This window comes from Isoptericola sp. b408 (genome assembly GCF_030588085.1).
In the GTDB taxonomy this organism is placed as follows: domain Bacteria; phylum Actinomycetota; class Actinomycetes; order Actinomycetales; family Cellulomonadaceae; genus Isoptericola; species Isoptericola sediminis.
In genome coordinates this window covers 1,069,067-1,126,222 of sequence record NZ_JAUQYQ010000001.1, presented here as the reverse complement: position 1 = coordinate 1,126,222, position 57,156 = coordinate 1,069,067, and the positions used below count along the sequence as shown (strand labels likewise).

The following is a 57,156-nucleotide window of genomic DNA, read 5'->3' as shown; positions in this document are numbered from 1 at the left end:
TCGGGGGCGGGTGGGCATGCCCGTCACTCCGCCCCTCGTGCCCGATCCCTGGCGAGCGGCGGCCGTCGAGCTGCCTGGTGGTCCTCGGGAGGGCCGACTGACCGGGGTCCGGGCATGTTGGCGCGCACTCCCTTGCGTGCCTGGCTAGCGTGGGGGGCGTGACGTCGCCGAAGCCCGCCCCGCCCCAGCCCATCGGTCGCATCCCCGTGCTCGAGGTCTCCCCCGTCGTCGAGGGTGGGCGCTGGCCCGCCAAGGCGACGCCCGGTGAGGTCGTCCCGGTCGAGGCCACCGTGTTCCGCGAGGGCCACGACGCCGTCAACGCCACGGCCGTGCTGTTCACGCCGGACCGACGGCTGCACTCCTGGGCACCGATGGAGGACATCGCCCCCGGTCTGGACCGGTTCCAAGGGTTCCTGCAGCCCGACGCCACCGGGGACTGGTCCTTCCGCGTCGAGGCCTGGTCCGACCCGTACGCCACCTGGGCGCACGACGCGACCATCAAGATCCACGCCGGCCAGGACGTCGAGCTCATGCTCACCGAGGGCGCCCTGCTGTTCGAGCAGATCATCACCCCACGCCTGCAGCGCCGGCGGACCCCCGAGGAGGCGGAGCTCCTCGAGCGGGCGGCCCGCGAGCTGGCGAACACCGCACGGCCGGCCGAGGCACGGCTGGCGATGGCGACCACCCACGCGGTCCGCGACGCGCTGCGCCGGATCCCGCTGCGGAAGCTGGTGACGCCCAGCGCCACCTACCCCCTGCGGGTGGACCGCCGCCTGGCGCAGACCGGCGCCTGGTACGAGATCTTCCCCCGCTCGGAGGGTGCCACCCGGTCCCATGACGGCACCTGGCGGTCAGGCACGTTCGGCACCGCGGCCCGACGCCTGCCGGCCATCGCGGACATGGGGTTCGACGTCGTGTACCTCACGCCGATCCACCCGATCGGCACGACGTTCCGCAAGGGCCGCAACAACACCCTCGAGGCCGAGGCCGGCGACCCCGGCAGCCCGTACGCCATCGGCTCCCCCGACGGCGGCCACGACGCCATCCACCCGGACCTCGGCGACGAGCAGGACTTCAAGGCGTTCGTCGACGCGGCGCGCGGCAACGGCCTGGAGGTCGCTCTCGACCTGGCGCTGCAGTGCTCGCCGGACCACCCCTGGGTCACCGAGCACCCCGAGTGGTTCACCGTCCGGGCGGACGGCTCCATCGCCTACGCGGAGAACCCGCCGAAGAAGTACCAGGACATCTACCCGCTGAACTTCGACAACGACCCGACGGGCCTGTCCCACGAGGTCCTGCGCATCGTGCGACTGTGGATCGACCGCGGGGTGACGCTGTTCCGGGTGGACAACCCGCACACCAAGCCGCTGGACTTCTGGGAGTGGCTGCTGGCGGAGGTCCGGGCGACCGACCCGGACGTGATCTTCCTGTCGGAGGCGTTCACCAAGCCCGCGATGATGCAGACCCTGGGCCGGATCGGCTTCCACCAGTCGTACACGTACTTCACCTGGCGGAACACGGGCGAGGAGGTCACCGAGTACCTCGCCGAGGTCGCCGGTGAGCAGGGCGCCGTGATGCGCCCGGCGTTCTGGCCCACGACGCACGACATCCTGCCGCCGTACCTGCAGCACGGCGGGGTCGCCGGGTTCGCCGTCCGCGCGCTGCTCGCCGCGACGGGCAGCCCGACCTGGGGCATCTACTCCGGCTACGAGCTGGTGGAGAACGTGCCCCGCCCGGGGGTCGAGGAGCAGATCGACAACGAGAAGTACGAGTACCGGCCCCGGGACTGGTCGCAGGGCGACGACATCGGCATCGCCACCCTGCTGCGGCGGCTCAACGAGATCCGTCGCGACCACCCCGCGCTGCAGCAGCTCCGCAACGTCACGATCCACCCGACCACGAACGACCAGGTGATCGCCTACTCCCGGCGCGTGCGCGCCGAACACCTGCCGGCCGCCGGCCGGCCCGGAGCCACCCAGGACGACATCGTCCTGATGGTGGTCAACCTCGACCCCCACCACACCCAGGAGTCGACCGTGCTGCTCGACCTCGAGGCCCTCGGTCTCCGCAAGCCCGACGACGTGGAGGACCAGCCGTTCTTCACGGCCCACGACGAGCTGTCCGGGACGAGCTATCCCTGGGGCGCGCATCCGTACGTCCGTCTCGATCCCCAGGTCCAGGTCGGTCACGTGCTGAAGGTGGTGCCGGCATGAGCTCCTCGACGAGCACCGGCGGCGTGGACGTCCCTCGCCCCATCACCCGGCAGATCCCTGTCCAGGCGCTCCCGCCGCGCCGCCAGCCCGAGCCGCCGCCGCTGCCGAAGCCCGGCCTCACCGAGGACCCGGAGTGGTACCGCAAGGCGGTCTTCTACGAGGTGATGGTCCGTAGCTTCACCGACTCCGAGGGCGCCGGCTCCGGTGACCTGCGCGGCGTGATGGACCGGCTCGACTACCTGCAGTGGCTGGGCGTCGACTGCCTGTGGCTGCCGCCCTTCTACCCCTCGCCGCAGCGGGACGGCGGCTACGACGTCGCGGACTTCACCGCGATCGCCCCGCAGTACGGCACGCTGCAGGACTTCAGCCGGCTCATCGAGGCGGCCCACGCCCGGGGCATCCGGATCATCATCGACCTGGTCATGAACCACACCAGCGACCAGCACCCGTGGTTCCAGTCCTCCCGCTCGGACCCGGAGGGGCCGTACGGCGACTTCTACGTGTGGTCGGACGACGACACCGCGTACGAGGACGCCCGGATCATCTTCGTCGACACCGAGACGTCGAACTGGACGTTCGACCCGGTACGCCGGCAGTACTTCTGGCACCGGTTCTTCAGCCACCAGCCGGACCTCAACTACGAGAACCCGAAGGTCGCCGAGGCGATGTTCGACGTCGTCCGGTTCTGGCTGCGCTCGGGGGTCGACGGCTTCCGGCTCGACGCCGTGCCCTACCTGTACGAGGAGGAGGGCACCAACTGCGAGAACCTGCCGCGCACGCACGAGTTCCTGCAGAAGGTGCGCCGGATGATCGACGAGGAGTTCCCCGGGCGCATCATGCTGGCCGAGGCGAACCAGTGGCCGCAGGACGTCGTGGACTACTTCGGGACGAGCGAGGACCCCGAGTGCCACATGTGCTTCCACTTCCCGGTGATGCCGCGCATCTTCTACGCGCTGCGCGACCAGCGGGCCACCCAGCTGCTCGACATCCTGGCCGACACCCCGGAGATCCCGGCCGCCGGGGGGCAGTGGAGCACGTTCCTGCGCAACCACGACGAGCTCACCCTGGAGATGGTCTCCACCGAGGAGCGCGCCGCGATGTACGGGTGGTACGCCCAGGACCCGCGCATGCGCGCCAACGTGGGGATCCGCCGTCGGCTCGCGACGCTGCTGGACAACTCCCGCAAGGAGATCGAGCTCGCGCACGCCCTGCTGCTGTCGCTGCCGGGCAGCCCGTGCCTGTACTACGGCGACGAGATCGGCATGGGCGACAACATCTGGCTGCCGGACCGTGACGCCGTGCGCACCCCCATGCAGTGGACGCCGGACCGCAACGCCGGCTTCTCGACGGCCGACCCCGGCAAGCTGTACCTGCCGCTGAACCAGTCGCTCGTGAACCACTACCACCACATCAACGTCGAGGCCCAGCTGCACCAGCCCACGTCGTTGCTGCACTGGGTGCACGGCATGCTCGGCGTGCGCCGCCTGCACCCCACCTTCGGCACGGGGACGTTCACCGCCTGCGAGGTCGACGACGAGGCGATCCTCGCCTTCGTCCGCTCCGACGACGAACAGCTCGTCGTGGCGGCCAACCTGTCCACGACCGCCCGCTCGGCCACGATCTCACTGCCGGGGATGGAGGGCTGGTCGCTGACCGACCTGTTCGGCGGCGGACGCTTCCCCGAGGTGTCGGACGACGGCACGGTGCGGCTCTCCTGGGGCTCGCGCGACTTCTACTGGCTCATCGCCACACCACCGGACCAGCACGACGACGAGGGGTAGACCAGATGATCGACGTCTCCGTCCAGCACGCAGCACCCGACCCGAGCGTCGGCGACCTGCTCGCGGCCTGGCTCCCGACGCAACGCTGGTTCCCCGGCGGGGCGTCGGTCCAGGCCGAGCCCTGGTTGGCGGTGACGTTCGACCAGGAGGAGGTCGACCTCGCACCCCCGGAGGGTGCGCACGGCGACGTCGTGCTGCTGCTCACGCGGCTCCGCGGCCCGGAGCTGCCCGGCGGGGAGGTCGTGGCGCAGGTCCCGCTCGTGCTCAGCGACCCGGAGGACGTCAGTCTCGGCCACATCGGGACCGTGGAGACCGCCACGGGCGAGGTGGCGGTGCACGACGGCGGGGCGAACCCGGCGTGCTGGGTCGCGCTGCTGCGCGCGATGGGCGTGGCGGGCGACCCCACCACCCTCACCGAGCGCGGCCGGGTGCTGGCCGGCGAGCAGTCGAACACCTCGGTGATCCTGCCCGGCGTGCCGTCGCCCTCGGGCGCCGGCGGGATGCTGAAGATCCTGCGCACCATCGCCGACGGCCCGCACCCGGACGTCGTCGTCCCCCAGGCCCTGACGGCCGACGGCTGGGAGGGCGTGCCGCGGTTCCTCGGCGCCCTCGAGATCGACACCGACGACGGCGCCGTGCACCTGGCGATCCTGTCCGAGCTGGTGCCCCACGCCGAGGACGGTTTCGAGATGGCGTGCGACGTCGCCAGCCGCGGTGAGCCGTTCGTCGAGCAGGCCGACGCGCTGGGCCGGCTGGTGGCGGAGCTGCACCAGCGCATGGCGACGCTGCTGCCGACCGGGCCGCCGCTGGACGCCGCACGGTTCGTGGCCGGGCTGCGCCGCCGCGCGGACCGCGCCGTCGCCGAGGCCGAGGTGCTCGCGCCGCGGGCGGCCGAGGTGACGGGTCTGCTGGACGATCTCGAGCGTCGGCTCGCCGCTCTGCCGGAACCCGTGACGACCCAGCGGATCCACGGTGACCTGCACCTCGGCCAGACCCTGTTCAGCGAGGGCTGGAAGGTGCTCGACTTCGAGGGCGAGCCCCAGCGCTCGGTCGACGAGCGCACGGCGCCCGACCTGCCGCTGCGCGACGTGGCGGGGATGCTGCGCTCCTTCGACTACGCCGCCGCGGTGGGCGAGGCCCCCGAACCCGCGAGCTGGCAGGCCGAGGCGGCGGACGCCTTCCTGGCCGGCTACCGCAAGACCGTGGTGGACCACGCCGGCATGGACGAGGACACCGCGGCGGTCGTGCTCGACGCCCTGGTGCTCGACAAGGCCCTGTACGAGGTGGTGTACGAGTCGCACCACCGCCCGACGTGGCTGCCCATCCCCCTCGGCGCCGTCGACCGGCTGCTGCGGGACTGACCGCCGGTGACGCGTGCGTGTTGCGGACGCGGCCCGGAGAAGGACGTGGAAAGGTGGACGACATGACGCCCGTGCCAGCAGCTGTCGACCCGGAACTCCTCACCGCCGTCGCGCGCGGCACGACCCACGACCCGCACTCCGTGCTGGGCGCGCACCTGCTGCCCGCCGAGGCGGGCGGTGCCCCCGCCGCCGTCGTGCGCGTGCTGCGACCCCTCGCCGACGAGGTCGTGGTGCTCACGGTGGGCCCCGACGGGGAGGAGGAGCACCCGGCGACGCACGAGGCGGGCGGCGTGTGGAGCGCCGTGGTGCCGGCACCGACCGACGACGACGGGACCCGGCACGCCCCCGACTACCGGGTGCGCACCCGCTACGCCGACGACGTGCACACGGCCGACGACCCGTACCGGTTCCTGCCCTCCCTCGGCGAGGTCGACCTGCACCTCGTCGGCGAGGGCCGGCACGAGGAGCTGTGGAAGGTCCTCGGGGCGAACCGTCACGTCTACCCGAGCGCGCGCGGTGACGTCGTCGGGACGTCCTTCGCCGTGTGGGCGCCGAACGCCCGGGGCGTCCGCCTCGTCGGGGACCACAACCGCTGGACGGGCATCCACCCGATGCGCTCCCTCGGCTCCAGCGGCGTGTGGGAGATCTTCGTGCCCGACGTCGGGCCGGGGACGCGGTACAAGTACGAGATCTGCGGCCCGGACGGGATCTGGCGGGCCAAGGCCGACCCGCTGGCCAAGGGCACCGAGGTGCCGCCCGCCACCGCCTCCGTCGTCGTGCACAGCGACCACACCTGGCAGGACGACGCCTGGATGGAGCAGCGCGCGTCCCGCGACCAGCACGGCGGACCGATCAGCGTCTACGAGGTCCATCTCGGCTCCTGGCGTCCCGGCCTGGGGTACCGCGAGCTGGCCGAGCAGCTCACCGACTACGTCGTCGAGCAGGGGTTCACGCACGTGGAGCTGATGCCGGTCGCCGAGCACCCCTTCGGCGGGTCGTGGGGCTACCAGGTCACCAGCTACTACGCACCGACGTCCCGGTTCGGCAGCCCCGACGACTTCCGGTACCTGGTCGACCGGCTGCACCAGGCCGGCGTGGGCGTCATCCTCGACTGGGTGCCCGCCCACTTCCCCCGGGACGAGTTCGCCCTGGCACGGTTCGACGGCACCCCGCTGTACGAGCACGCCGACCCCCGCCGCGGCGAGCAGCCGGACTGGGGCACCTACGTGTTCGACTTCGGCCGCCGGGAGGTGCGCAACTTCCTCGTCGCGAACGCCACCTACTGGTTCGAGGAGTTTCACGCCGACGGCCTGCGCGTCGACGCCGTCGCGTCGATGCTCTACCTCGACTACTCCCGCAACGAGGGCGAGTGGACCCCCAACGTCCACGGCGGACGGGAGAACCTCGAGGCCATCAGCTTCCTGCAGGAGGCCAACGCCACGGCCTACCGGCGCTCCCCCGGCGTGCTGATGATCGCCGAGGAGTCCACCGCCTTCCCGGGGGTCACCCGACCGACGGACGCGGGCGGTCTCGGGTTCGGCCTGAAGTGGAACATGGGCTGGATGAACGACACCCTGCAGTACGTCTCCAAGGACCCGATGTACCGCAGCCACCACCACGGCGAGCTGACCTTCTCGCTGGTCTACGCGTTCTCGGAGCAGTACGTCCTGCCGATCAGCCACGACGAGGTCGTGCACGGCAAGGGCTCGCTGCTGCGCAAGATGCCCGGCGACCGGTGGCAGCAGCTGGCCGGCGTGCGCTCGTTCCTCGCCTACCAGTGGACCCACCCGGGCAAGCAGCTGCTCTTCATGGGCTGCGAGTTCGCCCAGGAGGCCGAGTGGAGCGAGGGAGCCGGTCTGGACTGGTGGAGCCTGGAGGACGCCGGCAACGCGGGCGTGCAGCACCTCGTCCGCGACCTCAACGGGCTGTACCGGGCGACGCCGGCCCTGTGGGAACGTGACTTCGACGGTTCCGGGTTCGAGTGGATCGAGGGCGGGGACGCCGCCCGCAACCTGGTCGCCTACGTCCGCCGTGCGGCGGACGGCTCGCCGGTGGTCGTGGTGGTCAACTTCGCGGGCGTGCCGCACGAGGACTACCGGCTGGGGCTCCCCCACGGTGGTGCCTGGTCCGAGGCCCTCAACACCGACGCTCCCCGCTACGGCGGTTCCGGCGTCGTCAACGAGGGTGACGTCGTGGCCGAGGACGTCCCGTGGCAGGGGCGCGAGCACTCGGCGACGGTGCGGGTCCCCCCGCTCGGCGCCCTGGTGCTCACGCCCCGCTGACCACGGCGGGCGTCAGTACAGGTACATCATCATCTTCTTGCGGGCCTTGACCACGCGGGAGTCGGACGTGCCCACGACCTCGAACAGGTCGACGAGCCGCGCCCGCAACTTCTCCTTGCCCTCGGCGTCGGCCGTCGGCATGAGCTGCAGGAGGCGGTCGAACGCGTCGTCCACCTTGCCGCCGAGCATGTCCATGTCGGCCACGGCCAGCTGGGCCTCGACGTCCGCCGGGGCGTCCGCCGCCGCGGTGCGCACCTGCTGCAGGTCGGCACCGCGGGTGCGCTGCATCAGACGCACCTGGGCCAGGCCGGCCACGGCCTGGGCGTCGGTGGGGTCCTGCGTGATCGCGCGGGAGTAGGCGGTCTCCGCCGCCTCGAGGTCGTCACGCTCGATGGCGTCGTACGCCTCCTGGTGCAGCGGGGGCAACGGCTCCTCCGGCTCCTCGGCCGGCTCGTCGGACTCCTCGGCCCCGCCCGGGGCGGGAACCCGGCCCGTCACGCCGTTCTGCTCGGCGGCCGCCAGGACCTGGTCCAGCACGCCGCGGATCTGCTCCTCCGAGGCCGTCCCCGCGAACAGCGGGAGCGGCTGACCCTGCAGCACGGCGACGACGGTGGGAACGCCCTGCGGCTGGAACGCCGAGGCGATCTGCGGGTACGCGTTGGCGTCGACGCGACCCAGCAGGAACCGGCCGGCGTACTCGTCGGCGAGCCGGCCCAGGGTGGCGCCGAGGTCCGCGTTGGCCTGGTCCGTGGGCATCCACAGCAGGATCACGACCGGGTACGTCGTCGAGTCCTGCACGACCTGCTGGAAGTTCGCGTCCGTCACGTCGACGACGTACCCGCCGGCCGTCGGGGCGCCTCCCGGCTCCCCCGGAGGCGGGGACTGGGGCCGGTTGAGGGCCGACAGGTCGACGGCGCCGCGCGGGCTGAAGCTCGGCTCGGGCGTGGGAGTGCTCATGGGCACATCCTACGAAGTCTGCGCCGACGTCTCAGCCGTCGTCCTTCTTCCGGTCGGTGTTGCGTTCGCCCGGGATGTCGTTGGCGGCAGCCGTGGACACGTGCGAGTACCCCAGCGGGCGGATCGGCTCCTCGGACCCGGCCGGCGGCACGTAGAGGGCGACCTGGTCGGTGTACTCCACGTAGAGCTGGTCGGTGTTGTCGGCGTCGCCCATCAGCGTCTTCTGGGAGGGCGTCAGCGGACCGATCTCGCCGTCCTCCTCGACCGTGACCCGGATGTTGCCGTCGAGCGCACCCATGACCACCGCACCGCCGTCGGACGTGCGCACCGCGACGACCTGGTCGTCCCGGGAGGCGAACGCGATCTTGTACTCGCCGTCCGCCTCCTTGAAGGCGTCCGCACCGCGCACGCTGCTGGCGTCCTTCTGGACCCGCTTGACGAGGTCCGTGCTCTCGCCCGGCAGCTCGAACGCGCCGGCGTGCTCGGAGTCGTCCGGCCCCTTGGCCACGAGGTCCGCGTACTGCGAGAGCGCCTGTCGCGGGGTGGCCCGCAGCGAGTCGTCGTCCGCCGCCACGGCGTCGGAGCCGATCGCCTCGGGGTCGGCGAAGTTCGGCAGCGTCGTGCCGGGGATGAGCTGCACCCACGACCACAGCTTGTAGTTGTCGCGGGCCGAGTCCTGCTGGTAGGCGACCAGGCGCGGCACCTCGAGGTTCTCGGTCGGCTGCGTGATGGTGAAGCTCACCCGGGGCCACGACTCGGTCGTGGGCAGGATCATCGCCTCGAGCTCGGTCGGGATCCTCGTGACGAGCGAGTCGTCACCGCTCTTCTTCGCGACCTCGATCTGGGTGCGGCGCACCTCCAGCGCCGGGCCCTCCACGCGGGGGCGCAGCTGGTCGGGCTTCTCGTTCTCGCTGGCCTTCGTCAGCGACCCGGCGACCTCCTCGACCACGCGGGTCTGCTGCGCCGCGGTCAGCGCCGGTCCGGCGACGGGCTCGTCCGGCTCCGGGGTCGGCAGCTCCTCGGCGCATCCGGCCAGCAGGACGACGGTGGTCGCCACACCGGCGACGGTCGCGCGCCGGCGCCCCGGCCGGCGGGTGGAGTCCTTCATCGCTTGTCCTCGTCACTCGTGTCGTCGTCGCTCGTCGGCGTGCCGGCGGCGGTCGTCCCGCCGAAACCCCAGGTCTCCCGCCAGGCGGAGGCCCTGCGGTCCGCGGCGGACTGCGCGCCGCCGGGGTCCGCGGCCGACGGCGAGGAGGTTCCTCCGGGGCGCGGCACCACGGGGGTCTGGCCCGTCAGGGCGCGCAGGGCGCGGCCCATGCCGCCCATGCCGGACTGCTCGGCGGCCTTGCGCTCCTCCTCGCGACGGCGCAGCTCACGTCGCGTGAGCGGCCGCGCGGCCGTGTCGTCCGACCCGGCGGTGTCCGCCGACGACGCGGGGGCGGTGGGAAGCGCCGGCGCGGGAGCGGGCACCGGCGCGCCGCCGGCGGACGGCTCCGGTGCCGGGACGGGGGCTTCCCGGGCGTCGGCCGGGTCGGCGTCGCGACGCAGGCGCGTGCGGCGCCGGAAACGCCCGGCGACCGGCACCTGGTCGGTGCCGCCGGCCGCGTCCTGCGGGTCGGTGCCCTGCGTCGGCGCGTCCTCCGCGGCCGCGGTCGTGCCGTCGTCGTGCGGGGCGTTCGGTGACGCGGCCGCCGCTCCGGGCCAGGTCCCGCCGGAGCGGGCCGTCGCCGCGCCCGCGCCCGCGCCGACGGCCGGCCCGAACGGGGAGGTGCCGGACGGCGTGCCGGTCCCGGGGGACGTCGTGCCGCTCGAGGAGACCGTGGTCGCCGCCGCGCCGGCGGTGGCGCCGGCGGTACGGCGCTTGCGGCTCCGGGTCGTGCGCCGCGACATGGCCAGCAGCACCAGGCCGATGATCAGGAGCACACCACCGACACCGACGGCGGGCCACAGCAGCGGCGTCGAGACGTCGCGGTCCCAGGTCAGCTCGAGCGTCGGCGCCTCGGCCGGAGCCGCCTCGTCGGCCTCCGCCGCCTCGGCGTCCTCACCCTCGGACTCCTCGGCGGGGGCGGCACCGGTCGCCGCGGCGAGCAGGACCCAGCGGCCCGGACGGTCGGTCCAGCGCAGGCTCACCTGCTCGGCGTCGACGAGCTCGGTGTCCCACATGTCGGAACCTGCGGGGTTCGGCGGCGGTTCGGCCTCCGCACCCTCCTCGCCGTCCTCCGAGGACTCGGCCTCCTCGTCCGCGGCACCGGCGACCTGCTCGGTGGAGAGGGTCTCCCAGTCGCTCAGCCCCGTGACCCGGGTGTACGCGTCCTCACCGAGCCACCCCGCGACGTCGACCTCGCGGCCCACCACCACGGCGACCTCCTGCCCCTCGGGCACGGAGGCCGTGACGGTGACCTCGGAGTCGACCAACCCGAGCACACCCGGGTCGGTGACGACGAGCGTGCCGTCACCGGCGGGTCGAGCCGTGGCGACGACGGAGTCGGACTCGCGCAGGACGGTCGCGGTCGCGACCCCGAACGCGATGGCTCCCAGTCCGGCAAGGACCAGGACGACACCCAGAATGCGTTGCAGCACCGAGCTTCCCTTTCGACGTGGACACCTCAGGATAAGGACGCGCGAGCAGCGGCCGGACGCCGGGTGGCGTTCGGCCGCATCGGTTCACGAACCCTTCACGAGTCCGGTACCAGCATCCTCGACCCTCCCACGCCTCGACCACCGACAACACCCGGACGGGGCCGCGCAGGTGCCGGGGCGGCACGTCCCAGCGCCGTACCTCACCCGCCCACGGGTGTCGGTGGGCCTCCCGGGCCACTATTCTGATCGGTGCCTTCCCCTACTCTCAGCGGTGCCGGGGCACCCACGACGTCCGGAGGTCCTCCCGTGTCCGACGAGCGCACGCTCTTCCCGATCACCATGCGTGGATACGACCGCGCCGCCGTGGAGAGCCAGATCTCCCGTCTCGAGCAGGCCCTGGAGGAGGCACGCCGCAACGTCGAGGCCACCGACTCGCGGGCGATGCAGCTGTCCTCCGAGCTGGCCGACGCCCACCGGCAGCTCCGCGAGAGCGACAAACCGTCGTACGCGGGCCTCGGCGCCCGTGCCGAACGGCTGCTCCGCTCGGCGGACGAGCAGGCGGCCGAGGTGCTGACGCAGGCGAACCAGCAGGCCTCCGACATCATGGCCCGCGCGAAGCTCGCCGCGGGCCAGGTGCGCCAGCGGGCGGAGTCCGAGGCCTCCGAGCTGCTGTCCAGCGCGCGCCGCGAGGCCGAGGAGATCCGCTCGACGACGGCCGCGGAGGCCGAGGGCGCGCTGCAGGGGGCCCAGCGTCGCGCGGAGGAGCTCGTCGGGTCGGCCGAACGCGAGGCCGCGCTGATCACCAGCAGCCTGACCACCGAGGAGAACGAGCGCCGCGCCGGCCTCGAGCACGAGATCGGCACGCTGCGCACGACGGCGGAGCGGGAGGTCACCGAGGCGCGCGTGCAGGCGGACCGGGAGATCGCTCAGCTCCGGGCCTCCGCCGCCGCCGAGTCGGCCGCCCTGCGCGAGGAGGCCGAGCGCGAGGCCAACGACCTCATGGAACGCACCCGCAACGAGGCCGCCCGCATCGTGGCCGAGGCCAAGCACCAGGCGGCCGAGTCCGCCAACTCCGTCACCTCCGAGCTCGAGGACCTGCGCGAGCAGGCGCGGACGACACTCGCCGACGCCGAGCTGCAGGCCGCGCAGACCCGCGAGCGCGTCGAGACCGAGGCCGCGCAGCGGCACGACGCCGCACGCACCGAGATCGAGCGCATCGTGCGCGAGGCGGAGGAGCACGCGGCGGAGGCGGAGAAGCGGGTGGCCGCGGCCCTGCAGCAGGCCGACAAGGTCCGGTCCGAGTCGGACGCCTACGTCAAGGAGCTGGTGGCGGACGCCCGCCGGACGGCCGACTCGATCGTGTCCGAGGCGCGGACCTTCGCCGAGCAGACGATGTCCGACGCCCAGGCGGAGGCCGACCAGAACCGGACCGCCGCCGAGCGCCAGCTCGAGGACCTCACCCGGCGCCACGACTCGATCAACTCCTACCTCGAGGAGCTGCGTGGCCTGCTCGGCACGGAGAAGGCCCGGGAGGTCGCCGCCGAGGCACCGGCCGACGAGCCCGTCGAGGAGCCGGTCGCGTCTCCTGCCGCCTCATCCGCGGAGTCCCCCGCGGAGCCCGCGGCGGAGGAGCCCGCAGCCCCTGTCGTGGAGGCCGAGGAGGACGAGGAGCCGGCCGAGGAGGACAGCTACTCCCGGGACCTGACCCCGGCCCAGCGCGCCCGCTTCGCGTCCACGCAGTCGGCCGACCCGAGCAGCGCCTCGTCGGCTCCCGCGCCCGGCGACTCCCCCGCCGCCGAGAGCTCCGCGCCGTCCCGGAACTGACCGGACCGTCGAGGGGCCGTCGCCGTGGCGACGGCCCCTCGGTGTCTCCGGGCGGCTCAGAGCTGGGCGACGACCCGCTCCTGCAGCGCGGCGAGAGCGCGCGCCACGGCGGCGGGCTCCTCGATCGTGCTCAGGTGCGCGGCGTTCGCCACCACGTGCAGCGTCGCGTCCGACGCCGCGTCCACCATGTGCTTGGCCTCGTCGATCGGCGTGATCGAGTCCTCGGCACCGACGACGACGGCGACGGGACCGGGGAACCGGTGCAGCACGTCCGTCCGGTCCGGCCGGGCCGCCATCGCGCGCTGGGCCCACGCGACCGCGGACGGGGACTGGGAGCGGATCCAGTCGTAGACCGTCGGGTAGAGGCTGCGCCGCTCCATCTGGCTGGTCGGCCCGAGCAGCTTGTCCGGCATCCCCATGACCGCGTCCAGCGTCTGGGAGTCGGCCACCGTCCGCGCGGCGGCCAGCCGTCCGGCCCGCGCCTCGTCGGTGTCGGCCGTGGACTTGGTGTCCACCAGCCCGAGCCCCTGGACGATCTCCGGGTGGCGCTCGGCGAGCGCGAGGGCGACGTAGCCGCCCATCGACATGCCGACCACGGCGCCGTTGCCCTCCCCCGCCGCGCGCAGCGCCGCGTGCACGGCGTCCGCGGCCGCCTCGAGCGTGGGCGGGAGCTGACCCAGGTCGCTGTGGCCGAAGCCGGGAAGGTCCACGGCGACCACCCGCAGGCCGGGCGGCAGCTCCGCGACGACCGGGTTCCACATCCGGTGGTCCAGGGGGAAGCCGTGGAGGAGTACCAGCGGGACGCCCGCCCCGTCGTGCAGGACGTGCGTCGCCAGGGTCGAGGGCGTCATGGTCGTCATCCTCTCGTCGGAGCGTTGCGGAGGTCCGAGGCGTGCTCGACCTCTCCGTCGTAGTGGGTCGGCAGCGGCGCGTGCCCGGGCAGCACGTGCTGGACGATCTCGTCGAGCACCCGGCGGACGGCGGGCTCGCCCACCCACAGGTGCTTGGCGCCGTCGACGCCGATCACCTCGGCCTGCGGCACCCGGGCGAAACGCTCGCGCGCCTCGGCGGGCTGCAGGTAGTCGTCGTGCTCGGGCACCAGCACGACGAGCGGCTTGCCGAACTCGGCCCAGCGGTCCAGGTCCTCGTCCGTGGCGCGGTGCAGCGGGGGCGAGAGCAGGACGGCCCCCTCGATGCTCGGGTCGGCCCCGTGCCGCAGGACGAGCTCGGTCCCGAAGCTCCAGCCGACCAGCCAGGGGCGGGGCAGCTCGCGGAACTCGGCGAGCTCGAGGGCCGCCGCCACGTCGTACCGCTCGGCGTCGCCGCCGTCGAAGGCGCCCTCGGACGTACCCCGCGGCGACGAGGTGCCCCGGGTGTTGAACCGGAGCACCGCGAGGTCGGCCAGCTCGGGCAGGCGCCACGCGGCCTTGCGGTACACGTGGGAGTCCATGTATCCGCCGTGGGTGGGCAGCGGGTGGAAGGTCAGCAGCGTCGCCACCGGGTCGCGGCCCTGCGGCTGGGCGAGCTCACCGACGAGCGTCAGCCCGTCCGCGGTGTGCAGGTCGACGTCCTCCCGACGGGCGGGCAGGACGGTCATCGAGCGGATCTGGTGGCCGGTGGCGGTGTCCTCGTTCATCACTGACCAGCCTAGTTCGCGCCCGATCTCCTGCCCGCCGGACGCGCGCGTCCTGCGACGTCAGAGCAGACGTCGGCGCCGCTGCCAGCAGGACGCGTGCCAGTGCCGGCGGTCCTCGAGGCCGGCCGCCTCACCACCCCACGCGTCACGCTGCCACGCGACCACGTGGGGCGTCCCGGGCGGGATGGTCTGGCGGCAGGCGGGACACGTGTAGGCCTTGTCGCCGCCCGTCACCCGCCGTACCGTCCACTCGCCGTCGTCGGCGCTCTCGTGCCGGATGCCGCCGAGCGCTCGGTCCATGTCGAGGGGCTGGTGCTCGGCACCCCAGGGACGCTTGCGGGAGGGTCGACGTGACGGCATGTCCCCATTGTGGCGTGCGGGGGGAGGAACCACCGGCCGGGCCGGGCCGTTAGAGTGTTCGGGGTCCGTCGACCGGACGAACCACCCCGCGACCGAAGGACTACTCGTGAAGCTCCGTACCCCCGCAGCCCTCGGCGTCGCGCTCGCCGCCGCCCTCGTGCTGGGTGGCTGCAGCGACGACGCCGACGCCCCCGACAGCACGGAGCCGTCGGCACCCTCGTCGGCCTCCGCCGACTCCACCGCGCAGGCCGAGCCGACCGAGGAGGACATCGCCGCCGTCGAGTCGATCGAGGTCACGGGCGAGCCGGGCTCCGAACCGGAGCTCTCCTTCGACGACATCGAGGTCTCCGTCCCGACGCACCGCGTGGTGGACGAGGGTGACGGGACCGAGATCAGCGAGGGCATGAAGCTCACCATCCACTACGTGACCTACGACGCCACGGGCCAGAAGATGAACTCGACCTGGGAGGTCGACTCCCCGCAGAGCATCGTCCTCGGCGAGCAGTCCGACCTGCTCATCTCGCCGCTCGAGGGCCAGTCGGTCGGCACCCGCTTCCTGCTGGCGAACCCGATCGCCGACCAGCAGGGCGAGCCGACGACCGCGGTGAACCTCATCGAGGTCGTCGACGCCTACGAGATCCCGGAGCGCGCCGAGGGCGAGGCCGTCGAGCCCGAGGAGGGTCTGCCCACCGTCACGCTGGGCGAGGACGGCGCCCCGTCCGTCGAGATCCCGGACGGCTACGAGGCCCCGGACGAGCTCGTCGCCCAGACCCTCATCCGCGGGGACGGCGAGGAGGTCTCGCCCGAGCAGACCGTGACCGCGCACTACACCGGCTGGACCCTGGACGGCGAGGTCTTCGACTCGTCCTGGGAGCGGGGCGAGCCCTCGGCGTTCTCGCTGCAGCAGGTGATCCCGGGCTGGACGGACGGCATCTCCGGCCAGACCGTCGGCAGCCAGGTGCTCCTCGTCATCCCGGCCGACCAGGCCTACGGCGCCGAGGCCGTCGAGGGCAACCCGCTGGCGGGCGAGGACCTGGTCTTCGTCGTCGACATCCTCGACGTGGAGTGATGCGGGCTCCGCACCGGACCTGACCCCCGCGACGGCGGGCCACCTGCACGGGTGGCCCGCCGTCGTCGTAGTGTCGGAGCCATGGACACCACCGACCGCGAGGTGCTGACCTGGTCCGACTTCGGCGACGGGGTGCGCCGGCTCGCCGAGCAGGTGGTGGCGAGCGGTTTCCGTCCCGAGGTCGTCGTCGCGATCGCCCGCGGTGGGTTGATCCCCGGCGGAGCCGTGGCCTACGCCCTCGGGACGAAGGGCGTCGGGACGATGAACGTCGAGTTCTACACCGACGTCGGGCGGACCCTCGACGACCCACGCGTCCTGCCGCCGCTCATGGACACCGCGGAGCTGCCGGGTTCGCGGGTGCTCGTCGTGGACGACGTCGCGGACTCCGGCCGGACGCTGGACCTCGTGATGCGTCTGGTCCGGGAGAAGGGCGCCGAGGCGCGTGCTGCCGTGCTCTACACGAAGCCGCGGTCGGTGTACCGGCCGGAGTACACCTGGCGCGAGACCGACCGCTGGATCACGTTCCCCTGGTCGGCCGAACCTCCGGTGGCCGGCGCGGACGACCGGGGGCACGCCTGACACCGGAGGGGTCACCGGCGGGGCACCCCGGACGCGCGAGGGCCCGGCGACGGCCGATGCCGTCGCCGGGCCCTCGTCACGAGCACCTCGGAGCGGGTCAGAAGTCCCAGTCGTCGTCGGTGGTCTCGACCGCCTTGCCGATCACGTACGACGAGCCGGAACCCGAGAAGAAGTCGTGGTTCTCGTCCGCGTTCGGGCTCAGCGCCGCGAGGATCGCCGGGTTGACGTCGGTCTCGTCCTTCGGGAAGAGCCCCTCGTAGCCGAGGTTCATCAGCGCCTTGTTGGCGTTGTACCGCAGGAACTTCTTGACGTCCTCGGTGAGCCCCAGCTCCCCGTAGAGCGACTCGGTGTACGCGACCTCGTTCTCGTACAGCTCGAAGAGCAGGTCGAAGGTGTAGGCCTTCATCTCGTCCTGCTCGGCCGGCGAGAGCTTCGCCAGCCCCTTCTGGAACTTGTAGCCGATGTAGTACCCGTGCACGGCCTCGTCGCGGATGATGAGGCGGATGAGGTCGGCCGTGTTCGTCAGCTTGGCCCGGCTCGACCAGTACATCGGGGCGTAGAAGCCGGAGTAGAACAGGAACGACTCGAGCATCGTCGAGGCGACCTTGCGCTTGAGCGGGTCGTCGCCCCGGTAGTACTCCAGGACGATCTCGGCCTTGCGCTGCAGGTGCGGGTTCTGCTCGGACCAGGCGAACGCGTCGTCGATCTCCTTGGTGGAGATCAGCGTGGAGAAGATCGACGAGTAGCTCTTGGCGTGCACCGACTCCATGAACGCGATGTTGGTGTACACCGCCTCCTCGTGCGGCGTCAGCGCGTCCGGGATGAGCGAGACCGCACCGACGGTGCCCTGGATGGTGTCGAGCAGCGTCAGCCCGGTGAACACCCGGGTCGTCATGAGCTTCTCGGCCTCGGACAGGGTGTGCCACGACTGGATGTCGTTGGACACCGGCACCTTCTCCGGCAGCCAGAAGTTGCCGACCAGGCGGTCCCAGACCTCGAGGTCCTTCTCGTCCTGCAGACGGTTCCAGTTGATCGCGGTGACGCGGTCGATGAGCTTGAGCTGACCGGTGGGTGACATGGCGGGTTCCTTCGGGGCGTGGGTCGACGACGAGGGCGAGCGGCGGCGGGTCAGAGCATGCAGCTCACGCAGTTCTCCACCTCGGTGCCCTCGAGCGCCAGCTGCCGCAGCCGGATGTAGTACAGCGTCTTGATGCCCTTGCGCCAGGCGTAGATCTGCGCCTTGTTGACGTCACGGGTGGTCACGGTGTCCGGGAAGAACAGCGTCAGGCTCAGCCCCTGGTCGACGTGCTGCGTCGCCGCGGCGTAGGTGTCGATGATCTTCTCGTACCCGATCTCGTACGCGTCCTGGTAGTACTCCAGGTTGTCGTTCGTCATGTACGGCGCCGGGTAGTACGCGCGACCGAGCTTGCCCTCCTTGCGGATCTCGATCTTGGCGGCCACCGGGTGGATCGACGACGTCGAGTAGTTGATGTAGCTGATCGACCCGGTCGGCGGCACCGCCTGGAGGTTCTGGTTGTAGATCCCGTGCGCCATCACGGACGCCTTGAGCTCGCGCCAGTCGTCCTGGGTCGGGATGTGCACGCCGGCGCCCGCGAAGAGCTCGGCGACCCGCTCGGTGGCCGGCTCCCACACGGCGTCGGTGTACTTGTCGAAGTACTCCCCCGAGGCGTAGGCGGACTCCTCGAACCCGCCGAAGGCCCGGCCACGCTCGATCGCGAGACGGTTCGACGCCGCGATCGCGTGGTAGGCGACCGTGTAGAAGTACATGTTCGTGAAGTCGACGCCCTCGGCGGAGCCGTAGTGGATCCGCTCGCGCGCGAGGTACCCGTGCAGGTTCATCTGACCGAGCCCGATGGCGTGCCCGAGCTCGTTCGCCTTCTTCACCGACGGCACCGACTCGATGCTCGTCTGGTCCGAGACCGCGGTCAGCGCCCGGATCGCCGTGTCGATGGTCCGGCCCAGGTCGGGCGAGTCCATCGCCTTGGCGATGTTCAGCGAGCCCAGGTTGCAGGAGATGTCCCGGCCGACCTCGTCGTAGGACAGGTCCTCGTGGAACGTGGAGGCCGTGGAGACCTGCAGGATCTCCGAGCACAGGTTGGAGTGCGTGATCCGCCCGGCGATCGGGTTGGCGCGGTTCACCGTGTCCTCGAACATGACGTACGGGTAGCCCGACTCGAACTGCAGCTCGGCGATCGTCTGGAAGAAGTCCCGCGCACGGATGGTCTTCTTCGTGATCCGGTCGTCCGCCACCAGCTCGTCGTACTTCTCGGTGATCGAGATGTCGGCGAACGGCTTGCCGTAGATGCGCTCGACGTCGTACGGGCTGAACAGGTGCATGTCCTCGTTGCGCTTGGCCAGCTCGAACGTGATGTCCGGGATGACCACGCCGAGCGACAGCGTCTTGATGCGGATCTTCTCGTCGGCGTTCTCGCGCTTGGTGTCGAGGAACCGCAGGATGTCCGGGTGGTGGGCGTGCAGGTAGACCGCGCCGGCGCCCTGGCGTGCGCCGAGCTGGTTCGCGTACGAGAAGGAGTCCTCGAGCAGCTTCATGACCGGGATGACACCGGAGGACTGGTTCTGGATGTGCTTGATCGGCGCACCGTGCTCGCGCACGTTGCTGAGCAGCAGCGCGACGCCGCCGCCGCGCTTCGAGAGCTGCAGCGCCGAGTTGATGCTGCGCGCGATCGACTCCATGTTGTCCTCGATGCGCAGCAGGAAGCAGGAGACGGGCTCGCCGCGCTGCGCCTTGCCGACGTTGAGGAACGTGGGCGTGGCCGGCTGGAACCGCCCGGAGATGACCTCGTCGACGATGTCGCGCGCCCGCTGCTCGTCGCCGGCCGCCAGCCCGAGGGCCACCATCGAGACCCGGTCCTCGAAGCGCTCGAGGTACTTCGTGCCGTCGAACGTCTTCAGCGTGTACGAGGTGTAGTACTTGAAGGCACCGAGGAACGACTCGAAGCGGAACCCGGCGGCGTACGCCCGCTGGAACAGCTCCTTGACGAACGAGCGGGAGTACTTCTCGAGGACGGCCGGGTCGTAGTACTCGTTCTCGAGGAGGTAGTCGAGCTTGGCGTCGAGGGTGTCGAACGCGATCGTGTTCGGCAGCACGTGCTGGCGGAAGTACGCCGACGCGGCCTCGCGGTCCTTCTCGAACTGGATCTTCCCGTCCGGCCCGTACAGGTTCAGCATGGCGTTGAGCGCGTGGTAGTCCATGTCGCTCTGCTGCAGAGAGGCGCCCGTCGTGGTCGGCGACGCCTCGGACGTCGTGGCGCTCACGCCGAGATCAGTGACTGTCGTTGCCAAAATCGTCCCAATCCGTCACGGACGCGTTGGGCGTCCTCGGTGGTGCCGAGCAGCTCGAAGGCGTACAGGTACGGGACCTGGCACTTCGCCGCGATGATGTCACCGGCGATGCAGTAGGCAGCGCCGAAGTTGGTGTTGCCCGCCGCGATCACGCCGCGGATCAACGACCGGTTGCCCTCGTCCCCGAGGAACTTGCGCACCTGCCGAGGCACCGCACCGCCCTCGTTGCCCCCGCCGTAGGTGGGGGCCAGGAGGACGTAGGGCTCGTCGACGGTCAGGAAGCCGTCGGCGGGCCGCAGCGGGATGCGGTGCACCGACATGCCGCGCTCCTCGAGACCGAGGCGCCTCACGAAGCGGTGCGTGTTCTCCGAGACGCTGGAGAAGTACACGAGCGAGCCCATGTCGCTCTCCCCCCGTCGGACGTGCTGCGGTGGTACCGGCCCGGTCGCGCGGGTCGAGTGCGCGACCGGGCCGGAGATCGTCAGGCCGTGACGGCCTGCTGCGCCGCGAGGGCGCTGATCTGGTCGGGGCGGAAGCCCGACCAGTGCGTGTCACCCGCGACGACGACCGGCGCCTGCAGGTAACCGAGCTCACGGACCATCTCGAGCGCCTGGGCATCCTCGGTGATGTCCACGACGGAGTACTCGACGCCCTTGCGGTCCAGTGCCCGGTAGGTCGCGTCGCACTGCACGCAGGACGGCTTGCTGTAGACCGTGACGCTCATCTCGCACTCCCTGTCTCTGCCGCCACCGGGGCGGCCGGTCGATGTCCCCTGACAACCTGGCCTCGACGTCCGAACCGGACGGTCGCGGCTGGCTCTGCGGCCCCGAGGGGGCCCTCACCAGGAACGACACCGGTGGAACTACGTCGATGTGATTCACCTCGGAGCCTGCGGCCCCGACGTGCTCTCAACACTACACCTAGTGTTCGCCGCGCACCTGCCCACGACATGTTGTGTTTGTCATCGCTGTGATTTCACCCGTGTAGTTCTCCGCGGAGGCCGTGGACGACGCGCCGCGAGCCTGTGGACCCAGCATCCCAGGAGCCTCCGACACGGCCGCGCGGCGCCGTCCTCCGACCGGCCGTCCCCGCCGGTCCGCCGTGTCCGCAGGCCGCCCACCGACGGTCCACACGGTGTGGACGGCCGGTGTCCACACCATGTGGACGACCCGGGACCGCGGATGCCCCTCGGGTTCGTCGAGACGGAGTGCGGACCGCCCGCACCGGCGTGTCGTCCGCGGCGCGTCGGTCGCTCCGGCTCCCTGCCGTGGCGCGACTCACCCTCGACGGTCAGACGGGGCGGCCGCCACGGCACACGTGCTGCACCCGCAGGTCCCGGTCGACCACGAGGACGTCGGCCCGGCGCCCGGCGACCAGTCCTCCGACGTCGGTCGCCCCGAGCACCCCTGCCGGCACCCACGAGGCGCTCCGGACGGCGGCGACGAGCGGGACACCGGCCTCGACCGCGCAGCGGACCACGTCGATCAGGTGCGCGGTGCTGCCGGCGATCGCCCCGCCCTGAGGATCCTCGGGGTCGGCGAGCCGCGCCACACCGTCGCGGACGACCACGGACATCGGGCCGAGCTCGTAGTCCCCGTCGTCCATCCCGGCCGCCGCCATCGCGTCGGTGACGAGCGCGACCTGGTCCACGCCGACCGTCTGCATCACGGTGCGGACGGTGGCGGGGTCCAGGTGCACGCCGTCGCCCACCAGCTCGACCACGAGGTCGCCCCGCGACGCCGCCGCCAGGCAGGCGGCGACCGGCCCCGGGTGACGGTGGTGCAGCGGACGCATGCCGTTGAACAGGTGCGTGGCGGTCATCCGCGACGAGCCACCGGCCTCGGCCAGGTCCGCGGCCACCTGCCGCAGCAGCGCCTCCGACTGCTCGGTCGTGGCGTCGGTGTGCCCCAGCGACGGCACGACGCCGGCGCGCACCAGCGCCGTCGCGACGCCGCCCGGTCCGGTCACGCCGTCGACCTCGGGCGCGACGGTCATGGTGCGCAGATGGCCCCGGGACGCCTCGCGCAGGTCGCGCACGAGCCGGACGTCGCCGGGGACGAGGCGGCTGGGGTCCTGGGCGCCGCAGCGGGCCGCGGACAGGAACGGTCCCTCGGCGTGGATCCCCGCGATCTCCCCCGCGTCCGCGAGGTCCGCCAGCAGGGCGGCCCGCGCGAGGAGCGTCTCCCGGTCGGCCGTCACGAGCGAGGCCAGCAGCGTCGTCGTGCCGTGGCGCCGGTGCTCCAGCACGGCCGTCATCGCCTCGTCGACGGAGGTGGCGTCCGGGAACCCCGCCCCGCCGCCGCCGTGGTTGTGCAGGTCGACCAGGCCGGGCAGCACGTAGGTGCCGGGCGGGGGTTCCTCGGCACGGGCCACCTCGTCACCCACTCCGGCGGCCGCGGCCTCCTCGAGCGGGCCCGCCCACACGATCCGGTCGTCGGCGACCACGACCGCGCCGTCACGGACCAGTCGGTCGGGCGTAACCACGTCCCCGCGCAGCGCGAAGACGGACGGAGGGCGAGGGCTGTCCTGAGCATCGGAGGGATCGGTGACCATGCACCCATCCTGCCGCACCGCGCTGACCTGGGCCGCGCTGTCTCGTCCGGCTAGAAGAGGCGCGAGTCCGGGTCGTCGACCCCGCGCATGGCGTCGTAGTCCAGGACCAGGCAGTCGATCCCCCGGTCGCCGGCCAGCACCCGGGCCTGCGGCTTGATCTCCTGCGCCGCGAACACGCCCCGGACCGGGGACAGCAACGGGTCCCGGTTCAGCAGCTCCAGGTACCGGGTGAGCTGCTCGACCCCGTCGATCTCGCCGCGCCGCTTGATCTCGACGGCGACGGTCCCGCCGTCGGCGTCACGGGCCAGGATGTCCACCGGGCCGATGGCGGTCATGTACTCGCGCCGGACCAGCGAGTGGCCGGTCCCGAGGAGCTCGATCTGCGCGGCCAGCAGCTCCTGCAGATGCGCCTCGACGCCGTCCTTGACCAGCCCCGGGTCCACGCCCAGGTCGTGGTCGGAGTCGTGCACGACGTCGTACAGGTCGATCTCCAGGCGGTCGTCGGACTTCTGGTGCTGGACGGTCCACACCGCCGTCACGCCCCGGGCAGCCGACTCCTCGTCGGGCTCGGCGGCGGACATCGTGCACGGCGGGCTCATCCAGTTCAGCGGCTTGTAGGAGCCGCCGTCGGAGTGCAGCAGCACGCTCCCGTCCGCCTTGACCACCAGCAACCGGGTGGCCAGCGGCAGGTGGGCGGTCAGGCGACCCGTGTAGCGGGCCGAGCAGCGGGCGACGACCAGTCTCACGCTCTCCCCTTCGTGGCTCGGTCAGACGACGAGGTCGCGTCGTCCGGGCGGGGCGGACTCCAGCCAGGAGGCGAGTCCGGCATAGGCACCCGCTGACATCGTCAGCTCGAAGTCGGTCCCGTCGTACCGACAGCGCACCAGGTACTGGTCGACCTGGCCGGCCAGGTCGAGAGGTGCCCGGCCCGTCACCTCGAGCCGGTCACGACGCCAGCTCCGTGCCGGGCGCGGGGCCAGGGACCAGCACCGGAACCAGTCGATCCGGCCCACGCCGTAGTGTGCGATGCCGGCCGACCACGCGCCGGACGGGTTGTCGCCGGGCCGGGCACCGCACTGGAACGACCCGACCCGGCGTGACAGCCGGCGGAGACGCGAGCCCCCGACGACGAGCACGAGGGCGAGCACGAGCACGACGGCGAGGACCGTCCAGAGCACGTACCCCACCGTCGCCGCCCCCTCAGGCCAGCGCCGACTCGCGTCCGGAGACCTCGGTGACCTCGTCGACGACGATCGTGACGACGTCGTCGTCCACCGAGAGGAACCCGCCGTCGACGTGGACCTCGACGGCGACCTGTCCGGCTGCGGTCGAGACCTTGACCGTTCCCGGCCGCAGCACCGCCAGCATCGGGGTGTGGCCGGCGAGGATGCCCACCTGGCCTTCGGCGGACGGGGCGCTGACCTCGCGGGCCGCTCCGGACCAGACCTTGCGGTCCGCCGCGACCAGGTCGACGTTCAGCTCTGCCATGTCGGGCTCCAGGGTTCTTCAGTCGAGAGTGGTGCGGCGTCGCCCCGCCGCCACCGTGGTGCACGGCAGGGCGACGCCGTCGGGATGCGCGACGTGGCCGTCAGGCCCCGTACTCCTTCTGGATCTTCGCCCAGTTGCGCTCGAGGTCCTCGAGACCACCGATGTTGTAGAAGGCCTGCTCGGCCACGTGGTCGTACTCGCCCTCGGTGATCTTCTTGAAGGCCTCGACCGTCTCGCTCAGCGGGACCGTCGAACCCTCGACACCCGTGAACTTCTTGGCCATGTACGTGTTCTGCGAGAGGAACTGCTGGATGCGGCGGGCGCGCGCCACCAGCGTCTTGTCCTCCTCCGAGAGCTCGTCGACACCGAGGATCGCGATGATGTCCTGCAGCTCCTTGTTGCGCTGCAGGATCGACTTCACCGCGGTGGCGACGTCGTAGTGCTCCTGGCCCACGTAGCGCGGGTCGAGGATGCGCGACGTCGAGGTCAGCGGGTCGATCGCCGGGTACAGACCCTGCGAGGCGATCTCACGGGAGAGCTCCGTGGTCGCGTCGAGGTGGGCGAACGTCGTCGCCGGCGCCGGGTCGGTGTAGTCGTCCGCCGGCACGTAGATCGCCTGCAGCGAGGTGATCGAGTGGCCACGGGTCGAGGTGATGCGCTCCTGGAGCAGACCCATCTCGTCCGCGAGGTTCGGCTGGTAGCCCACGGCGGACGGCATGCGGCCGAGCAGCGTGGAGACCTCGGAACCCGCCTGCGTGAAGCGGAAGATGTTGTCGATGAACAGCAGCACGTCCTGCTTCTTCACGTCGCGGAAGTACTCCGCCATCGTGAGCGCGGACAGGGCGACGCGCAGACGCGTGCCCGGCGGCTCGTCCATCTGCCCGAAGACCAGGGCGGTCTTGTCGAAGACGCCGGCCTCGTCCATCTCGTGGATCAGGTCGTTGCCCTCACGCGTGCGCTCACCGACACCGGCGAACACGGAGACACCGCCGTGGTCCTGGGCGACACGCTGGATCATCTCCTGGATGAGGACCGTCTTGCCGACGCCCGCACCACCGAAGAGACCGATCTTGCCACCCTGCACGTACGGGGTCAGCAGGTCGATCGACTTGATGCCCGTCTCGAACATCTGGGTCTTCGACTCGAGCTGGTCGAACGCCGGCGGCTTGCGGTGGATCGGCCACCGCTCGGTGACCTCGAGGGTCTCGCCCTCGGGGAGGTTGAGCACATCACCGGTGACGTTGAAGACCTTGCCCTTGGTGACGTCACCGACGGGCACGGAGATCGGGGCGCCCGTGTCGGTGACGACGGCCCCGCGGACCAGACCGTCGGTCGGCTTCAGGGCGATCGCCCGCACCAGCGAGTCGCCCAGGTGCTGGGCGGTCTCGAGCGTCAGGGTGAAGGTGTTCTCCTCCTCCCCCAGGCCCGACAGGTCGATGTCGACCTGGAGGGCGTTGTAGATCTCGGGGATCGAGTCCTCGGGGAACTCGATGTCGACGACAGGGCCGATCACCCGCGCGACACGGCCGGTCCCCGGCTCGGTCGCGGCGGCGCCGTGCGCTGCTTCCGCGGTGGTGGCGGTCATTGCTTGCCTCGCTTCGAAAGGTTCGGGTGTGAGTTCGTCGATCGACGGCGTCGGACGTGGTGCGTCACGACGCCGCGAGGGCGTCAGCACCCGAGACGATCTCGCTGATCTCCTGGGTGATGTCCGCCTGGCGAGCCTGGTTCGCCAGGCGCGTGTAGGTACGGATCAGGTCCTGGGCGTTGTCCGTCGCGGTGTGCATCGCGCGCTGGCGGGAGGCCAGCTCGGAGGCCGCGGCCTCCAGCATGAAGCTGAAGATGCGGCTGCGCACGTACCGCGGCAGCAGGGAGTCGAGGACGGCTTCGGGCGACGGCTCGAAGTCGTACAGCGGCAGGGCGTCGTTCTCCCCGGGGACGGCCACTCCCTCGACGACCTCGAGCGGGAGCATCCGCACGCGCCGGGGACGCTGGCTGACCATGTTGACGAACTGCGTGTAGACCACGTGCAGCTCGCCGACGCCGCCCTCGGCCTCCGGGGCGAGGAACGCGCCGAGCAGGGTGTCGGCGATCTCCCCGGCCACGTCGGCCTGCGGGCTGTCCGAGCCGTACGACCACTGGCCCGCCATCTCGCGCTCCCGGTAACGGAAGTACGAGATCGCCCGACGGCCGGTCGCGTAGAGGGCGACCTCCTTGCCCTCGGCCTGCAGCCGGGCCACGACGCGCTCGGTCTCGCGGATGATCGAGGCCGAGTAGGAGCCCGCCATCCCGCGGTCCGAGGCGATGACGAGGACCGCGGCCCGGTTCGTGTCGGTGCGTTCCGTGGTCAGCGGGTGGTCGGTCGCCGTGTGTGTCGCGACGGCCGACACGGCACGGGTGATCGCCCGCTCGTACGGCGCGGCGGCGGCCGTCCGGCCACGAGCCTTGCCGATGCGCGAGGCAGCGATCAGCTCCTGCGCGCGGAACACCTTCTTCAGCGACTGCGTCGACTTGATCCGCTGCTTGTAGACGCGCTGGGATCCTCCGGCCATACGATCAGCCCTTCTTCTGCACGACGAGCTGCTCCTGCTCGGCGTCCGCGGCGTCGGTGTCGGGCTCGCCGCCGACCAGCGGGGAACCGTCGCCCTTGAGGAAGCCGTCGCGGAAGTCCTCGACGGCCGCGGTGAGCGCGTCCTCGGTGTCCTGCTCCAGCTTGCCGGTCTCCACGATGGTGGTGAAGACGTCGGTGTTGCGGCGCAGGTGCTCGATGAACTCGGACTCGAAGCGCTTGACGTCGTCCACCGGGACGTCGTCCAGCTTGCCACGGGTACCGGCCCAGATGGAGGCGACCTGCTCCTCGACCGGGTACGGCGTGTACTGCGGCTGCTTGAGCAGCTCCATCAGCACCGCACCGCGGGCGAGCTGACCGCGCGAAGCGGCGTCGAGGTCGGAGGCGAACATGGCGAACGCCTCGAGCGCGCGGTACTGGGCCAGCTCCAGCTTCAGCGTGCCGGAGACCTTCTTCATGGCCTTGACCTGGGCGTCACCGCCGACGCGGGAGACCGAGATCCCGACGTCGACCGCCGGGCGCTGGTCCGCGTTGAACAGGTCGGACTGCAGGAAGATCTGACCGTCGGTGATGGAGATGACGTTCGTCGGGATGTACGCCGAGACGTCGTTCGCCTTGGTCTCGATGATCGGCAGACCGGTCATCGATCCGGCGCCCATCTCGTCCGAGAGCTTCGCGCAACGCTCGAGCAGCCGGGAGTGCAGGTAGAAGACGTCACCGGGGTACGCCTCGCGGCCCGGCGGGCGGCGCAGCAGCAGCGACGTGGCGCGGTAGGCCTCGGCCTGCTTCGACAGGTCGTCGAAGATCACCAGCACGTGCTTGCCGGCGTACATCCAGTGCTGGCCGATGGCCGAACCGGTGTAGGGCGCGAGGTACTTGAAGCCGGCCGGGTCGGAGGCCGGGGCCGCCACGATCGTGGTGTACTCCAGCGCGCCGGCCTCCTCGAGGGCGCCGCGCACCGAGGCGATCGTGGAGCCCTTCTGACCGACCGCGACGTAGATGCAGCGCACCTGCTTGTCGGGGTCGCCGGAGTCCCAGTTCGCCTTCTGGTTGATGATCGTGTCGATCGCGATCGCCGTCTTGCCGGTCTGGCGGTCACCGATGATCAGCTGACGCTGACCGCGGCCGATCGGGATCATCGAGTCGATGGCCTTGATGCCGGTCTGCAGCGGCTCGTGGACCGACTTGCGCTGCATGACGCCGGGGGCCTGGAGCTCCAGGGCGCGGCGGCCGTCGGTGTCGATGTCGCCGAGACCGTCGACCGGGTTGCCCAGCGGGTCCACGACGCGGCCGAGGTAGCCCTCGCCGACGGGGACCGACAGGACCTCACCGGTGCGGCGGACCTCCTGGCCCTCCTCGATACCGGTGAACTCGCCGAGGACGACGACACCGATCTCGCGGACGTCCAGGTTCAGCGCCAGGCCGAGCGTGCCGTCCTCGAAACGCAGCAGCTCGTTGGCCATGGCGCCGGGCAGGCCTTCGACGTTGGCGATGCCGTCGGCGGCGAAGGTCACGCGGCCGACCTCTTCGGTCGCCGCTCCTTCGGGCTCGTAGGACTTCACGAAGCTGTCCAGCGCGGCGCGGATCTCTTCCGGCCGGATCGTCAGCTCAGCCATTGCTCTTCTCCTGTCGTGGCCGCAGTCTGCGACCGAACGTTCGTCTGCGCCGACCCACGGCCGGCTGGGCGTCAAGTTGTCAGCCGGCCAGCCGGCGACGGGCGTCAGCCAGGCGGGACAGCACGGTGGAGTCGACGACGTCGGCGCCGACCTGGATACGCAGCCCACCGACCACGGCCGGGTCGACCGTGACGTTGAGCTGGACGGCACGCCCGTAGGCACGTTCGAGGATCTCGCCGAGGCGCTCCTCCTGTGCCGCGGAGAGCACCGAGCCGCTCGTCACCGACGCCACGAGACGGTTGCGGCGCTCGGCCGCGACGTCGCCGTACCAGACCAGCGTGGGGACGAACCGACGTCCGCGCAACGAGGTCGTCGCGCGGCGCGCCAGCGCCACCGTGATCTCGTCGGCCTTGCCGGCCAGCAGCGCCTCGACCAGCCCGACCCGCTGCTCGCGGGCCGAGGTCTCGTCCGAGAGGGCCTGGCGGGCAGCACGCTGCCCGACCAGGGCGCGGGTCAGGACGAAGAGCTCGTCCTCGACGGTCTCCAGCGCGCCCCGCGACTCCGCCGCGGCGAGCATGGCGTCGACCGCCAGGCGCTCCACGGCGTCACCGAGATCGGCGTCGCTCGACCACCGCGACCGGACCAGGCCGGAGACGAGGTCGACGACACGCTCGTCGAACCCGTCGGCCAGCACGGCCGTGACGAGGCGCGCCTTGTCCTCGCCGTCCCGCGAGGGGTCCGCGAGCGAGCGGCGCAGCGGGGCCGACCCGTCGAGCGCGCTCACGACGGCGAACAGCTGCTCGCCCAGCGTGGCGGCCTCGGTCCCTGCGGACCGCAGCACCGGCTCGAACCGCTCCTGGGCGGCGGCCAGGGATGCTCCGCTCGTGCCTCGCATCAGCCCTCCTCGCTCCTCGTGGTCGCGACCTGCTCGGCCTCGAGCTCGTCGAGGAACCGGTCGACGACGCGCGACTGGCGCGCGCTGTCCTCCAGCGACTCACCGACGATCTTCGACGCGAGCTCGGTCGCCAGGGTGCCGACCTCGGTCCGCAGCGAGACCGCCGCGGCCTGACGCTCGGCCTCGATCTGACGGTGTGCCGTCTCGACGATGCGTGCCGCCTCGTCGTTGGCCTTGGCCTTCAGCTCGGCGACGATGGCCGTGCCCTCGGCACGGGCCTCCTCGCGCGTCTTCGAGGCCTCGGCACGGGCCTCGGCGAGCTGCTGGTGGTACTCCGCCAGCGCTGCCGCAGCCTCCTGCTGCGCCTTCTCGGCCTTGGCCAGACCGCCCTCGATCTTCGCCGTGCGCTCGTCCAGGACCGCCTGGAACCGAGGCAGGACGTACCGGTAGAAGACGACCGCGATGACGGCGAGGACGACCGACGACCAGATGATGTCGTACCAGGCGGGGATGAAGAGGTCGATCCCCTCCGCTGCCGTTTCTTCCGCCGCCACGATGACCGGGGCGGCGGTGTGCGCCGCCGCCATCACGCGGCCGGGAACAGGAAGCCGGCGACGAGGCCGAGGAGGGCGAGCAGCTCGACGAAGGCGACACCGAGGAACATGGTGGCGCGCAGCTGACCGGCGACCTCGGGCTGGCGGGCCATGCCCTCGATCGTCTTGCCGATGAGGATGCCGAGACCGATGCCCGGGCCGACCGCGGCGAGGCCGTAGCCGACAGCGTTGAGGTTACCGGTGACCTCGGCGAGGGTGGTGACGTCCACTGGGTTTCCTTCCGTTGGGCGTCGGGCCGGTCGGCCCGACGTCGCTGACTTGCGTCTGGGTGGGTAGGTGGGCGTGCCGTGTCAGGAAGCCTGATCCTCCAGGATCAGTGCTCCTCCTCCAGCGACAGGCTGATGTAGACCGCGGCGAGCAGGGCGAAGATGTACGCCTGCAGCAGCGCGACCAGGATCTCGAACAGGGTGACGGCGAAGCCACCCGCGAGGGTCAGTGCGGCGATGCCCTTCAGCGCCGGCGCCGCCTCGAGGAGGAAGAACTGGGTCGCCGCGAAGCAGAGCACCAGCATGATGTGCCCGGCGATCATGTTGGCCGCGAGTCGCAGCGCGAGCGAGAGCGGCCGGACCACGAGGATCTGCACCAGCTCGATCGGCGTGACGATGAAGTAGATCGGCCACGGGATCCCGGGCGGGAAGAGGTTGTTCTTCAGGTAGCCGCCGAGGCCGTGCTTGGCGATGCCGACCCACCAGTAGGTCACGAAGACCCACAGCGCCAGCACCAGCGGCAGGCCGATCCGGGCGGTACCGGCCATGTTGAGGAACGGGATGATGCCCGTGATGTTGAACGCGAGGATCGACAGGAAGATCGTCGTCAGCATCGGGACGAAGCGACGGGCGTTCGTCTTGCCGAGGATCTCCTCAGCGATCTGCACGCGCACGAAGTCGAGGATGATCTCGATCGCGCCCTGGAACCGTCCGGGCACGAGCTTCGCGCGCCGCGCGGCCACCACGAAGACGGTCAGCAGCACCGCCATCGCGATGATGCGGATGATCCAGATCCGGTCGATCTGGAAGATCGTGTCCTCGAAGAGGATCGCCGGCGGGAAGAATTCGTCGATGGACGGCACATGGAAGCCGCCCTCCCCTTCGGAGGCGGCGAACAGCATGGGGGTCGCTGACGTGAACAGGAGGACTCCCGGGTGGTCGAAGGTCTTTCGGCACTCCACGCTGAAGCGGGCACGCCATCGGACCTGGCCGTCATGGATTCGCGGACAGCCTACTAGATGAACTCGGATGGTCCGACACCGAAGGGCCACTTCGGCAGCGGAATCGTGCGGCTTGTGAACAATGGCACGTGCAGCCGTCCCACCTGGGGGCTTCGTCGCAGGTCAGGGCTGCACGTACGGCATCCGCGCCCCGCGCACGGCCTGGTAGTCGAGCAGCGCCGACCCGACCGCTCCGAGTGCCAGCACGACGAACAGCACGTAGGGGTCGTAGAAGTCCGCTCCGCGCAGCAGCACCAGCACGACGACGAGCACCACGATCTTCGCCAGCCAGGCGCCCATGACACCGGCCGCCATGGCGGTCGGCGACGCGCCGACGGTGCGCTGCATCGACCAGATCGTGGTGGCGCAGAAGAACGCTGCCAGCCCCGCACCGACGAGGGCGCCCCAGACGCCCGCCGTCCCGGCCACGAACCAGCCGACGAGGCCGCCCCCGACCACCAGCACCCCGACCAGCAGCAGCGTCGACCGCATGGCGCGACGCAGCATCGCGCGCTCGGAGGACTGGACCTCCTCGTGCGTGCGCCCCTCGACGCCCTCGGGCTCCTCCGGGCGGTCCGGGGTGGCGTTCTGCTCGGTCATGGTCGGTCTCCTTCTCCGGAGGGCGTCGGGGTGGACGACGCCGCCACCGGGTTCGCCCCCGAGGCCACGTCGTCGTCGAGGAAGCGCCCGCGCGTGCGCAGCGGGCCGAGCGTGAGCACCAGGGCCACGACGACCGCCACGACGAGCCAGGCGAGCACCACCTGCCAGCGCCACGCCACCAGTGCCGCCGTGCCGAAGGCGAAGACCGCCGTCCAGACGTACAGGATGAGCACGGCGCGGCGGTGCGAGTGCCCCAGGGCGAGCATGCGGTGGTGCAGGTGCATCCGGTCGGGGGCCATCGGCGACTTGCCGGCGGCCAGCCGGCGGACGACCGCCATCGTCATGTCGAGCAGCGGCAGGAGCGTCACGGCCAGCGGCAGCAGCAGCGGGATGAAGATCGTGGCCCGCTGCGCGCCCGACAGGGCGTCGGTGACGGTCGGGTCGAAGCTGCTGGTGATCGAGATCGCCGCTCCGGCGAAGACCAGCCCCAGGATCATCGACCCCGAGTCGCCCATGAAGATGTGCGACGGGTAGAAGTTGTGCGGCAGGAACCCGAGGCACACGCCGACCAGCACCGCGGTCATCATCGTCGCGAAGCTCGAGTAGTCGGCCGGGCTCGCCTGCTGGGTGAGGAAGTACGTGTAGAGGAAGAACGCCGACCCGCCGATCGCGACGATGCCGGCGGCGAGGCCGTCGAGCCCGTCCACGAAGTTCACGGCGTTCATCGCGACCACGATGACGAGGATCGTGACGAACAGCGACAGCCGGGCCGACGGGATCGTCAGGCCACCGGGCATCGGCAGCGCGGTCAGCTGGACCTGGTTCACGACGAGGAACCCCGCGGCGAGGATCTGCCCCGCGAGCTTCGTCATCCAGTCCAGGTCCCAGATGTCGTCGGCCCACCCGAGCAGGCAGACGATCACCGCTCCGCCGACGACGCCGAACACCTGGGGTTCGGCGAAGACCCCCGCGAGGAACGGCATGCGGGAGGCCAGCAGCACGGCGACGACGATCCCGAGCAGCATCGCCAGACCGCCCAGCCGTGGTGTCGGCTGGACGTGCACGTCGCGGGCCCGGACCGCGGAGATGGCGTTGGTCCGCCGGGCGACCCAGCGGGCACCGGGTGTCGCCAGGTACGTCACCGCCGCGGCGATGAGCATGACCAGCAGATATGCCCTCACCCGGGGTTCCCCTCGGAGGTCTCGTCGAGGCCCAGCACGGGCGCGATCTCGCGCAGCGCCGCGAGCGTCACCGCGCCCTGGCGCACCACGCGCATCTCCGGGCCGGTCGCGTCGACGATCGTCGAGGCGACACCGCCCGGGGCGGTGCCCCCGTCGAGGTAGCAGCCCACCGCGTCACCGAGCTGGTCGACGGCCTCGGCGGCCTCGGTGGCCGCGGGCCCCCCGGTGCGGTTGGCGCTGGAGACGGCCAACGGCCCCGTGCGGCGCAGCAGCGCGAGCGCCGCCGGGTGGTCGGGCATCCGCAGCGCGACCGTGCCGTGGGTCTCGCCCAGGTCCCACTGCAGGGACGGCTGGGACCGCAGGATGATGGTGAAGCCCCCCGGCCAGAACGCCTCGACCAGCGCACGTGCCGAGGCGGGCACGTCGACGGCGAGCCCGTCCAGCGTGCGGGTGTCCGGCACGAGGACGGGCGGGGGCATCTGCCGCCCCCGTCCCTTCGCCGCGAGCAGCGCGGCGACGGCGTCCGCGTCGAACGCGTCCGCACCGATCCCGTAGACCGTGTCGGTCGGGAGGACGACGAGTCCGCCCCGGGAGATCGTGTTGACGGCCTCGTCGATCGCGGGGCCCCAGGAGTTCTCGTCGGTGACATCGTGCACGGTGCTCACTCGCCCCAGTCTGTCACGGTTCGTCGTCCGGACGGTGCGTCGACCGGCTGCCGGGCGACCACCATGCGGGGTCGGCCGGTGAGGTCCTCGGCGGTGCGCACGTCGACCAGACCGGCCGCCGCGGCCAGCTCCCGCGCACCGGCGGCCTGCACCTCGGCGTGCTCCATGACGAACAGCCCGCCCGGCCGCAGCAGCCGGGCCGCCGCCCTGGCGACGCCCCGGGGCACCTCCAGCCCGTCGGCGCCGAGGCCGTACAGGGCCACCCCGGGATCGTGGCCCGCGACCTCCGGGTCCCGGGGCACGGCCGTCGGCGGCACGTACGGCGGGTTGGACACCACGACGTCGACCGTGCCGTCCCACGCGGTGAGAGCCGTGCGGGCGTCCCCCCGGACCGGCCGGACGTCGGCACCGGCGGCACCGGCCACCGCCGCGACGTTGCGCTCGGTCCACCGGTACGCCTCGCGGTCCAGCTCCACCGCGTGGACGACGGCGCCCGGCACCTCCGTGGCCACCGCCAGCGCGATGGCCCCGGACCCGGTGCACAGGTCGACGACGACGACGCTCCCCCGGTCGGCGACGACGGCCGTGGCCTCGTCGACCGCGACCTGGGCGACCTGCTCGGTCTCCGGGCGCGGCACGAACACCCCGGGCCCGACGGCCAGCTCGAGGTGCCGGAACGGCGCCGTGCCCGTCAGGTGCTGCAGGGGCTCCCGGCGTGCCCGGCGCTCGACGAGCCCCGCGAACCGCTCCCCCGGGCCGGGGCCGGCCGGGGCGCCGCCGTCGGGCAGCGGGGCGTCGAGCACGGAGAGCCGCCGGACCTCGCCCCGCGGCACGTCCAGGACGTGGGCCAGGAGCAGCTCGGCGTCGGTGCGCGGCGACGGGACGCCGGCGGCGGCCAGCCGTCGCGACGCCTCGCGCAGCAGGGCGCCGACCGTGTCAGGCATCGCCGGCGGCCGCGAGCCGGGCGGCCTCGTCGGCGTCGACGGCCGACCGGATGAGGGCGTCCAGGTCCCCGGCCAGCACGTGGTCGAGGTTGTAGGCCTTGAAGCCGGTGCGGTGGTCCGCGATGCGGTTCTCCGGGAAGTTGTACGTCCGGATCCTTTCGCTGCGGTCGACGGTGCGCACCTGCGACCGGCGCAGGTCCGCGGCCTCGGCGGCGGCGGCCTCCTGCCGGGCGGCCAGCAGCCGCGCCCGGAGCACGCGCATCGCCTGCTCCTTGTTCTGCAGCTGCGACTTCTCGTTCTGCATCGACACGACGATGCCGGTGGGCTCGTGCGTGATCCGCACGGCGGAGTCGGTCGTGTTCACCGACTGCCCGCCGGGCCCGGAGGACCGGTAGACGTCGATGCGCAGGTCGTTCGGGTCGATCTCGACCTCGCCGGGGTCGTCGACCTCGGGCAGCACCAGCACCCCGGCGGCCGACGTGTGGATCCGTCCCTGGGACTCGGTGACCGGCACCCGCTGGACGCGGTGCACCCCGCCCTCGTACTTGAGGTTCGCCCAGACACCGTCCGCGGGGTCGTCCGGGGTGCCGCGGGACTTCACCGCGAGCTGGACGTCCTTGAACCCGCCGAGCTCGGTCTCGGTGGACTCCAGCACCTGCGTCGCCCACCCCCGACGTTCCGCGTAGCGCAGGTACATGCGCAGCAGGTCACCGGCGAACAGTGCGGACTCGTCGCCGCCCTCGCCGGCCTTGATCTCCAGGATCACGTCGCGGCCGTCGTCGGGGTCGCGCGGCACGAGGACGCGGCGCAGGTGCTCGGCGGCCTCGGCCTCGGCCTCCTGCAGCGCGGGGACCTCCGCGGCGAACGACTCGTCCTCGTCGGCGAGCTCGGCCGCCGCGGCGGCGTCGTCCCGGGCGGTGCGCCAGGACCGGTAGGCGCCGACGACCCGGTTGAGCTCGGCGTACCGCCGTCCCAGGGTGCGGGCACGACCGGGGTCGGCGTGGACGGCCGGATCGGCGAGCTCGCGCTCGATCTCGGCATGCTCCGCCAGCAGCGGCTCGGCCACCGCGAAGTCCTCGGTCACGTCGTCTCCGTCCGGTCGTTCCTCGGCGCAGCGCCGCGGCGCCGCCGGGTCGCGTGTCGGGGGGGCGACCCGCGGATCAGCCTAGAACCTGCCGGCCGGGGCGGGTTCGGAGCCGATCCACCGGGCGGTGCACCCTGCGGCACCGCCCGGACATGCGACAGCGCCGGTGGTCCCGCGGCCGACTGCCCCTGGAGAGGTTGTCGGGCGGACCACCGGCGCTGCCGGAGGTGCTACTTGTCCTTCTTGCCGTAGCGCGCCTGGAACCGGGCCACGCGGCCACCGGTGTCGAGGATCTTCTGCTTGCCCGTGTAGAACGGGTGGCAGGCGCTGCAGACGTCGGCGTTGATCTTGCCGGAGGTCTCCGTGCTGCGGGTCACGAAGGTGTTGCCGCAGGTGCAGGTGACCTCGGTGAGGACGTACTCGGGGTGGATACCGCTCTTCATGATGCTCCTTGGTGTGATGCCTCCGGGTCGCCTCGCAGGACCGCGAGCCGTGAACCGGCAGGCCGACGAACCATTGTGCCAGAACACCTGTCCTGGCGGGGATGTTCCCGGGTGTGACCTCAGACGGTCTCGCCGGGACGGTCGTCCGTGAGGCCGGACGGCGTGGTCTTCTGGACCTGGAGCAGGAACTCGACGTTGCTCTTGGTGTCCTTGAGCTTGCCGAGCAGCAGCTCGATGGCCTGCTGCTGGTCCAGTGCGCCCATGACGCGACGCAGCTTGTAGACGATGCCGAGCTCCTCCTTGGACATGAGGATCTCCTCGCGGCGGGTGCCGGACGCGTTGACGTCCACCGCCGGGAAGATCCGCCGGTCCGCGAGGTTGCGCGACAGCCGCAGCTCCATGTTGCCGGTGCCCTTGAACTCCTCGAAGATCACCTCGTCCATCTTCGAGCCCGTCTCGACCAGCGCCGAGCCCAGGATGGTCAGCGAACCGCCCTCCTCGATGTTGCGCGCGGCACCGAAGAACTTCTTCGGCGGGTAGAGCGCCGCGGCGTCCACACCGCCGGAGAGGATCCGGCCCGAGGCCGGGGCCGCCAGGTTGTAGGCGCGCGACAGGCGGGTGATGGAGTCGAGCAGCACCACGACGTCCTGGCCGAGCTCGACCAGGCGCTTGGCACGCTCGATCGCGAGCTCGGCGACGATCGTGTGGTCCGAGGCGGGGCGGTCGAACGTCGAGGCGATGACCTCGCCCTTGACGGTCCGCTCCATGTCGGTGACCTCTTCGGGCCGCTCGTCCACGAGCACCACCATCAGGTGGACCTCGGGGTTGTTGGCCGTGATGGCGTTGGCGATCTGCTGCATGATGATCGTCTTGCCGGCCTTGGGGGGCGAGACGATCAGACCACGCTGGCCCTTGCCGACCGGGGCGACGATGTCGATCACCCGCGGGGTCAGGCGGGTCGCCTCGGGGTTCTCCAGGCGCAGGCGCTCCTGCGGGTACAGCGGGGTCAGCTTCGTGAACTCGGGACGCTGACGCGCCTCCTCCGGCGTCATCCCGTTGACGGTGTCGAGACGCACCAGCGCGGAGAACTTGTTGCGCGCGTTCTTGCCGCCCCCGCCCCCGCCGCTGGGCGGCTCCTCGCCGTCACGGGGCTGCCGGATGGCGCCCACGACGGCGTCGCCGCGGCGCAGCCCCGACTTGCGGACCTGGTTCATCGAGACGTAGACGTCCTTCGGCCCGGGCAGGTAGCCGCTGGTCCGCACGAACGCGTAGTTGTCGCGGATGTCGAGGATGCCCGCGACGGGGAGCAGCACGTCGTCCTCGCGGACCTCCGGCTCCTCCAGGGGCATGTCCGGCCCGTTGCCACCGCGGCCCCCGCGGTTGCGGCGCCGGTCGCGACCGCGGTCGCGGCCGCGACGACGGCGCGAGCCGGACTTCTCCTGCTGGTCGCCCTGCTGGCGGCCCTGGCCGCCCTGCTGACGACCCTGGTCGCCGCGGTCTGCGGACCGGTCGTCCTGACGGTCCTGACCGCCGCGGCCGCGGCCGCCCTCGCCGTCGCCCTTCGGGCCGGAGCCCGACTCCTGGCGGTCCGGCCGGGACTGGCGCTCCTTCGGCGCGGCGACGGCGTCGGCGAGCTCGGCGAGCCGCGCCTCACGGTCGTTCGTCGGGCCGGCGCCCTCCTGCGGGCCGCCGTCGACCCGCTGCTCCTGCCCGGTGGCGGCGCCGGAGCTGCGCACCGCGCGGCGGCGGCGCGGGGCGTCCTCCGCGGGCGCCTCGCTGCGGACCGAGGGAGCCGCGGTCGACGCGGCCGCGACGGGCTCGGCGGAGACGGGCTTGCCCGCTCCGGCCCCGCGACCGGCGTCGTCCTGGCGGTTGCCGCCGGAGGAGCGACGGGAGCGGATGGCGTCGGCCAGGTCGCTCTTGCGCATCCGGCTGGTTCCCTTGACGCCCAGCTGGGACGCCATCGCCTGGAGCTCGGCAAGCTTCATCGAGCTCAGGTTGTCGGTGGTGTTCGTCACGAAGGACCCTTCCCCCTCGTATGCGGTCCTGCGGGGCGTCCGCTCGGACCGGGGTGGCGGGCGACCGGGTGCAGGGGGCACCCGGACGCGAAACCTCGCATCAGTGGTACGACGACGTCGGCTGACGGGGTTGCTGACGGCCTCCGGCGCAGGACCCGACGAGCGGGCTGCGGTGGGGCAACGGACGGACGCATCGTGCAAACCATCATCACGTGACGATGCCGACGTGGGTCAGGAACGACAACCTCATGCTCGTCCTGCCACCGTCCCGAAGGCTTGGTCCATGCTACCACTCCTGCACACCGCTCCCGTGACGTCGATGCCGGGCCGCCAGGCACGCCAGCCCGCCATCCCGTCGACGAGGTCGGCGAGCAGACGGTCGAGACCGGCCGTCTGCCGCTCGGCCGCCAGCACCAGCACCGTCGGCCCCGCGCCGGAGACGGTCGCGGCGAACCCCTCGGCGCGCAGCGCACGCACGAGCTCCGCGGTCCCCGCCATCACCTCGGCCCGGTAGTCCTGGTGGATCCGGTCCTCCGTGGCGTCCAGCAGCAGCTCGGGACGGCGCGCCAGCGCCTCGACCAGGAGCGCCGCGCGGCCGGCCGTGAAGGCGGCGTCGGCGTGCGGCACCTGGGCGGGCAGGACGCCCCGCGCCCGGCTCGTCGAGAGCCGGGTGTCGGGCACCAGGACCGTGGCGGTGACCCGGGGGTCCACCTCGAGGTCGACGGCCCGCGGTCCCTGCGGTCCGGACCAGGCCACGGTGGCTCCGCCGCGCAGCGCCGGCGCGGCGTTGTCCGGGTGTCCCTCGAACTCCGTCGCGATGCCGAGCATGGCCGTCACGTCCAGGGCCTGCGGGTCCGCGAGCAGACCGCGCGCCGCGACGATCCCCGAGACCACGGCCGCGGCGGACGACCCCAGACCGCGGCCGTGCGGGATGCGGTTCGTGCACCGCATGCGCAGCCCGGTCAGCGGAGCGCCGGCGAGCTCGAGCGTGTGCCGCAGGGCCCGCACCACCAGGTGCTCCTCGCCGTCGGGCACCTGGCCGGCGCCCTCCCCGACGACCTCCACGCTGATCTCGTCGCTGGCGAGCAGGTCCACCTCGATCTCGTCGTGCAGGCCCAGCGCCAGGCCGAGGGCGTCGAACCCCGGACCGAGGTTGGCGCTGGTGGCCGGCACCCTCACGACCACGCGATCCGCACCGAGCTGCATCTCAGCCCAGCCCGAGGGCGTCGGCGACCGCCACGACGTCGGCCCCCACCCGGGTCGGGGTCACGTCGCCGCCGTCGGGCGTGCGCAGGGCCCACTGCGGGTCCTTCAGCCCGTGCCCGGTGACGGTGACCACCACCCGCGCACCGGCCGGCACCAGGCCGCGCTCGGCACGGGAGAGCAGCCCGGCGACGCCCGCGGCCGAGGCCGGTTCGACGAAGACGCCCACGTCGGCGGACAGCACCCGGTGCGCGGCGAGGATCTCGGCGTCGGAGACCGCCTCGATGAACCCCCCGGAGTCGTCCCGGGCCGCCTCGGCCTGCGCCCAGGAGGCGGGGTTCCCGATGCGGATCGCGGTGGCGATCGTCTCGGGGTCGACGGGGTGGCCCGCGACGATGGGTGCGGCGCCGGCCGCCTGGAAACCCCACATCGCGGGGGTGCGCGTCGCCACCGCGACCGGCGCGGCACCCGGGCCGTCCTCGCTCGTCGGGATACCGGCGTACTCGCGGTACCCCTTCCAGTAGGCCGTGATGTTCCCGGCGTTGCCGACCGGCAGCGCGTGGATGTCGGGAGCGTCGCCCAGGGCGTCGACCACCTCGAAGGCCGCGGTCTTCTGCCCCTCGATGCGGTCCGGGTTGACCGAGTTGACGAGCTCGACCGGGTAGGCCTCGGCCAGCTTGCGCGCCACCACGAGGCAGTCGTCGAAGTTGCCGTCGATCTGCAGCAGCTGGGCACCGTGCGCGACCGCCTGGCTCAGCTTGCCCATCGCGATCTTGCCCTCCGGCACCAGCACGGCGCAGACCATGCCGGCGCGGGTGGCGTACGCGGCGGCCGACGCCGAGGTGTTCCCGGTGGAGGCGCACACGACGGCCTGCGCGCCGCGTGCGGCAGCCGTGGAGATCGCCGTCGTCATCCCCCGGTCCTTGAACGAGGCGGTCGGGTTCATGCCCTCGACCTTGACGAACACCTCCGCGCCGGTGCGCTGAGAGAGCGCGGGCGCCTCGACGAGGGGGGTGCCGCCCTCGCCGAGGGTCACGATCTTCTCGGCGACGTGGGCCGGCAACCGGTCGGCGTACTCGGTGATGACACCCCGCCACTGATGGGCCGGCATGCTCAGACTCCCTCGACTCGCAGGACGGACGTGATCTGACGGACGGGCTCCAGGTCGCGCAGGGCGGACACCGTCGCGGCGAGCGACGCCTCCCGGGCGGCGTGGGTGGTGATGACGAGGCGGGCCACGGGCTCGCCCTCGTCCCGCACCGCACCCGGCGCGGGCTCCGAGGCGGGCTCGGCCTCGAACGGTGCGGTGAGGGCCTCGCTCTGGCGCACGGTGTCGATGGACACGCCGTGGTCCGCCAGCACGCCGGCGACCTGGGCGAGCACACCGGTGCGGTCCGCCACCTCGAGCCGCACCTGGTAGCGCGTGATCGCCGCGTCGGCCGCCAGGACCGGCAGCGAGGCGTACGCCGACTCGTGCGGGCCCTTGCCGCCGATCAGCCGGTCGCGGGCTGCCGAGACGACGTCGCCCAGCACCGCCGAGGCCGTGGGACGCCCACCGGCGCCCTGGCCGTAGAACATCAGCGGACCGGCACCCTCCGCCTCCACGAAGACGGCGTTGAACGCCCCGCGCACGGCGGCCAGCGGGTGGTCGGTCGGCACCAGCGCCGGGTGGACCCGCGCTGCGACGCCCTCGTCGGTGCGCTCGGCGATGGCGAGCAGCTTGAGCACGTACCCCGTGCGGCGGGCCCACTCGACGTCGTCCCGGGTGATGTGGCGGATGCCCTCGCGGGCCACCTGGTGGATCGACACGCGGGTGTGGAACGCGAGCGAGGCGAGGATGGCCGCCTTGGCCGCGGCGTCGTAGCCGTCGACGTCGGCCGTGGGGTCGGCCTCGGCGTACCCGAGCTCCTGGGCGCGCTTGACGACGTCCTCGAGGTCGAGCCCCTGCGTGGTCATCTCGTCCAGCACGTAGTTCGTGGTGCCGTTGACGATGCCGAGCACCCGCTGGACCTGGTCCCCGGCCAGCGACTCTCGCACGGGTCGGACGATCGGGATGGCACCCGCGACGGCGGCCTCGAAGGAGAGGTCGGCGCGGGCGGTGTCCGCCGCCTCGAACAGCACCGGCCCCTGCTCGGCGAGCAGCTGCTTGTTGGCGGTGACGACGCTGGCGCCCCGCTCGAGAGCCCGCAGGATCAGGGTGCGGGCCGGCTCGATGCCGCCCATCAGCTCGACCACGACGTCGGCCGCGTCGACGAGCGCCTCGGCGTCCTCGGTCAGCAGCGCCGCCGGGACGCCCTCGCGCTCCCGCGAGGCGTCCCGCACGGCGATGCCCACCACTTCGAGCGGCGCACCGGCCCGGGCCGCCAGCTCGGCGGAGTTCTCCAGCAGGCCGTGGGCGACCTCGGTGCCGACCACGCCGCACCCGAGCAGAGCGACGCGCAGGGGGCGTCGCTCACGGCGGTCAGGGTCCGACGGCGCCGTCACGGCGGGCCGGTGGTCTGCAGCGGGCACGGGGCCACCTTCACTTCGAACGTGCGGGATCGAGGCTCAGGATAGCCGCGCACGGATCCCGGCCGGACACGCCGTCCGCATCGTGACGCCGATCGTTGGAACGGCGGTCCCGGACATCACGATCCGGTCACAGTGTGATGCCATGCACACTTGCCCGATACACCTGTGTCACACATCACGCTTAGTGTGTGCGCCACATCAACCCAATCTGGGAGGACACTGTGCGCATCACCATGCGACGACGCCCGGTCGTGGGCGCGCTCGCCGCGTTCGGCCTCGCTGCCACCACCGTGGCGCTGCCGAGCATCGCGACCGCAAACGACCCCGACGGCCCGGAAGCCCTGGCCCCGGTGCACACCGCCCCGGCCGGCGACGAGGACACGCTGGTCAACGAGACGCCCGGCGCCTGGTTCGTCGAGCTGGAGAGCCCGCCGACCGCCCAGGGCAGCTCGCGCGCCCAGGTGGGCCGCGAGCACTCCGCGTTCAAGGACGCGGCCGGCGCGGCCGGCGTCGACTACACCGAGCGCGAGGAGTTCACGAGCCTGTTCAACGGGTTCTCCATCGACATGGACAGCTCGCAGCTCGGCCGCCTCCAGGCGACCAAGGGCGTCAAGGCCATCTACCCGATGGTCCAGCTCTCCGTGCCGGAGCCGCAGACCGCGGCGATCCCCGACATGGCGACGGCTCTCGCGATGACCGGCAGCGACGTGGCGCAGAACGAGCTGGGCCTCACCGGCGCCGGCGTCAAGGTCGCCGTGATGGACACCGGCATCGACTACGCCCACCCCGACTTCGGCGGCGGCGAGTTCCCGACCGAGCGCGTGGCCTACGGGTACGACTTCGTCGGTGACGCCTACGACGCCGGGTCCCCCGACGCCGACGCGCGTGTCCCCCAGCCCGACGGCGACCCGATGGACTGCCAGGGTCACGGCACCCACGTGGCCGGCATCGTCGGTGCCGACGGCGACGTCGTCGGCGTGGCCCCCGAGGTCACCTTCGGCGCCTACCGGGTGTTCGGCTGCGAAGGCTCCACCGAGGCCGACATCATGATCTCCGCCATGGAGATGGCCCTCGAGGACGACATGGACATCCTCAACATGTCCATCGGCTCGGCCTTCACCTGGCCCAGCTACCCGACGGCGAGCGCCTCGAACGCCATGGTGGACGCGGGCATGATCGTCGCCGCCTCCATCGGCAACTCCGGCCGCTCCGGCGTCTACTCGGCCGGCGCCCCGGGCGTCGGCGAGAAGGTCATCGGCGTCGCGTCGGTCGACAACACCAACACCGACGCCGCCAAGGCGGTCGCGAACCCCTCGGGCGAGCCGGTGGCCTACACGGTGCTCTCCACCGTGGCCGCTCCGACGGCCGGTGAGACCACCGACGCGATGGTCCACGTCGGTCGCGGCTGCGTCGACACCCTCGGCGACACCCTGCTCGCCGACCCCACGGGCATGACCGCCCTGGTCGACCGCGGCAGCTGCACGTTCGAGGAGAAGTACGCCTCCGCGGTGGCCGCCGGTGCGACCGCCGTCGTCATCGCGAACAACATCCCCGGCCTGTTCAACGGCGGCGGGGTCACCGACCAGGGTGTCCCCGGCGTCGGCATCAGCCTCGCCGACGGCGACATGCTCAAGGCGCAGATGGACGCGGGCGAGACCGTCACGCTCACCTGGACCGACGAGACGGTCTCGGTCGTCAGCCCCACGGGTGGCGAGAAGAGCGACTTCAGCTCCTACGGCCTGGCTCCGGACCTGTCCCTCAAGCCGGACCTGGCCGCGCCGGGTGGCAACATCCGCTCGACGTACCCGCTGGCCAAGGGCGGCTACGCCACGCTGTCGGGCACCTCGATGGCCGCTCCGCACGTCGCCGGCGCCGCCGCGCTGCTGCTCGAGGCGGACCCGGAGATCGCCGCCACCGAGATGCGGGACCTGCTGCAGAACACGGCCGAGCCGATCCTGTATGCCGGTGCCTACGTCGAGACCGTGCACGGCCAGGGTGCCGGCCTGATCGACGTCCCGGCCGCCTACGCCGCGACGACCTCGGTCACCCCGGCGAAGATCTCGCTCGGTGAGTCCGTCGTCGACCGGGTCGACGGCGAGCCGGTCTTCGAGCCGGTCACGACGACGCTGACCGTCGCGAACGACTCCGACGCCGAGGTGACCTACACCATGGGCCACACCACGGCGCTGGCGACCTACGGCGACACCTTCGCCCCGACGCTCTCGACCATCGCCGGCACGGCGGAGTTCTCGGACACCGAGGTCACCGTGCCTGCCGGGGAGTCGGCCGAGGTCGACGTCACGATCACCTCGCCGGGCTTCGACGGCTACCAGGTGCTCTACGGCGGGTTCATCGAGATCACCGGTGACGACGGCTCGGAGACCTCGGTCCCCTACGCCGGCTTCGACGGCGACTACCAGGACATCGAGGCGATCACCCCGATCGACCTCGGCGACGGCGAGATGGTCGACGTCCCGTGGATCTCGCGGATCTCGGAGTGCGCCGAGTTCGTCGAGTTCGACTGCATCGACCCGATGGGCTCGTACAGCGAGGCCGGCGGCGAGACCTTCTCCCTCGAGTGGGTCGACGGTCTGCCGGACTACCCGTACGTGCTGGCCCACTTCGACCACCAGGTCGAGGACTTCACGCTGACGGTCATCGACTCGAAGGACCGCGTCAAGGGCTCCTTCACGGTCGCCGCGGACCTGGGGCCGCTCGGTCGCAACGAGTCGTCCACCGGTGTCCAGGCGTTCGTCTGGGACGGCACCGTGACGAAGGCCAGGGGCAACACCACCGTCACCAAGGATCTGAAGGACGGCGAGTACAGCCTGAAGATCGACGCCCTCAAGGCGAACGGTGACCGGTCGAACCCCGACCACTGGGAGACCTGGACGTCCCCCGAGTTCACCATCGACCGTCCCTGACGGTCCGCACGACGAACGGCCCCGTCCCCTGCTGCAGGGGGGCGGGGCCGTTCCGCGTCGGTGGGAGCTCGTCCGGAGGCTGTCCTGACTCGGCGCGCTTCGTCCTGACTCGCGGAAAGGCGGCCTGACTCGCGGCGAAGTGTCCTGAGTCGCGGGAGGGGGTGACCGGGTCAGCCGAGGTCGAGCGCCAGCAGGTCCTCGACCGTCTCGCGCCGCACCAGGACCCGCGACGAACCGTCCGCCACGGCGACGACCGGGGGGCGGGTCAGCGCGTTGTAGTTGGACGCCATCGACCGGCCGTAGGCACCCGTCGCCGCCACCGCCAGCAGGTCGCCGGCGCTGACGTCGGCGGGCAGCAGGACCTCGTGCACCACGATGTCGCCGCTCTCGCAGTGCTTTCCCACCACCCGGGACAGGACCTTCGCGGCGTCGGAGACGCGCCCGACGAGCTCCGCGTGGTAGTCCGCGCCGTACAGGGCCGGGCGGATGTTGTCGCTCATCCCGCCGTCGACGGACACGTAGAGCCGCGAGAAGGTCTCGTCGTCCGCGCCGCTGCCGGAGACCGTCACCGGTTTGACCGTCCCGACGGTGTAGAGCGTCAGCCCCGCGGGTCCGACGACGGCCCGCCCGGGCTCGATGGAGAACCGCGGCAGCGGCGTGCCGAGCTCGGTGCACACGGCGGCGACCGCCGCGGCCACGTCCTGCGCCACCGGTGCGGGTTCCAGCGCCTCGTCGGCGGGCAGGTAGGCGATGCCGTACCCGCCGCCCAGGTCGACCTCCTCGACGAGCACACCCGTGCGACCAGCCAGGTCGGCGCGCAGCTGCAGCACGACCCGCGCCGCGGCCTCGAAGCCCGAGGGGTCGAGGATCTGGGACCCGATGTGCGAGTGGATGCCGAGCAGCTCGAGCTCGGGCCGCGCCACGATCGCCTCGAGGGCCGCGAGCGCCGGGGAGGTCTCGCCGTCGTCGCCCGCCGTGACCGACAGGCCGAACTTCTGGTCCTCGTGGGCGGTGGAGATGTACTCGTGCCCACCGGCGTGCACGCCGGTGGTGACGCGGAGCATCACGGGTGCGACCACGCCCCGGGCGGCGGCCAGGTCGGCGACCCGGTCGATCTCCACCCGGGAGTCGACGATGATGCGGCCGACCCCGGCCTCCAGGGCGGCGAGGATCTCGTCGTCCGACTTGTTGTTGCCGTGCAGCCCGATCGCCGCCCCGGGCACACCGGCCCGCAGCGCCACGGCGAGCTCGCCGCCCGAGGCCGTGTCGACACGCAGCCCCTCCTGGGTGGCCCAGCGCGCGACGGCGACGGTCAGCAGCGCCTTGCCGGCGTAGTAGACGTCGATGCCGGCACCGATGCGCTCGAACGCCGCCTCGAAGGCCTCGCGGTAGGCGCGGGCCCGGGCGCGGAAGTCGGCCTCGTCGAGGACGTAGGCCGGGGTGCCGTGCTCGGCGGCCAGGGCGCGGACACCGACGCCGCCCACCTCCAGCTCGCCGTCGGCACGGCGGCGGGCGGTCGAGGGCCACGGCGCACCGGCCGCGTCCGGGCCGCCGGTGGGCAGCGCCCCCGTCACATCCGCTCCGGCGCGCTGACGCCCAGCAGGTCGAGGCCGTTGGCCAGGACCTGACGCACGGCGTCGTTGAGCCACAGCCGGGTCCGGTGCACGTCCTCGACGGCCTCGTCGGGGTACGGCAGGACGCGGCACTCGGCGTACCACTTGTGGTAGTCCGCGGCGAGGCCCTCGAGGTACCGGGCGATGCGGTGCGGTTCGCGCAGCTCGGCCGCCTGGGCGACGATCCGCGGGAACTCGGTGAGGCGGCCGATGAGGACGGCCTCGGTCGGGTGGTCCAGCAGCGACGGGTCGAAGCCGTCCTCGCGGCGCACGGCGCGGTCGGCCGCGTTGCGGTCCACGGCGCAGGTGCGCGAGTGGGCGTACTGGACGTAGAAGACCGGGTTGTCGTTGGACTGCTTGAGCATCTCCTCGCCGGCCAGCTCGAGCGGGGTGTCCGCCGGGTACCGCGACAGCGAGTACCGCACGGCGTCTGCCCCGATCCACTCGACGAGGTCGCGCAGCTCGATGATGTTGCCCGCCCGCTTGGACAGCTTGGCGCCCTGGACGGACACGAGCTGGCCGATGAGGATCTCGATGTTCTCCGCGGGGTCGTCCCCGGCGGCGGCCGAGATCGCCTTGAGCCGGTGGATGTACCCGTGGTGGTCGGCGCCCAGCAGGTAGATCTTGCCCGGGAAGCCCCGGTCCTTCTTGGACAGGTAGTACGCGGCGTCGGCGGCGAAGTAGGTGGGCTCGCCGTTGGCCCGGATCAGCACGCGGTCCTTGTCGTCCGTGAAGTCGGTCGTGCGCAGCCAGACCGCCCCGCCGTCGTCGTACACGTGGCCCTGCTCGCGCAGCCGCTCGACGGCCTGCGTGACGGCGCCCGACTCGTGCAGGCTCCGCTCGGAGAACCACACGTCGATGTGCACGCCGAAGGAGCCCAGCACGTCGCGGATCTCGGCGAGCTGGAGCCGGTACGCCTCCTCGCGGGCCAGCGCCACCGCCTCGTCGTCGGGCAGTTCGACGATCCCCGGCTGGGCGGCCAGCACCTGACGGCCGAGCTCGGCGACGTACTCGCCGCGGTAACCGCCCTCGGGCACCTCGGTGCCGCGGATCTGGGCCAGGACGGACTCACCGAACCGGTCCATCTGGGCACCGGCGTCGTTGATGTAGTACTCCGCCGTGACGTCGGCACCGGCGGCGCGCAGGATGCGCACGAGCGCGTCGCCCAGCGCGGCCCAACGGGTGTGCCCGATGTGCAGCGGACCGGTCGGGTTGGCGGAGATGTACTCGAGGTCGATGACCCGGCCGCTCAGCGCGTCGGACCGGCCGTACGCGGCGCCCGACTCGACGATCGTGCGCGCGAGCTCACCGGCTGCGCCCGCCTCGAGCGTGATGTTGAGGAACCCGGGTCCGGCCACGTCGACGGCCTTGATCCCCGGGGTCGAGCCCAGGCGCCCGGCCAGGTCCTCGGCGAGCGCCCGCGGCGTCGTGCCGGCCTTCTTGGCGAGCTGGAGCGCCACGTTGGTCGCCCAGTCCCCGTGCTCCCGCTGCTTGGGTCGCTCGACGTGGACGGTCGACGGCAGGGCGTCGGCGTCGAGGGCGAGGGTGCCGTCGGCCACGGCCGCGGCGAGGGCAGCGCTGAGTGCTTCGGAGAGCTCGTCGGGTGTCACCGGGCGATTCTATCGGCCTCGCGCGGCGGGGCCCGGCACGGTTTTCCGACCTGGCGACTCGCGGTGGTAGTCTCGTGCACCGTGCCGGGCGGTCGTCGCCCACGACGGTGATGCCCGGTACCCGCGCCTGTAGCTCAGTGGATAGAGCGTCTGCCTCCGGAGCAGAAGGTCGGGGGTTCGAGTCCCTCCAGGCGCACCACCACCAGAGGCCCGAGCCTCGGCCCCATGGGCCGGGTCTCGGGCCTCTGCCGTCCCGCGGAACCGTCAGACCCGCACGTCGGCGTACAGCGCGTCGACCAGCGAGGACAGCTCCGGGACGTCCCTCGCCTCGGCCAGCGACTCCTCGAGCGCCCGGTCGTGGGTGGGCCGCGCCCGTGCGAGCAGGTGCTGCCCGGCCGGCGTGAGCTCGGTGTAGATGCCGCGCCGGTCCTCCGCGCAGAGGATGCGGGTGAGCAGGCCTCGGTCCTCGAGACGGTTGACCAGACGCGTGGTGGCGCTGCTCGACAGGGCGGCGGCGCGGGCGAGCTGCTGCATGCGCATGTGCCAGCCGTCCTGACGGCTCAGCGCGTCGAGCACCGTGTACTCGACCACGGACAGCTCGTGCTCGCGCTGCAGCGACCGCTCCAGGCCGGCCTCGATCAGCCCGTGCAGCGCGGCCAGCGTCCGCCAACCCCGGGCGCGGATCTCGACGGCGTCGTCGGCGATACCCATGTGCTCACCTCCTGAGTCTCCGCGGCCAGCATAGCCCCCTTGCGCCGACAGAGCGCGCGTGCAACTATTTTTATCCGGCGCATGCAACTACTGCACACGCCGTGTATCGCGGCACGCACACATCTGGTCCACGAGCCCACCCCTCCTCCGGAAGGATTCCCATGCCTCTCGCGCTGCTCGCGCTCGCCGTCGGCGGGTTCGGGATCGGCCTGGCCGAGTTCGTCATCATGGGCCTGCTGCCCGAGGTCGCCGCCGACTTCGCGGTGACCGAGACCCAGGCCGGCTACCTGATCTCCGGCTACGCGCTCGCCGTCGCGATCGGTGCCGTCGTCCTCACGGTCGCGATGAACCGTGTCGACCGGAAGCGAGCCCTGATCGTGCTGATGGTGCTGTTCATCGCCGGCCACCTGGTCTCCGCCCTCGCCCCCACCTACGCCGTCATGATGACGGGCCGGGTCGTCGCCGCGCTCTGCCACGGTGCGTTCTTCGGCATCGGCGCCGTCGTCGCCGCGAACCTTGTCCCCGAGGGGCGCAAGGCGGCCGCCATCTCGCTCATGTTCGCGGGGCTCACCACCGCCAACGTCCTCGGCGTCCCGCTGGGGACCCTGCTCGGCCAGGCGGCGGGCTGGCGCGCGACGTTCTGGGCCATCACGGCCATCGGTGTCGTCGCCCTGGTCAGCATCGCCGTCCTCGTCCCCCCGATCGCGGCGGACCGGGGCGGTGCCGGCGTGCTGAGCGAGCTGCGCATCTTCCGCTCCGGGCAGGTGTGGGCCTCGATGGCCCTCACGATCCTCGGTTACGGCGGCATGTTCGGCGCCTTCACCTACATCGCCTTCACCCTTACCGGGGTCTCGGGCTTCGCGCCGGGAGCCGTGCCCTGGCTGCTCGTCCTGTTCGGCGTCGGACTGTTCGTCGGCAACATTCTCGGCGGCCGGGCCGCCGACAGAGCGCTCGGCGGAACCCTCCTGACGCTGCTGGTCAGCCTGGTCGTCATCCTGACGGTCTTCTCCCTCGTGGCCGAGAGCAAGGTCGCCACGGTCGTCGCGCTCGTCCTGATGGGCGGGTTCGGCTTCGCCACCGTCCCGGCCCTGCAGATGCGGATCATGACCCACGCGGGCGACGCCCCGACCCTTGCCTCCGGGGCGAACATCGCGGCCTTCAACGTCGGCAACGCCCTCGGTGCCTGGATCGGCGGAGTCACCATCGCCGCGGGGCTGGGGTACACCTCGCCCCTGTGGGCAGGGGCACTCGTCACCCTGGCGGGCCTCGCGGTGCTCCTCGTCGCCGGCCGCGCACCCGGCGGCGAGCTCCGCCGTCGGACGGCGGAGCGGACCGTCGACGCGCGGTAGGTCCCCGGCCCGCCCGGCTCCCCGTGCCCGCCGGCCAGGTGTCCGTCGACGACGTCCCGGAGCGCTCGCGCCCCGGGACGTCGTCGTTCTTGACCAGCGCAGACGCACTCCCCTACCTTCGGGCCACCCTCGCCGTGACCGACGGCGGCAGACCGGAGGACGAACCATGCGCACCGCGGACCGACCCACGGCGCTCGGCGTCCTGCTCGGAGCGGCCGCCGCGGTCACAGGCGTGGCGGTGTACGTCACGGCGATCGGGTACCTCGACCTGCGGGCCTCGAGCATTGGCACCGGAGCCCTCCTCGGCTGGGACAGCGCAGTGGTCGCGATCGTGCCGCCGCGAGCGCCGGTGTGGGAGGGGCTCGCCATCGCCGCCGTGACGACCCTGGCCTTCTGGCCGTTCTGGTGGCGCCACCGCACCGCGTCGTCCCGGTGGCACCAGCTGCCCGTGTGGACTGCTCTCGTGACGCTCCTCGCCCTGACGGCCTGGGCCGCGGCGACCACCGAGTTCCCGTACAGCCCCATCGCGGCGTTGTCCGGCGGCCCCTCCGCCGTGACCGGCGGGGTGGCCGACCCGCTCGCCGTGGCCTGGCTGCGCCAGGGCGCGTTGAGCCCGGTGACACCGGTCTTCGTCGGCGTCCTCGCGGTGCTCTCGCTCGCCCGTCCGGGGGCCCGCCGCGCCACGGAGGTCGCGATCGAGGACGAGCCGGCGAGCCGCTGACGCGGTCGCCGGGTCCGCACCCGCGCGGGGGTGGTGCCGACCGCCGTCGCTGTCGTCGGCCCGCCCTGCGGCGCGTCGTCGGGCACCGCCACGACGGCCGCGCTACCCGATACCCACGTGGACGCGGGGGCCGGTCCGCGTTAGGTTCACCTCCGTGGCAGGCGTCGACGCCGACGTCGTGCCCCCGACGTCCCCGCGATCCGGAGGATCCATGCTCGACCACACCGTCCGCACGTACCGCGCCGACGAGCCGCTCGCCCGCACCGACCAGCTCGCCTGGAAGATCGCCGACGTGGCGGCGGAGCAGCTCGAGCCGACACCCGAGGTCACCGACATGGTGATCAACCGGATCATCGACAACGCCGCGGTCGCCACCGCGTCGCTCGGTCGCGCGCCGATCCTCGCCGCACGCTCCCAGGCGGAGGCGCACCCGGTCTCGCGCGGCGGCGCCGGCGCCACGATCTTCGCCTCCGAGCACCGCACCAGCCCCGAGTGGGCGGCGTGGGCCAACGGGGTCGCGGTGCGCGAGCTGGACTACCACGACACGTTCCTCGCGGCGGACTACTCGCACCCGGGCGACAACATCCCGCCGATCCTCGCCGTCGCCCAGCACCTGGGCCGGAGCGGCGCCGAGCTGCTGCGCGGCATCGTCACCGGCTACGAGATCCAGGTGAACCTCGTCAAGGGCATCTGCCTGCACGAGCACAAGATCGACCACGTCGCGCACCTCGGCCCGAGCGCCGCCGCCGGCATCGGCACCCTGCTGGGGCTGCCGAACGAGACGATCTACCAGGCGATCGGCCAGGCGCTGCACACGACGACGGCGACGCGGCAGTCGCGCAAGGGCGAGATCTCCACCTGGAAGGCGCACGCCCCGGCCTTCGCCGGCAAGATGGCGATCGAGGCCGTGGACCGGGCCATGCGCGGCCAGACCTCGCCCAGCCCGATCTACGAGGGCACCGACGGGTTCATCGCGTGGATGCTGTCCGGCCCGGAGGCCCGGTACACGGTGCCGCTGCCCACCCGGGGCGAGGACCGCACCGCGATCCTGGACACCTACACCAAGGAGCACTCGGCCGAGTACCAGGCGCAGGCGTGGATCGATCTCGCGCGCCGGCTCGGCTCCGAGCGGCCCGAGCTGCGCGAGCCCAAGGCGGTGCGCTCGGTCGTGCTGCACACCTCGCACCACACCCACTACGTCATCGGCTCCGGCTCCGGGGACCCCCAGAAGTACGACCCCACCGCCAGCCGGGAGACGCTGGACCACTCGATCCCCTACATCTTCACCGTCGCGCTGCAGGACGGCGCCTGGGACCACGCGGCCAGCTACGCCCCCGAGCGCGCCGCCCGCCCGGACACCGTCGAGCTGTGGCGCAAGGTGACCACGGCCGAGGACCCGGAGTGGACGCGCCGCTACCACTCCTCCGACCCCGAGGAGAAGTCCTTCGGCGGCCGGGTCGAGATCGAGCTGTCCGACGGCGACACGATCGTCGAGGAGATCGCCGTCGCCGACGCGCACCCCTACGGCGCCCGGCCCTTCGCCCGCGAGCAGTACGTCGCCAAGTTCCGGTCCCTGGCCGACGGCGTCCTCGCCCCCGAGGAGATCGACCGCTTCCTCGACGTCGCGCAGCGCCTGCCGGAGCTGGACGCCGAGGAGCTGTCCGGGCTCACCGTCACGCCGATCACCGACCCGGCGGCCGGCGCCGACCTCCCGGGCGGGATCTTCTGATGCTGTACTCGACGCTCACCCCCGCCGCCAAGCGCGCCGCGCTGCGCGAGCGGCTGCGCTCGGACGAGCTCCTGCAGCTCCCCGGGGCGTTCAACCCGCTCTCGGCGCGCCTCGTCGAGCGGCACGGGTTCGACGGCGTGTACGTCTCCGGCGCGGTCGTCTCGGCCGACCTCGGACTGCCCGACGTCGGGCTGACCACGCTGAGCGAGGTCGCCGGCCGCGCCGGGCAGATCGCCCGGATGACCGACCTGCCGACGCTCGTCGACGCCGACACCGGGTTCGGGGAGGCGATGAACGTCGCCCGCACGGTCCAGGCGATGGAGGACGCCGGCGTCGCCGGGCTGCACATCGAGGACCAGGTCAACCCCAAGCGCTGCGGACACCTCGACGGCAAGCAGGTCGTCGACGAGGCCACCGCCCTGCAGCGCATCCGGGCCGCCGTCACCGCTCGCCGCGACGAGAACCTGCTCGTGATGGCCCGCACCGACATCCGTGCCGGTGCCGGCCTGGAGGCTGCCGTCGAGCGGGCGCAGGCGCTCGTCGACGCCGGTGCGGACGCCGTCTTCCCCGAGGCCATGCGCGACCTCGACGAGTTCGCCGCGATGGCCGACGCGCTCGACGTCCCGGTGCTGGCGAACATGACCGAGTTCGGCAAGTCCGACCTGTTCACCGCGACCCAGCTCCGCGACGCCGGGGTCTCGATGGTCATCTACCCCGTCTCGCTGCTGCGCCTGGCCATGGGTGCCGCCGACCGCGGCCTGGCGGCGCTGCGGGACGAGGGGTCGCTCGACTCCCAGGTGCCGCACATGCAGACCCGCGCCGAGCTGTACGACCTGCTGGACTACCCGGCGTACAACACCTTCGACGCCGGGGTGTACGACTTCTCCCTCGAGGGTCACCGACACCTCTGACCGTCGAGCCCGACACCCACGTCGTCGCGCACGCCGCGCCGTCATCCGAGCAAAGGAGCACCGATGACCGAGTCCCGCCCCACCGACGAGCCCGAGATCCACAAGGGGCTGGCGGGCGTCTACGCCGACACCACCGCCGTGTCCAAGGTCGACCCCGCGTCGAACTCGCTGCTGTACCGCGGCTACCCCGTGCAGGACCTGGCCGACACCCAGCCGTTCGAGGCCGTCGCCCACCTGCTGTGGCACGGTGAGCTGCCCACCGACGCCGAGCTCGAGACGCTGCGCAAGACCGAGCGCTCGCACCGCGCCCTCGGGGACGACGTGCGCCGCGCGATCGACCTGCTGCCCACCGACGCTCACCCGATGGACGACGTGCGCACCGCCCTCAGCGTCATCGGCGCCCGGGAGACCGCCGGCACGGACCTGATGTCGCTGGCCGACGCGCAGACGACGGCGGACCACGCCGTCCGGCTGTTCGCCGAGCTGCCCGCGGTCGTGGCCTACACCCAGCGCCGCCGCCACGGCCTGGACCCGGTCGATCCCCGCGAGGACCTCGACCACGCGGCGAACACGTTGTGGATGACCTTCGGCGAGGAGCCGGACGCCACGGTCGTCGACGCGTTCAACCGCTCGATGATCCTGTACGCCGAGCACTCCTTCAACGCCTCGACGTTCACCGCCCGCGTGGTGGCCTCCACGCTGAGCGACGTGCACTCCGCCGTGGTCGCGGCCGTCGGCGCCCTCAAGGGTCCGCTGCACGGCGGGGCCAACGAGGCCGTCATGCACGCGTTCACCGAGATCGGCACCGCCGACCGGGCCGAGTCCTGGCTGGACGAGGCCCTGGCCGCCAAGCGCAAGGTCATGGGGTTCGGGCACCGGGTCTACAAGCACGGCGACTCGCGGGTGCCCACCATGAAGGCCGCTCTGGACGACCTCGTGGCGCACTTCGACCGCCAGGACCTGGGCGATCTGTACGCGGCGCTGGAGTCGGCGTTCGTGGAGCGCAAGGGCATCTACCCGAACCTCGACTACCCGGCGGGCCCCGCCTACCACCTCATGGGGTTCGACACCGAGACGTTCACCCCGCTGTTCGTCGCCGCGCGCATCACCGGCTGGACGGCGCACATCGCCGAGCAGCAGGCGGCCAACTCGCTCATCCGCCCGCTCTCGGCGTACGTCGGCCACGAGCGGCGCGAGGTCCCTCGGTCCTGACCCACCGGCCGGCGGAGCACGGTCCGTCGTGCCGGGGCGTCCGCCCGGCACGACGGACCCGAGGACCCCGCGGGGAGGCGCGAGCCGCCGGCCTCAGCGCTCGGGCGGCGGGGCGTACGGGTCGTCGACGTCCCCACCGGACGCCGGCGGGGGCGTGGGCGTGGACGCCGACGGAGAGGGCGGCTCCTCGCCCCGGGTCGGCACCGCGGGCGGCTGCTCCCCCGCCGCCGGCTGCGGCTGCGCCGGACCCTCGCCGCCGGCCACGGCGGAGGTCGACGAGCCGGCCCCGCCGCCGGACGTGTCCGGCGACCCGCCGGGCCGCATCGCCCCGTAGCGCGGGGCGCCGTCGGGCATGGTCCAGCGCGGGTCCGGCGCCGAGGACGCCGACGGTGTCGTTCCCGCCGGCCGCTCGGGGCGACGCGGCTTGCCGAGCCCGCCCGGGGAGCTCTCCAGCATCGACCGCGCCTCGGCCGCGTGCTCCGTGGCGCACAGCACCGCGTAGGTCGAGGCCACGATCTGCGACTGCGACGTGAAGTCACGGCGTCCGCCGGTGAACGAGTAGGACAGCACCGAGAACATCACGCCGAACCCGGCGCCCAGAGCCAGCGCGACCAGCAGGACGCCGGTCTGCCCGTTCGCGAACAGCATCATGAGCAGACCCACGAAGAACCCGAACCAGGCGCCGGACAGGGCCCCGGCCAGCGCCACCCGGCCGTACGTGAGCCGGCCCGTGACCCGCTCGACCATCCGCAGGTCGGTGCCCACGATGGTGACGTGCTGGACGGGGAACTTCTCGTCCGAGAGGAAGTCGACGGCCTTCTGCGCCTCGAGGTACGAGTCGTACGCGGCGACCTCGTCCCCCTGGGGCGGCGTCGGGACCCGAGGAAGGGGATTCGAACGGCTCATGCTCATTCGCCCAGTATTTCGCACCGGGCGCCCCGAGGCCACATGCCCGCACCGGCCGTGGCTCCTCCCCCCGCACCGCGGTCGCGCCGGCGCCGGGCTGCACGACCCCCGGCCGGCGCCACCTAGGATCGAGGCATGAGCACCACCGATCTCGAGGCCCGCGTCCGCGACGCCCTGTCCGGGGTCATCGACCCCGAGATCCGCCGCCCCCTGACCGAGCTGGACATGATCCGCTCGATCCAGGTCGAGGCGCCGCAGGACGCCTCCGACGGCGCCCACGTCACCGTGGGGGTGGACCTCACGATCGCCGGGTGCCCGATGAAGAACACGCTGGTCTCCGACGTGACGGCGGCGACCGCGGCCGTCGAGGGTGTCGGCCGCGTCGACGTCGACCTGGGCGTCATGACCCCGGAGCAGCGCCAGTCGCTGCGCTCCCGGCTGCGGGGCGGCAGCGGGGACCCGAGCATCCCGTTCGCCCAGCCGGACAGCCTGACGAAGGTCTACGCCGTGGCCTCCGGCAAGGGGGGCGTCGGCAAGTCGAGCGTCACGGCCAACCTCGCCGCGGCCATGGCCGCCGACGGCCTGACCGTCGGCGTCGTCGACGCCGACATCTACGGTTTCTCGATCCCCCGCATGCTCGGTGTCGACCGCCAGCCCACCCGGGTCGACTCGATGCTGCTCCCCCCGATCGCCCACGGCGTCAAGGTGGTCTCCATCGGGATGTTCGTCCCCGAGGGCCAGCCGGTCGTGTGGCGGGGTCCGATGCTGCACCGGGCCCTCGAGCAGTTCCTCGCCGACGTGTTCTGGGGAGATCTGGACGTGCTGCTCCTCGACCTCCCGCCCGGGACCGGGGACATCGCCATCTCCGTCGCCCAGCTGCTGCCCGGCAGCGAGATCCTCGTGGTCACCACCCCGCAGACGGCGGCCGCGGAGGTGGCCGAGCGTGCCGGGTCCGTGGCCACGCAGACCTCGCAGGGCGTGATCGGCGTCGTGGAGAACATGTCCTGGCTGGAGCAGCCCGACGGCTCGCGTCTGGAGGTGTTCGGCGCCGGTGGTGGCCAGACCGTGGCGCGGCGCCTCAGCGACGCCACCGGGACGGACGTCCCGCTGCTGGGTCAGGTTCCGCTCGACCTGGCGGTGCGCGAGGGCGGGGACGGCGGGACGCCGGTCGTGCTGACCGCCCCGGAGTCCCCCGGCGCCCAGGTGCTCCGGGACGTCGCCCGGCGGCTGGCGGGGCGGGAGCGGGGCCTGGCGGGCCGCCGGCTCGGCGTCACCCCCGTGGGCTGAGCCCGCCGGTCCGCCGGGCCGTCCGACGCGCGGACCGCTCTCCGGACACCCCGTCGAGCGGCCACCGCCGGTCCCTCATACTGAGGGCCATGACGTCTCCCGAGTGGCTCGAGTCCTGGTCCGCCGACGACGGCGCCGCACGTGTCCGCACCCTGTTCGCCGAGGTCTTCGACGGCGACGGGACGCCCGACGGCGTCTGGTCCGCACCCGGGCGCGTGAACCTCATCGGTGAGCACACCGACTACAACGCCGGTCTCGCGCTGCCCGTGGCGCTCCCCCACCGCACGTACGTGGCGCTGCGCAGCCGGACCGACGACCTGGTCCGGCTCTCCTCCGCCCAGGCGCCCGGCCGGACCTGGGAGACCCGGCTGACAGACGTCGCCCCCGGGCAGACGTCGGGATGGGGCGCCTACGTCGCGGGCGTCGCCTGGGCGCTGCGCGACGCCGGCCACGAGGTCACGGGCTTCGACGCCGTCGTCGACTCGTGCGTGCCCTTCGGGGCGGGGCTGTCGTCGTCGGCGGCCCTCGAGTGCGCCGTCGCCGTGGCGCTCGACGCCGTGCACGGTCTGGGCCGGGCCGCCGACGACGCCGGCCGTGCCGAGCTCGCGGCCGCCTGCGTGCGCGCCGAG

Annotated in this window: 50 protein-coding genes and 1 tRNA gene (1 of these 51 running past the window's edge); 16 read left to right on the top strand and 35 right to left on the bottom strand. The window is 72.3% G+C overall.

The window, feature by feature from the left end; translation table 11 throughout:
• Positions 1-149: 149 nt before the first annotated feature.
• From Q6347_RS05265 to glgB, 4 genes are all read left to right on the top strand, one after another.
• Positions 150-2,213 carry an alpha-1,4-glucan--maltose-1-phosphate maltosyltransferase gene (locus Q6347_RS05265; protein WP_304606831.1) on the top strand — a complete coding sequence of 688 codons (2,064 nt, stop codon included), beginning with the start codon at positions 150-152 and terminating at the stop codon, positions 2,211-2,213.
• A complete protein-coding gene (gene treS, locus Q6347_RS05260; protein ID WP_304606830.1) occupies positions 2,210-3,994 on the top strand; it encodes a maltose alpha-D-glucosyltransferase in 1,785 nt (594 codons plus the stop codon). The genes Q6347_RS05265 and treS overlap by 4 nt, the downstream gene beginning before the upstream one ends.
• Positions 3,995-3,999: 5 nt before the next feature.
• Positions 4,000-5,355 (top strand): phosphotransferase, encoded by a 1,356-nt coding sequence (locus tag Q6347_RS05255; RefSeq protein WP_304602402.1) that lies wholly within the window; start codon positions 4,000-4,002, stop codon positions 5,353-5,355.
• Positions 5,356-5,417: 62 nt separating this feature from the next.
• A complete protein-coding gene (gene glgB, locus Q6347_RS05250; RefSeq protein WP_304602403.1) occupies positions 5,418-7,637 on the top strand; it encodes a 1,4-alpha-glucan branching protein GlgB in 2,220 nt (739 codons plus the stop codon).
• A 12-nt stretch (positions 7,638-7,649) separates the two neighbouring features.
• On the opposite strand, the gene Q6347_RS05245 is transcribed toward glgB, so the two are convergent.
• Genes Q6347_RS05245 through Q6347_RS05235 form a run of 3 tightly spaced genes read right to left on the bottom strand, consistent with a single transcriptional unit; the run spans position 7,650 to position 11,174 of the window.
• Positions 7,650-8,594 (bottom strand): tetratricopeptide repeat protein, encoded by a 945-nt coding sequence (locus Q6347_RS05245; RefSeq protein WP_304602404.1) that lies wholly within the window; start codon positions 8,592-8,594, stop codon positions 7,650-7,652.
• 31 nt (positions 8,595-8,625) lie between these two features.
• Positions 8,626-9,702, bottom strand: coding sequence for a hypothetical protein (locus Q6347_RS05240; RefSeq protein ID WP_304602405.1), 1,077 nt, complete (start codon positions 9,700-9,702; stop codon positions 8,626-8,628).
• Positions 9,699-11,174: a hypothetical protein gene (locus Q6347_RS05235; RefSeq protein WP_304606829.1), complete on the bottom strand. Its 1,476-nt coding sequence runs from the start codon at positions 11,172-11,174 to the stop codon at positions 9,699-9,701. The genes Q6347_RS05240 and Q6347_RS05235 overlap by 4 nt, the downstream gene beginning before the upstream one ends.
• Positions 11,175-11,480: 306 nt before the next feature.
• On the opposite strand from Q6347_RS05235, the gene Q6347_RS05230 reads away from it, so the two are divergent.
• A complete protein-coding gene (locus Q6347_RS05230) occupies positions 11,481-12,998 on the top strand; it encodes a hypothetical protein (protein ID WP_304606828.1) in 1,518 nt (505 codons plus the stop codon).
• Positions 12,999-13,054: 56 nt separating this feature from the next.
• Here Q6347_RS05230 and Q6347_RS05225 read toward each other — a convergent pair whose 3' ends face one another.
• From Q6347_RS05225 to Q6347_RS05215, 3 genes are read right to left on the bottom strand one after another with little or no spacing between them, the layout of a single operon-like run.
• A complete protein-coding gene (locus tag Q6347_RS05225; RefSeq protein ID WP_369810807.1) occupies positions 13,055-13,849 on the bottom strand; it encodes an alpha/beta fold hydrolase in 795 nt (264 codons plus the stop codon).
• A 5-nt stretch (positions 13,850-13,854) separates the two neighbouring features.
• Positions 13,855-14,634 (bottom strand): alpha/beta hydrolase, encoded by a 780-nt coding sequence (locus Q6347_RS05220; RefSeq protein WP_171245511.1) that lies wholly within the window; start codon positions 14,632-14,634, stop codon positions 13,855-13,857.
• 60 nt (positions 14,635-14,694) lie between these two features.
• Positions 14,695-14,994: a hypothetical protein gene (locus Q6347_RS05215; protein WP_171245510.1), complete on the bottom strand. Its 300-nt coding sequence runs from the start codon at positions 14,992-14,994 to the stop codon at positions 14,695-14,697.
• A gap of 106 nt (positions 14,995-15,100) precedes the next feature.
• Here Q6347_RS05215 and Q6347_RS05210 point away from each other — a divergent pair, with 106 nt between their 5' ends.
• Both Q6347_RS05210 and Q6347_RS05205 read left to right on the top strand, forming a co-directional pair.
• Positions 15,101-16,063, top strand: coding sequence for an FKBP-type peptidyl-prolyl cis-trans isomerase (locus Q6347_RS05210; RefSeq protein ID WP_304602409.1), 963 nt, complete (start codon positions 15,101-15,103; stop codon positions 16,061-16,063).
• 81 nt (positions 16,064-16,144) lie between these two features.
• Positions 16,145-16,642, top strand: a complete 498-nt coding sequence (locus tag Q6347_RS05205; RefSeq protein ID WP_304602410.1) for a phosphoribosyltransferase — start codon at positions 16,145-16,147, stop codon at positions 16,640-16,642.
• A 97-nt stretch (positions 16,643-16,739) separates the two neighbouring features.
• Here Q6347_RS05205 and nrdF read toward each other — a convergent pair whose 3' ends face one another.
• The 25 genes from nrdF to Q6347_RS05080 form a co-directional block, all read right to left on the bottom strand.
• Positions 16,740-17,720: a class 1b ribonucleoside-diphosphate reductase subunit beta gene (gene nrdF, locus Q6347_RS05200; protein WP_304602411.1), complete on the bottom strand. Its 981-nt coding sequence runs from the start codon at positions 17,718-17,720 to the stop codon at positions 16,740-16,742.
• Positions 17,721-17,770: 50 nt separating this feature from the next.
• Entirely contained in the window at positions 17,771-19,966 is a 2,196-nt protein-coding gene (nrdE, locus tag Q6347_RS05195) for a class 1b ribonucleoside-diphosphate reductase subunit alpha (RefSeq protein ID WP_369810806.1), read from the bottom strand.
• Entirely contained in the window at positions 19,936-20,367 is a 432-nt protein-coding gene (gene nrdI / locus Q6347_RS05190) for a class Ib ribonucleoside-diphosphate reductase assembly flavoprotein NrdI (RefSeq protein WP_171245505.1), read from the bottom strand. Before nrdI ends, nrdE begins: the two co-directional genes overlap by 31 nt.
• Positions 20,368-20,447: 80 nt before the next feature.
• The gene (gene nrdH / locus Q6347_RS05185; RefSeq protein WP_171245504.1) at positions 20,448-20,690 is read right to left on the bottom strand and encodes a glutaredoxin-like protein NrdH; all 243 of its coding nucleotides are present in this window, start codon (positions 20,688-20,690) and stop codon (positions 20,448-20,450) included.
• Between the two features lie 566 nt (positions 20,691-21,256).
• Positions 21,257-22,519, bottom strand: a complete 1,263-nt coding sequence (locus Q6347_RS05180; RefSeq protein WP_304606827.1) for an N-acetylglucosamine-6-phosphate deacetylase — start codon at positions 22,517-22,519, stop codon at positions 21,257-21,259.
• A gap of 50 nt (positions 22,520-22,569) precedes the next feature.
• Complete coding sequence (nucS, locus tag Q6347_RS05175; RefSeq protein WP_171245502.1) at positions 22,570-23,265, bottom strand: endonuclease NucS; 696 nt, start codon at positions 23,263-23,265, stop codon at positions 22,570-22,572.
• A gap of 21 nt (positions 23,266-23,286) precedes the next feature.
• The gene (locus tag Q6347_RS05170) at positions 23,287-23,697 is read right to left on the bottom strand and encodes a DUF2550 domain-containing protein (protein WP_304602413.1); all 411 of its coding nucleotides are present in this window, start codon (positions 23,695-23,697) and stop codon (positions 23,287-23,289) included.
• A gap of 22 nt (positions 23,698-23,719) precedes the next feature.
• Positions 23,720-24,007, bottom strand: a complete 288-nt coding sequence (locus Q6347_RS05165) for a F0F1 ATP synthase subunit epsilon (protein WP_304602414.1) — start codon at positions 24,005-24,007, stop codon at positions 23,720-23,722.
• Positions 24,008-24,107: 100 nt separating this feature from the next.
• On the bottom strand, positions 24,108-25,592 hold the full coding sequence (gene atpD, locus Q6347_RS05160) for a F0F1 ATP synthase subunit beta (protein WP_304602415.1): 1,485 nt from the start codon (positions 25,590-25,592) through the stop codon (positions 24,108-24,110).
• A gap of 64 nt (positions 25,593-25,656) precedes the next feature.
• The gene (locus Q6347_RS05155) at positions 25,657-26,556 is read right to left on the bottom strand and encodes a F0F1 ATP synthase subunit gamma (protein WP_304602416.1); all 900 of its coding nucleotides are present in this window, start codon (positions 26,554-26,556) and stop codon (positions 25,657-25,659) included.
• A gap of 4 nt (positions 26,557-26,560) precedes the next feature.
• Positions 26,561-28,189, bottom strand: coding sequence for a F0F1 ATP synthase subunit alpha (gene atpA, locus Q6347_RS05150; protein WP_304602417.1), 1,629 nt, complete (start codon positions 28,187-28,189; stop codon positions 26,561-26,563).
• A gap of 79 nt (positions 28,190-28,268) precedes the next feature.
• Positions 28,269-29,084 carry a F0F1 ATP synthase subunit delta gene (locus tag Q6347_RS05145; RefSeq protein WP_171245496.1) on the bottom strand — a complete coding sequence of 272 codons (816 nt, stop codon included), beginning with the start codon at positions 29,082-29,084 and terminating at the stop codon, positions 28,269-28,271.
• The gene (locus Q6347_RS05140; protein WP_171245495.1) at positions 29,084-29,671 is read right to left on the bottom strand and encodes a F0F1 ATP synthase subunit B; all 588 of its coding nucleotides are present in this window, start codon (positions 29,669-29,671) and stop codon (positions 29,084-29,086) included. Before Q6347_RS05140 ends, Q6347_RS05145 begins: the two co-directional genes overlap by 1 nt.
• Positions 29,671-29,907: an ATP synthase F0 subunit C gene (locus Q6347_RS05135; RefSeq protein WP_098464265.1), complete on the bottom strand. Its 237-nt coding sequence runs from the start codon at positions 29,905-29,907 to the stop codon at positions 29,671-29,673. The genes Q6347_RS05140 and Q6347_RS05135 overlap by 1 nt, the downstream gene beginning before the upstream one ends.
• Before the next feature lie 104 nt (positions 29,908-30,011).
• Positions 30,012-30,806 (bottom strand): F0F1 ATP synthase subunit A, encoded by a 795-nt coding sequence (atpB, locus tag Q6347_RS05130; protein ID WP_171245494.1) that lies wholly within the window; start codon positions 30,804-30,806, stop codon positions 30,012-30,014.
• Between the two features lie 222 nt (positions 30,807-31,028).
• Positions 31,029-31,505, bottom strand: coding sequence for a hypothetical protein (locus tag Q6347_RS05125; protein ID WP_304606826.1), 477 nt, complete (start codon positions 31,503-31,505; stop codon positions 31,029-31,031).
• Positions 31,502-32,686: a glycosyltransferase family 4 protein gene (locus Q6347_RS05120; protein WP_304602419.1), complete on the bottom strand. Its 1,185-nt coding sequence runs from the start codon at positions 32,684-32,686 to the stop codon at positions 31,502-31,504. Before Q6347_RS05120 ends, Q6347_RS05125 begins: the two co-directional genes overlap by 4 nt.
• Entirely contained in the window at positions 32,683-33,342 is a 660-nt protein-coding gene (locus tag Q6347_RS05115) for an L-threonylcarbamoyladenylate synthase (RefSeq protein ID WP_304606883.1), read from the bottom strand. The genes Q6347_RS05120 and Q6347_RS05115 overlap by 4 nt, the downstream gene beginning before the upstream one ends.
• A 5-nt stretch (positions 33,343-33,347) precedes the next feature.
• Positions 33,348-34,295, bottom strand: a complete 948-nt coding sequence (prmC, locus tag Q6347_RS05110; RefSeq protein ID WP_304606825.1) for a peptide chain release factor N(5)-glutamine methyltransferase — start codon at positions 34,293-34,295, stop codon at positions 33,348-33,350.
• Entirely contained in the window at positions 34,288-35,379 is a 1,092-nt protein-coding gene (gene prfA, locus Q6347_RS05105; protein ID WP_304602421.1) for a peptide chain release factor 1, read from the bottom strand. Before prfA ends, prmC begins: the two co-directional genes overlap by 8 nt.
• A 230-nt stretch (positions 35,380-35,609) precedes the next feature.
• A complete protein-coding gene (gene rpmE, locus Q6347_RS05100) occupies positions 35,610-35,822 on the bottom strand; it encodes a 50S ribosomal protein L31 (protein ID WP_171245490.1) in 213 nt (70 codons plus the stop codon).
• 119 nt (positions 35,823-35,941) lie between these two features.
• The gene (gene rho, locus Q6347_RS05095) at positions 35,942-37,810 is read right to left on the bottom strand and encodes a transcription termination factor Rho (RefSeq protein WP_369810812.1); all 1,869 of its coding nucleotides are present in this window, start codon (positions 37,808-37,810) and stop codon (positions 35,942-35,944) included.
• A 276-nt stretch (positions 37,811-38,086) separates the two neighbouring features.
• Complete coding sequence (gene thrB, locus Q6347_RS05090; protein ID WP_304602423.1) at positions 38,087-39,046, bottom strand: homoserine kinase; 960 nt, start codon at positions 39,044-39,046, stop codon at positions 38,087-38,089.
• A gap of 1 nt (position 39,047) precedes the next feature.
• The gene (gene thrC, locus Q6347_RS05085) at positions 39,048-40,154 is read right to left on the bottom strand and encodes a threonine synthase (protein WP_304602424.1); all 1,107 of its coding nucleotides are present in this window, start codon (positions 40,152-40,154) and stop codon (positions 39,048-39,050) included.
• A 2-nt stretch (positions 40,155-40,156) separates the two neighbouring features.
• Positions 40,157-41,527: a homoserine dehydrogenase gene (locus tag Q6347_RS05080; RefSeq protein ID WP_304603069.1), complete on the bottom strand. Its 1,371-nt coding sequence runs from the start codon at positions 41,525-41,527 to the stop codon at positions 40,157-40,159.
• Positions 41,528-41,787: 260 nt separating this feature from the next.
• On the opposite strand from Q6347_RS05080, the gene Q6347_RS05075 reads away from it, so the two are divergent.
• Positions 41,788-44,478, top strand: coding sequence for a S8 family serine peptidase (locus Q6347_RS05075; protein ID WP_304602425.1), 2,691 nt, complete (start codon positions 41,788-41,790; stop codon positions 44,476-44,478).
• Between the two features lie 170 nt (positions 44,479-44,648).
• Here the strand turns inward: Q6347_RS05075 and lysA are convergent, their stop codons facing one another.
• Both lysA and argS read right to left on the bottom strand, forming a co-directional pair.
• On the bottom strand, positions 44,649-46,052 hold the full coding sequence (gene lysA, locus Q6347_RS05070; protein WP_369810805.1) for a diaminopimelate decarboxylase: 1,404 nt from the start codon (positions 46,050-46,052) through the stop codon (positions 44,649-44,651).
• Positions 46,049-47,701: an arginine--tRNA ligase gene (argS, locus tag Q6347_RS05065; protein WP_304606823.1), complete on the bottom strand. Its 1,653-nt coding sequence runs from the start codon at positions 47,699-47,701 to the stop codon at positions 46,049-46,051. The genes lysA and argS overlap by 4 nt, the downstream gene beginning before the upstream one ends.
• A gap of 123 nt (positions 47,702-47,824) precedes the next feature.
• On the opposite strand from argS, the gene Q6347_RS05060 reads away from it, so the two are divergent.
• Positions 47,825-47,900 (top strand) — tRNA-Arg (locus tag Q6347_RS05060).
• 65 nt (positions 47,901-47,965) lie between these two features.
• Here Q6347_RS05060 and Q6347_RS05055 read toward each other — a convergent pair.
• Positions 47,966-48,412: a MarR family winged helix-turn-helix transcriptional regulator gene (locus Q6347_RS05055; protein ID WP_304606822.1), complete on the bottom strand. Its 447-nt coding sequence runs from the start codon at positions 48,410-48,412 to the stop codon at positions 47,966-47,968.
• A gap of 161 nt (positions 48,413-48,573) precedes the next feature.
• Between Q6347_RS05055 and Q6347_RS05050 the strand changes: the two genes are divergently transcribed.
• The 5 genes from Q6347_RS05050 to Q6347_RS05030 all read left to right on the top strand — a co-directional run bounded on the left by Q6347_RS05050 (position 48,574) and on the right by Q6347_RS05030 (position 54,334).
• A complete protein-coding gene (locus tag Q6347_RS05050) occupies positions 48,574-49,761 on the top strand; it encodes an MFS transporter (RefSeq protein ID WP_304606821.1) in 1,188 nt (395 codons plus the stop codon).
• 166 nt (positions 49,762-49,927) lie between these two features.
• Positions 49,928-50,482 (top strand): hypothetical protein, encoded by a 555-nt coding sequence (locus Q6347_RS05045; RefSeq protein WP_304602429.1) that lies wholly within the window; start codon positions 49,928-49,930, stop codon positions 50,480-50,482.
• A 211-nt stretch (positions 50,483-50,693) separates the two neighbouring features.
• Positions 50,694-52,211: an MmgE/PrpD family protein gene (locus Q6347_RS05040; RefSeq protein WP_304606881.1), complete on the top strand. Its 1,518-nt coding sequence runs from the start codon at positions 50,694-50,696 to the stop codon at positions 52,209-52,211.
• Positions 52,211-53,122 (top strand): methylisocitrate lyase, encoded by a 912-nt coding sequence (prpB, locus tag Q6347_RS05035; RefSeq protein ID WP_304602431.1) that lies wholly within the window; start codon positions 52,211-52,213, stop codon positions 53,120-53,122. Before Q6347_RS05040 ends, prpB begins: the two co-directional genes overlap by 1 nt.
• A gap of 63 nt (positions 53,123-53,185) precedes the next feature.
• Positions 53,186-54,334, top strand: a complete 1,149-nt coding sequence (locus Q6347_RS05030) for a bifunctional 2-methylcitrate synthase/citrate synthase (RefSeq protein WP_304602432.1) — start codon at positions 53,186-53,188, stop codon at positions 54,332-54,334.
• Positions 54,335-54,427: 93 nt separating this feature from the next.
• Here the strand turns inward: Q6347_RS05030 and Q6347_RS05025 are convergent, their stop codons facing one another.
• Entirely contained in the window at positions 54,428-55,240 is an 813-nt protein-coding gene (locus Q6347_RS05025; RefSeq protein WP_304602433.1) for a general stress protein, read from the bottom strand.
• Positions 55,241-55,375: 135 nt separating this feature from the next.
• Between Q6347_RS05025 and Q6347_RS05020 the strand changes: the two genes are divergently transcribed.
• Together Q6347_RS05020 and galK are read left to right on the top strand one after the other, a co-directional pair.
• Positions 55,376-56,527, top strand: a complete 1,152-nt coding sequence (locus Q6347_RS05020) for an Mrp/NBP35 family ATP-binding protein (RefSeq protein ID WP_304602434.1) — start codon at positions 55,376-55,378, stop codon at positions 56,525-56,527.
• Positions 56,528-56,616: 89 nt separating this feature from the next.
• Positions 56,617-57,156, top strand: partial view of a galactokinase gene (gene galK, locus Q6347_RS05015; protein ID WP_304602435.1) — the 5' portion only. The gene runs 690 nt beyond the window's last position; the window shows 540 of its 1,230 coding nt (coding positions 1-540); its start codon is at positions 56,617-56,619; its stop codon lies off the right edge, out of view.

What these genes read in the sequence shown, in the direction of transcription:
- treS (WP_304606830.1), top strand. Translation starts at nt 2,210, where the DNA reads ATGAGCTCCTCGACGAGCACCGGCGGCGTGGACGTCCCTCGCCCCATC.
- Q6347_RS05255 (WP_304602402.1), top strand. Translation starts at nt 4,000, where the DNA reads ATGATCGACGTCTCCGTCCAGCACGCAGCACCCGACCCGAGCGTCGGC.
- glgB (WP_304602403.1), top strand. Translation starts at nt 5,418, where the DNA reads ATGACGCCCGTGCCAGCAGCTGTCGACCCGGAACTCCTCACCGCCGTC.
- Q6347_RS05245 (WP_304602404.1), bottom strand. Translation starts at nt 8,594, where the DNA reads ATGAGCACTCCCACGCCCGAGCCGAGCTTCAGCCCGCGCGGCGCCGTC.
- Q6347_RS05240 (WP_304602405.1), bottom strand. Translation starts at nt 9,702, where the DNA reads ATGAAGGACTCCACCCGCCGGCCGGGGCGCCGGCGCGCGACCGTCGCC.
- Q6347_RS05225 (WP_369810807.1), bottom strand. Translation starts at nt 13,849, where the DNA reads ATGACGCCCTCGACCCTGGCGACGCACGTCCTGCACGACGGGGCGGGC.
- Q6347_RS05220 (WP_171245511.1), bottom strand. Translation starts at nt 14,634, where the DNA reads ATGAACGAGGACACCGCCACCGGCCACCAGATCCGCTCGATGACCGTC.
- Q6347_RS05215 (WP_171245510.1), bottom strand. Translation starts at nt 14,994, where the DNA reads ATGCCGTCACGTCGACCCTCCCGCAAGCGTCCCTGGGGTGCCGAGCAC.
- Q6347_RS05205 (WP_304602410.1), top strand. Translation starts at nt 16,145, where the DNA reads ATGGACACCACCGACCGCGAGGTGCTGACCTGGTCCGACTTCGGCGAC.
- nrdF (WP_304602411.1), bottom strand. Translation starts at nt 17,720, where the DNA reads ATGTCACCCACCGGTCAGCTCAAGCTCATCGACCGCGTCACCGCGATC.
- nrdI (WP_171245505.1), bottom strand. Translation starts at nt 20,367, where the DNA reads ATGGGCTCGCTCGTGTACTTCTCCAGCGTCTCGGAGAACACGCACCGC.
- nrdH (WP_171245504.1), bottom strand. Translation starts at nt 20,690, where the DNA reads ATGAGCGTCACGGTCTACAGCAAGCCGTCCTGCGTGCAGTGCGACGCG.
- Q6347_RS05180 (WP_304606827.1), bottom strand. Translation starts at nt 22,519, where the DNA reads ATGGTCACCGATCCCTCCGATGCTCAGGACAGCCCTCGCCCTCCGTCC.
- Q6347_RS05165 (WP_304602414.1), bottom strand. Translation starts at nt 24,007, where the DNA reads ATGGCAGAGCTGAACGTCGACCTGGTCGCGGCGGACCGCAAGGTCTGG.
- atpD (WP_304602415.1), bottom strand. Translation starts at nt 25,592, where the DNA reads ATGACCGCCACCACCGCGGAAGCAGCGCACGGCGCCGCCGCGACCGAG.
- Q6347_RS05155 (WP_304602416.1), bottom strand. Translation starts at nt 26,556, where the DNA reads ATGGCCGGAGGATCCCAGCGCGTCTACAAGCAGCGGATCAAGTCGACG.
- atpA (WP_304602417.1), bottom strand. Translation starts at nt 28,189, where the DNA reads ATGGCTGAGCTGACGATCCGGCCGGAAGAGATCCGCGCCGCGCTGGAC.
- Q6347_RS05145 (WP_171245496.1), bottom strand. Translation starts at nt 29,084, where the DNA reads ATGCGAGGCACGAGCGGAGCATCCCTGGCCGCCGCCCAGGAGCGGTTC.
- Q6347_RS05140 (WP_171245495.1), bottom strand. Translation starts at nt 29,671, where the DNA reads ATGGCGGCGGCGCACACCGCCGCCCCGGTCATCGTGGCGGCGGAAGAA.
- atpB (WP_171245494.1), bottom strand. Translation starts at nt 30,806, where the DNA reads ATGCTGTTCGCCGCCTCCGAAGGGGAGGGCGGCTTCCATGTGCCGTCC.
- Q6347_RS05125 (WP_304606826.1), bottom strand. Translation starts at nt 31,505, where the DNA reads ATGACCGAGCAGAACGCCACCCCGGACCGCCCGGAGGAGCCCGAGGGC.
- prmC (WP_304606825.1), bottom strand. Translation starts at nt 34,295, where the DNA reads ATGCCTGACACGGTCGGCGCCCTGCTGCGCGAGGCGTCGCGACGGCTG.
- rpmE (WP_171245490.1), bottom strand. Translation starts at nt 35,822, where the DNA reads ATGAAGAGCGGTATCCACCCCGAGTACGTCCTCACCGAGGTCACCTGC.
- rho (WP_369810812.1), bottom strand. Translation starts at nt 37,810, where the DNA reads ATGAAGCTTGCCGAGCTCCAGGCGATGGCGTCCCAGCTGGGCGTCAAG.
- thrB (WP_304602423.1), bottom strand. Translation starts at nt 39,046, where the DNA reads ATGCAGCTCGGTGCGGATCGCGTGGTCGTGAGGGTGCCGGCCACCAGC.
- thrC (WP_304602424.1), bottom strand. Translation starts at nt 40,154, where the DNA reads ATGCCGGCCCATCAGTGGCGGGGTGTCATCACCGAGTACGCCGACCGG.
- Q6347_RS05075 (WP_304602425.1), top strand. Translation starts at nt 41,788, where the DNA reads ATGCGACGACGCCCGGTCGTGGGCGCGCTCGCCGCGTTCGGCCTCGCT.
- Q6347_RS05055 (WP_304606822.1), bottom strand. Translation starts at nt 48,412, where the DNA reads ATGGGTATCGCCGACGACGCCGTCGAGATCCGCGCCCGGGGTTGGCGG.
- Q6347_RS05050 (WP_304606821.1), top strand. Translation starts at nt 48,574, where the DNA reads ATGCCTCTCGCGCTGCTCGCGCTCGCCGTCGGCGGGTTCGGGATCGGC.
- Q6347_RS05045 (WP_304602429.1), top strand. Translation starts at nt 49,928, where the DNA reads ATGCGCACCGCGGACCGACCCACGGCGCTCGGCGTCCTGCTCGGAGCG.
- Q6347_RS05040 (WP_304606881.1), top strand. Translation starts at nt 50,694, where the DNA reads ATGCTCGACCACACCGTCCGCACGTACCGCGCCGACGAGCCGCTCGCC.
- prpB (WP_304602431.1), top strand. Translation starts at nt 52,211, where the DNA reads ATGCTGTACTCGACGCTCACCCCCGCCGCCAAGCGCGCCGCGCTGCGC.
- Q6347_RS05030 (WP_304602432.1), top strand. Translation starts at nt 53,186, where the DNA reads ATGACCGAGTCCCGCCCCACCGACGAGCCCGAGATCCACAAGGGGCTG.
- Q6347_RS05025 (WP_304602433.1), bottom strand. Translation starts at nt 55,240, where the DNA reads ATGAGCCGTTCGAATCCCCTTCCTCGGGTCCCGACGCCGCCCCAGGGG.
- Q6347_RS05020 (WP_304602434.1), top strand. Translation starts at nt 55,376, where the DNA reads ATGAGCACCACCGATCTCGAGGCCCGCGTCCGCGACGCCCTGTCCGGG.